57 protein-coding genes (2 of these 57 running past the window's edge) are annotated in these 57,671 nt (G+C 50.7%); 23 read left to right on the top strand and 34 right to left on the bottom strand.

The annotated features are described in order from the left end of the window. Nucleotides 1-1,046, top strand: partial view of a 3-dehydroquinate synthase gene (gene aroB, locus L3K52_09485; protein UOG93936.1) — the 3' portion only. Its footprint begins 31 nt before the window's first position; only the last 1,046 of its 1,077 coding nucleotides appear in the window; the start codon falls outside the window, past its left edge; the stop codon is at nucleotides 1,044-1,046. On the opposite strand, the gene L3K52_09480 is transcribed toward aroB, so the two are convergent. The 6 genes from L3K52_09480 to L3K52_09455 are packed head-to-tail and all read right to left on the bottom strand — an operon-like array spanning nucleotide 1,047 to nucleotide 8,386. Beyond that, the gene (locus tag L3K52_09480; GenBank protein UOG93935.1) at nucleotides 1,047-2,363 is read right to left on the bottom strand and encodes a DUF3131 domain-containing protein; all 1,317 of its coding nucleotides are present in this window, start codon (nucleotides 2,361-2,363) and stop codon (nucleotides 1,047-1,049) included. Continuing rightward, nucleotides 2,360-4,180, bottom strand: coding sequence for a cellulose synthase catalytic subunit (locus L3K52_09475; GenBank protein ID UOG93934.1), 1,821 nt, complete (start codon nucleotides 4,178-4,180; stop codon nucleotides 2,360-2,362). Before L3K52_09475 ends, L3K52_09480 begins: the two co-directional genes overlap by 4 nt. Before the next feature lie 12 nt (nucleotides 4,181-4,192). Continuing rightward, complete coding sequence (locus L3K52_09470; GenBank protein ID UOG93933.1) at nucleotides 4,193-6,388, bottom strand: beta galactosidase jelly roll domain-containing protein; 2,196 nt, start codon at nucleotides 6,386-6,388, stop codon at nucleotides 4,193-4,195. Nucleotides 6,389-6,390: 2 nt separating this feature from the next. Beyond that, nucleotides 6,391-6,822, bottom strand: a complete 432-nt coding sequence (locus L3K52_09465) for an ATP-binding protein (protein UOG93932.1) — start codon at nucleotides 6,820-6,822, stop codon at nucleotides 6,391-6,393. Continuing rightward, nucleotides 6,822-8,012, bottom strand: a complete 1,191-nt coding sequence (locus tag L3K52_09460) for an NDP-sugar synthase (GenBank protein UOG93931.1) — start codon at nucleotides 8,010-8,012, stop codon at nucleotides 6,822-6,824. Before L3K52_09460 ends, L3K52_09465 begins: the two co-directional genes overlap by 1 nt. 35 nt (nucleotides 8,013-8,047) lie before the next feature. Continuing rightward, nucleotides 8,048-8,386, bottom strand: a complete 339-nt coding sequence (locus L3K52_09455; protein ID UOG93930.1) for an STAS domain-containing protein — start codon at nucleotides 8,384-8,386, stop codon at nucleotides 8,048-8,050. 212 nt (nucleotides 8,387-8,598) lie between these two features. Here L3K52_09455 and L3K52_09450 point away from each other — a divergent pair, with 212 nt between their 5' ends. Beyond that, nucleotides 8,599-9,747 (top strand): FIST C-terminal domain-containing protein, encoded by a 1,149-nt coding sequence (locus L3K52_09450; GenBank protein UOG93929.1) that lies wholly within the window; start codon nucleotides 8,599-8,601, stop codon nucleotides 9,745-9,747. Beyond that, nucleotides 9,744-11,411, top strand: coding sequence for an ATP-binding protein (locus L3K52_09445; GenBank protein ID UOG93928.1), 1,668 nt, complete (start codon nucleotides 9,744-9,746; stop codon nucleotides 11,409-11,411). The genes L3K52_09450 and L3K52_09445 overlap by 4 nt, the downstream gene beginning before the upstream one ends. On the opposite strand, the gene L3K52_09440 is transcribed toward L3K52_09445, so the two are convergent. Then, nucleotides 11,358-12,587: a SpoIIE family protein phosphatase gene (locus L3K52_09440; protein UOG93927.1), complete on the bottom strand. Its 1,230-nt coding sequence runs from the start codon at nucleotides 12,585-12,587 to the stop codon at nucleotides 11,358-11,360. The two genes, L3K52_09445 and L3K52_09440, sit on opposite strands and share 54 nt — an antisense overlap. Nucleotides 12,588-12,750: 163 nt before the next feature. On the opposite strand from L3K52_09440, the gene L3K52_09435 reads away from it, so the two are divergent. Genes L3K52_09435 through L3K52_09410 form a run of 6 tightly spaced genes read left to right on the top strand, consistent with a single transcriptional unit; the run spans nucleotide 12,751 to nucleotide 19,142 of the window. Then, on the top strand, nucleotides 12,751-13,101 hold the full coding sequence (locus tag L3K52_09435) for an Hpt domain-containing protein (GenBank protein UOG93926.1): 351 nt from the start codon (nucleotides 12,751-12,753) through the stop codon (nucleotides 13,099-13,101). Nucleotides 13,102-13,146: 45 nt separating this feature from the next. Further along, on the top strand, nucleotides 13,147-13,695 hold the full coding sequence (locus L3K52_09430; GenBank protein UOG93925.1) for a heme NO-binding domain-containing protein: 549 nt from the start codon (nucleotides 13,147-13,149) through the stop codon (nucleotides 13,693-13,695). Further along, complete coding sequence (locus L3K52_09425) at nucleotides 13,695-15,437, top strand: response regulator (GenBank protein ID UOG93924.1); 1,743 nt, start codon at nucleotides 13,695-13,697, stop codon at nucleotides 15,435-15,437. The genes L3K52_09430 and L3K52_09425 overlap by 1 nt, the downstream gene beginning before the upstream one ends. A gap of 40 nt (nucleotides 15,438-15,477) precedes the next feature. After that, entirely contained in the window at nucleotides 15,478-16,005 is a 528-nt protein-coding gene (locus L3K52_09420; GenBank protein UOG93923.1) for a hypothetical protein, read from the top strand. Next, the gene (locus tag L3K52_09415) at nucleotides 15,992-17,443 is read left to right on the top strand and encodes a DUF3131 domain-containing protein (protein ID UOG93922.1); all 1,452 of its coding nucleotides are present in this window, start codon (nucleotides 15,992-15,994) and stop codon (nucleotides 17,441-17,443) included. The genes L3K52_09420 and L3K52_09415 overlap by 14 nt, the downstream gene beginning before the upstream one ends. Beyond that, complete coding sequence (locus L3K52_09410; GenBank protein UOG93921.1) at nucleotides 17,424-19,142, top strand: DUF3131 domain-containing protein; 1,719 nt, start codon at nucleotides 17,424-17,426, stop codon at nucleotides 19,140-19,142. Before L3K52_09415 ends, L3K52_09410 begins: the two co-directional genes overlap by 20 nt. On the opposite strand, the gene L3K52_09405 is transcribed toward L3K52_09410, so the two are convergent. Beyond that, complete coding sequence (locus tag L3K52_09405) at nucleotides 19,139-20,506, bottom strand: DUF3131 domain-containing protein (protein ID UOG93920.1); 1,368 nt, start codon at nucleotides 20,504-20,506, stop codon at nucleotides 19,139-19,141. The genes L3K52_09410 and L3K52_09405 overlap by 4 nt on opposite strands. 126 nt (nucleotides 20,507-20,632) lie before the next feature. Between L3K52_09405 and L3K52_09400 the strand changes: the two genes are divergently transcribed. Further along, a complete protein-coding gene (locus L3K52_09400; GenBank protein UOG93919.1) occupies nucleotides 20,633-21,745 on the top strand; it encodes an OmpA family protein in 1,113 nt (370 codons plus the stop codon). Nucleotides 21,746-21,773: 28 nt separating this feature from the next. Here the strand turns inward: L3K52_09400 and L3K52_09395 are convergent, their stop codons facing one another. The 13 genes from L3K52_09395 to L3K52_09335 form a co-directional block, all read right to left on the bottom strand. Beyond that, the gene (locus L3K52_09395) at nucleotides 21,774-23,003 is read right to left on the bottom strand and encodes an OpgC domain-containing protein (GenBank protein UOG93918.1); all 1,230 of its coding nucleotides are present in this window, start codon (nucleotides 23,001-23,003) and stop codon (nucleotides 21,774-21,776) included. A 212-nt stretch (nucleotides 23,004-23,215) separates the two neighbouring features. Further along, nucleotides 23,216-23,785, bottom strand: a complete 570-nt coding sequence (locus L3K52_09390) for a protoglobin domain-containing protein (GenBank protein ID UOG93917.1) — start codon at nucleotides 23,783-23,785, stop codon at nucleotides 23,216-23,218. A 212-nt stretch (nucleotides 23,786-23,997) separates the two neighbouring features. Next, entirely contained in the window at nucleotides 23,998-24,354 is a 357-nt protein-coding gene (locus L3K52_09385) for a hypothetical protein (GenBank protein UOG93916.1), read from the bottom strand. A gap of 30 nt (nucleotides 24,355-24,384) precedes the next feature. Then, entirely contained in the window at nucleotides 24,385-25,266 is an 882-nt protein-coding gene (locus L3K52_09380; GenBank protein UOG93915.1) for a hypothetical protein, read from the bottom strand. 124 nt (nucleotides 25,267-25,390) lie between these two features. Then, the gene (locus L3K52_09375; GenBank protein ID UOG93988.1) at nucleotides 25,391-25,711 is read right to left on the bottom strand and encodes a YkgJ family cysteine cluster protein; all 321 of its coding nucleotides are present in this window, start codon (nucleotides 25,709-25,711) and stop codon (nucleotides 25,391-25,393) included. Nucleotides 25,712-25,847: 136 nt separating this feature from the next. Beyond that, nucleotides 25,848-27,260: a hypothetical protein gene (locus L3K52_09370; GenBank protein ID UOG93914.1), complete on the bottom strand. Its 1,413-nt coding sequence runs from the start codon at nucleotides 27,258-27,260 to the stop codon at nucleotides 25,848-25,850. Nucleotides 27,261-27,374: 114 nt separating this feature from the next. Further along, on the bottom strand, nucleotides 27,375-28,280 hold the full coding sequence (locus tag L3K52_09365; GenBank protein UOG93913.1) for an OmpA family protein: 906 nt from the start codon (nucleotides 28,278-28,280) through the stop codon (nucleotides 27,375-27,377). Between the two features lie 186 nt (nucleotides 28,281-28,466). Then, nucleotides 28,467-30,644 (bottom strand): catalase/peroxidase HPI, encoded by a 2,178-nt coding sequence (gene katG, locus L3K52_09360; protein UOG93912.1) that lies wholly within the window; start codon nucleotides 30,642-30,644, stop codon nucleotides 28,467-28,469. Nucleotides 30,645-30,777: 133 nt separating this feature from the next. Continuing rightward, complete coding sequence (gene exbD / locus L3K52_09355) at nucleotides 30,778-31,158, bottom strand: TonB system transport protein ExbD (protein ID UOG93911.1); 381 nt, start codon at nucleotides 31,156-31,158, stop codon at nucleotides 30,778-30,780. Continuing rightward, nucleotides 31,155-31,586, bottom strand: coding sequence for a TonB-system energizer ExbB (gene exbB, locus L3K52_09350; protein UOG93910.1), 432 nt, complete (start codon nucleotides 31,584-31,586; stop codon nucleotides 31,155-31,157). Before exbB (L3K52_09350) ends, exbD (L3K52_09355) begins: the two co-directional genes overlap by 4 nt. Before the next feature lie 23 nt (nucleotides 31,587-31,609). Then, the gene (locus L3K52_09345; GenBank protein ID UOG93909.1) at nucleotides 31,610-32,539 is read right to left on the bottom strand and encodes a hypothetical protein; all 930 of its coding nucleotides are present in this window, start codon (nucleotides 32,537-32,539) and stop codon (nucleotides 31,610-31,612) included. Between the two features lie 42 nt (nucleotides 32,540-32,581). Continuing rightward, complete coding sequence (locus L3K52_09340; protein UOG93908.1) at nucleotides 32,582-32,956, bottom strand: hypothetical protein; 375 nt, start codon at nucleotides 32,954-32,956, stop codon at nucleotides 32,582-32,584. Beyond that, nucleotides 32,946-33,242 carry a DUF6516 family protein gene (locus L3K52_09335; protein ID UOG93907.1) on the bottom strand — a complete coding sequence of 99 codons (297 nt, stop codon included), beginning with the start codon at nucleotides 33,240-33,242 and terminating at the stop codon, nucleotides 32,946-32,948. Before L3K52_09335 ends, L3K52_09340 begins: the two co-directional genes overlap by 11 nt. Nucleotides 33,243-33,442: 200 nt before the next feature. On the opposite strand from L3K52_09335, the gene L3K52_09330 reads away from it, so the two are divergent. Both L3K52_09330 and L3K52_09325 read left to right on the top strand, forming a co-directional pair. After that, nucleotides 33,443-33,703, top strand: coding sequence for a hypothetical protein (locus L3K52_09330; GenBank protein ID UOG93906.1), 261 nt, complete (start codon nucleotides 33,443-33,445; stop codon nucleotides 33,701-33,703). Continuing rightward, nucleotides 33,700-34,137 carry a type II toxin-antitoxin system VapC family toxin gene (locus tag L3K52_09325; GenBank protein UOG93905.1) on the top strand — a complete coding sequence of 146 codons (438 nt, stop codon included), beginning with the start codon at nucleotides 33,700-33,702 and terminating at the stop codon, nucleotides 34,135-34,137. Before L3K52_09330 ends, L3K52_09325 begins: the two co-directional genes overlap by 4 nt. 77 nt (nucleotides 34,138-34,214) lie before the next feature. Here L3K52_09325 and L3K52_09320 read toward each other — a convergent pair whose 3' ends face one another. The 5 genes from L3K52_09320 to L3K52_09300 are packed head-to-tail and all read right to left on the bottom strand — an operon-like array spanning nucleotide 34,215 to nucleotide 39,846. After that, the gene (locus L3K52_09320) at nucleotides 34,215-34,601 is read right to left on the bottom strand and encodes a DUF86 domain-containing protein (protein ID UOG93904.1); all 387 of its coding nucleotides are present in this window, start codon (nucleotides 34,599-34,601) and stop codon (nucleotides 34,215-34,217) included. Beyond that, a complete protein-coding gene (locus L3K52_09315) occupies nucleotides 34,594-34,905 on the bottom strand; it encodes a nucleotidyltransferase domain-containing protein (GenBank protein ID UOG93903.1) in 312 nt (103 codons plus the stop codon). The genes L3K52_09320 and L3K52_09315 overlap by 8 nt, the downstream gene beginning before the upstream one ends. Further along, a complete protein-coding gene (locus L3K52_09310) occupies nucleotides 34,895-35,083 on the bottom strand; it encodes a hypothetical protein (protein UOG93902.1) in 189 nt (62 codons plus the stop codon). The genes L3K52_09315 and L3K52_09310 overlap by 11 nt, the downstream gene beginning before the upstream one ends. Before the next feature lies 1 nt (nucleotide 35,084). Continuing rightward, nucleotides 35,085-35,993: a putative phage abortive infection protein gene (locus L3K52_09305; GenBank protein ID UOG93901.1), complete on the bottom strand. Its 909-nt coding sequence runs from the start codon at nucleotides 35,991-35,993 to the stop codon at nucleotides 35,085-35,087. Nucleotide 35,994: 1 nt separating this feature from the next. Further along, nucleotides 35,995-39,846 carry an Eco57I restriction-modification methylase domain-containing protein gene (locus L3K52_09300; protein ID UOG93900.1) on the bottom strand — a complete coding sequence of 1,284 codons (3,852 nt, stop codon included), beginning with the start codon at nucleotides 39,844-39,846 and terminating at the stop codon, nucleotides 35,995-35,997. Between the two features lie 276 nt (nucleotides 39,847-40,122). Between L3K52_09300 and L3K52_09295 the strand changes: the two genes are divergently transcribed. Next, nucleotides 40,123-40,764, top strand: coding sequence for a peroxiredoxin (locus tag L3K52_09295; GenBank protein UOG93899.1), 642 nt, complete (start codon nucleotides 40,123-40,125; stop codon nucleotides 40,762-40,764). 61 nt (nucleotides 40,765-40,825) lie between these two features. Here L3K52_09295 and L3K52_09290 read toward each other — a convergent pair whose 3' ends face one another. Together L3K52_09290 and L3K52_09285 are read right to left on the bottom strand one after the other, a co-directional pair. Beyond that, nucleotides 40,826-41,287: a rhodanese-like domain-containing protein gene (locus L3K52_09290; GenBank protein UOG93898.1), complete on the bottom strand. Its 462-nt coding sequence runs from the start codon at nucleotides 41,285-41,287 to the stop codon at nucleotides 40,826-40,828. A gap of 272 nt (nucleotides 41,288-41,559) precedes the next feature. Beyond that, complete coding sequence (locus L3K52_09285) at nucleotides 41,560-42,162, bottom strand: hypothetical protein (GenBank protein UOG93897.1); 603 nt, start codon at nucleotides 42,160-42,162, stop codon at nucleotides 41,560-41,562. Nucleotides 42,163-42,482: 320 nt separating this feature from the next. Here L3K52_09285 and L3K52_09280 point away from each other — a divergent pair, with 320 nt between their 5' ends. After that, entirely contained in the window at nucleotides 42,483-43,484 is a 1,002-nt protein-coding gene (locus L3K52_09280) for a hypothetical protein (protein UOG93896.1), read from the top strand. 20 nt (nucleotides 43,485-43,504) lie between these two features. On the opposite strand, the gene L3K52_09275 is transcribed toward L3K52_09280, so the two are convergent. From L3K52_09275 to exbB (L3K52_09260), 4 genes are read right to left on the bottom strand one after another with little or no spacing between them, the layout of a single operon-like run. Next, nucleotides 43,505-44,635: a c-type cytochrome gene (locus L3K52_09275; GenBank protein ID UOG93895.1), complete on the bottom strand. Its 1,131-nt coding sequence runs from the start codon at nucleotides 44,633-44,635 to the stop codon at nucleotides 43,505-43,507. Nucleotides 44,636-44,689: 54 nt separating this feature from the next. Continuing rightward, on the bottom strand, nucleotides 44,690-45,472 hold the full coding sequence (locus tag L3K52_09270; protein UOG93894.1) for an energy transducer TonB: 783 nt from the start codon (nucleotides 45,470-45,472) through the stop codon (nucleotides 44,690-44,692). Continuing rightward, the gene (exbD, locus tag L3K52_09265) at nucleotides 45,469-45,852 is read right to left on the bottom strand and encodes a TonB system transport protein ExbD (GenBank protein UOG93893.1); all 384 of its coding nucleotides are present in this window, start codon (nucleotides 45,850-45,852) and stop codon (nucleotides 45,469-45,471) included. Before exbD (L3K52_09265) ends, L3K52_09270 begins: the two co-directional genes overlap by 4 nt. Next, nucleotides 45,849-46,280, bottom strand: coding sequence for a TonB-system energizer ExbB (exbB, locus tag L3K52_09260; GenBank protein UOG93892.1), 432 nt, complete (start codon nucleotides 46,278-46,280; stop codon nucleotides 45,849-45,851). Before exbB (L3K52_09260) ends, exbD (L3K52_09265) begins: the two co-directional genes overlap by 4 nt. 240 nt (nucleotides 46,281-46,520) lie before the next feature. Between exbB (L3K52_09260) and L3K52_09255 the strand changes: the two genes are divergently transcribed. The 6 genes from L3K52_09255 to hflK all read left to right on the top strand — a co-directional run bounded on the left by L3K52_09255 (nucleotide 46,521) and on the right by hflK (nucleotide 54,258). Next, on the top strand, nucleotides 46,521-48,818 hold the full coding sequence (locus tag L3K52_09255; protein ID UOG93891.1) for a TonB-dependent receptor: 2,298 nt from the start codon (nucleotides 46,521-46,523) through the stop codon (nucleotides 48,816-48,818). A 2-nt stretch (nucleotides 48,819-48,820) separates the two neighbouring features. After that, nucleotides 48,821-49,504, top strand: coding sequence for a Fe2+-dependent dioxygenase (locus tag L3K52_09250; protein ID UOG93890.1), 684 nt, complete (start codon nucleotides 48,821-48,823; stop codon nucleotides 49,502-49,504). An 83-nt stretch (nucleotides 49,505-49,587) separates the two neighbouring features. Beyond that, the gene (locus L3K52_09245; protein UOG93889.1) at nucleotides 49,588-50,595 is read left to right on the top strand and encodes a Fe(3+) ABC transporter substrate-binding protein; all 1,008 of its coding nucleotides are present in this window, start codon (nucleotides 49,588-49,590) and stop codon (nucleotides 50,593-50,595) included. A gap of 89 nt (nucleotides 50,596-50,684) precedes the next feature. Next, on the top strand, nucleotides 50,685-52,424 hold the full coding sequence (locus L3K52_09240) for a protease modulator HflK family protein (GenBank protein UOG93888.1): 1,740 nt from the start codon (nucleotides 50,685-50,687) through the stop codon (nucleotides 52,422-52,424). Continuing rightward, nucleotides 52,421-53,344, top strand: coding sequence for a protease modulator HflC (locus L3K52_09235; protein UOG93887.1), 924 nt, complete (start codon nucleotides 52,421-52,423; stop codon nucleotides 53,342-53,344). Before L3K52_09240 ends, L3K52_09235 begins: the two co-directional genes overlap by 4 nt. After that, entirely contained in the window at nucleotides 53,341-54,258 is a 918-nt protein-coding gene (gene hflK, locus L3K52_09230; protein UOG93886.1) for an FtsH protease activity modulator HflK, read from the top strand. Before L3K52_09235 ends, hflK begins: the two co-directional genes overlap by 4 nt. 82 nt (nucleotides 54,259-54,340) lie before the next feature. Here the strand turns inward: hflK and bfr (L3K52_09225) are convergent, their stop codons facing one another. Together bfr (L3K52_09225) and bfr (L3K52_09220) are read right to left on the bottom strand one after the other, a co-directional pair. After that, nucleotides 54,341-54,808 carry a bacterioferritin gene (bfr, locus tag L3K52_09225; GenBank protein ID UOG93885.1) on the bottom strand — a complete coding sequence of 156 codons (468 nt, stop codon included), beginning with the start codon at nucleotides 54,806-54,808 and terminating at the stop codon, nucleotides 54,341-54,343. Nucleotides 54,809-54,820: 12 nt separating this feature from the next. Next, nucleotides 54,821-55,291: a bacterioferritin gene (gene bfr, locus L3K52_09220; GenBank protein ID UOG93884.1), complete on the bottom strand. Its 471-nt coding sequence runs from the start codon at nucleotides 55,289-55,291 to the stop codon at nucleotides 54,821-54,823. Nucleotides 55,292-55,554: 263 nt separating this feature from the next. Here bfr (L3K52_09220) and L3K52_09215 point away from each other — a divergent pair, with 263 nt between their 5' ends. The 3 genes from L3K52_09215 to L3K52_09205 all read left to right on the top strand — a co-directional run. After that, nucleotides 55,555-56,265 carry a nitroreductase family protein gene (locus tag L3K52_09215; GenBank protein ID UOG93883.1) on the top strand — a complete coding sequence of 237 codons (711 nt, stop codon included), beginning with the start codon at nucleotides 55,555-55,557 and terminating at the stop codon, nucleotides 56,263-56,265. Further along, complete coding sequence (locus L3K52_09210) at nucleotides 56,262-57,335, top strand: glutamate--cysteine ligase (protein UOG93882.1); 1,074 nt, start codon at nucleotides 56,262-56,264, stop codon at nucleotides 57,333-57,335. Before L3K52_09215 ends, L3K52_09210 begins: the two co-directional genes overlap by 4 nt. A gap of 165 nt (nucleotides 57,336-57,500) precedes the next feature. Next, nucleotides 57,501-57,671: the 5' portion of a hypothetical protein gene (locus L3K52_09205; GenBank protein ID UOG93881.1), read on the top strand. It continues 72 nt past the right edge of the window; the window shows 171 of its 243 coding nt (coding positions 1-171); it begins with the start codon at nucleotides 57,501-57,503; the stop codon falls past the right edge of the window.

The raw sequence follows: 57,671 nt of genomic DNA, 5'->3' as shown, positions 1-57,671 counted from the left end.
GCAGCTACCCGATTCACATCGGGCAGGGCTTATTGCAACAGTCTGAATTGGTAACGCCGCACATCAAAGGCAAAAGCGCGGTCGTCGTCACCAACACCACCGTTGCGCCGCTGTATCTGGAAGCGACGCAACGCTTGCTGACCGGCTTGAAACATTCCGCCGCGATCTTGCCCGACGGCGAGGAATACAAAAACCTCGACGTACTCAACCAGATTTACACCCATTTGTTGGAAAACAAAGCTGACCGCAAAACCACGCTGATTGCACTCGGCGGCGGTGTGGTCGGCGATATGACGGGGTATGCAGCAGCCAGCTATCAACGCGGCATCAACTTCATCCAGATTCCAACGACGCTATTGGCAATGGTCGATTCTTCCGTCGGCGGCAAAACTGGCGTAAACCACCCACTTGGCAAGAACATGATCGGCGCATTCCACCAGCCGCAATGCGTACTGATCGACACCGACAGCTTGAATACGCTGGCTGACCGCGAACTCAGCGCAGGTATTGCGGAAGTGGTGAAATACGGTTTGATCCGTGACCCTGCCTTCCTGCAATGGCTGGATACCAACATGGATCGGCTGCTGGCGCGTGACCCCGAAGCGTTGACCTACGCGATTTTCCGCTCCTGCGAACACAAAGCCGAAGTCGTCGCAGCAGATGAACGTGAGTCTGGGCAACGCGCCTTGCTGAATCTGGGGCACACCTTCGGGCACGCGATTGAAGCCGCAATGGGTTACGGCAACTGGTTACACGGCGAAGCCGTCGCCACAGGCATGGTAATGGCGGCAGAATTGTCGCAGCAAATGGGTTGGTTAGCGGCGGATGACGTGGCTTACACGCGCCACATTTTGCAACGCGCTAACTTGCCGGTTGACCCGCCCGCGCAAATGACGGGCGAAGACTTCACCCGCTATATGTCAGTAGACAAAAAAGTGTTGGATGGCACATTACGCCTCATCCTGATGAAGTCACTCGGCGAATCCATCGTGACGGCGGAGTTTGACCCCGCCGCCCTCAAACGCGTGTTGAATCGGGAAATCTGATTATTTCCCTAACTTCATCAGCTTACCGCCCTGCTTATACGCCAACGCTTCCAAGATGATGCCGTTGGTGTTGGCGGTAATCGCTTTATTCGGTTGACCGCCGACTTCATACACGCCGGAATACCAACCGCGTTCTGGGTCAGCCAAAGTCGCGGCTTTCTCCACCAGCTTTTGGGTGTAGTCGGTTTCATACAGTGCGTGCCAACCGAACGCCGCTTTGGTACTCAAGGTTTTAAACTGGCTGGCATCTTCGCCCTTCTCCGTGATGGCGTTCCAGATTTTGCCATCGGTAAACACGGTGTTGTAAACGAAGTACGGCGGCTGGTCGATATTGTCTTCGGACACAGCGGTGAGAATGCCCGTTTCGGCAAAGCGCTTTTCCTGTGCCTTATACACACGCCACGCCAATTCTTGCGACAGATGATCCCAACCGAATTCCACGCCATCCAAAATGTACGGTTCACTCACCACGTAGTTGTGCGCCCCGTATTGCTGCGCACTGCGGCTATCGGTCGCTACCTGAATACCACCAATGTCCACGAACGTGAGGAAATCGGTGTAACGCAGTGAATTAGAGACATCCAGCCCCATCAAATTGAAGGATTTGGCAGCATATTCTTCATAGCCCAAACGTCCTTCCTGTAGGTATTCGGTTTTGCCATCACCATCGACCACCGCCCCCTGCAACACACCGTTGACCAGCATCGGCTGCGTATCCCAACGTTCCATCACCTTTTTAACGGAAGCCGTGTGTTGCGGGTAATGCCACGCCAACACATTGAGCGGCACGAGCACGCGCCCAATGTCGATTGCCGACCAACCAATGCCTTTTTCACTCGGCTGATTGTTGTAATCCACCATTTGCAAGGAAATGGTGTTGTAGGATTTATTCGGCAACTTGCCCTCAAACAACGCCATTTTCGTCAAGGAATCCAAGGCTTTGAAAATACGCGCATCAAATTCGGTCTGATCAATAATCCCCAAACGCTGCGCCGCAATCACCGCCATCAAATACGACGAAGTATCCCACAACGTGGAGGCGTTATACTTATCAACCGAATTCACCAGCCCCGTTTCAGGAATCGTGTTGTTCTGGAAATACTTCCACGCGGTTTTTGCCCATGCCATTTCCTGCGCGGTTAAGGCACGCGGCGGCGCAATATTCACCTCAGTGCTGATTTCGATCATTGCCTCAGGCGTATTCGCATTGCCCACACTAAGCCCTTCCAACCAGCCCACCAAACCAAACGCGGTGACTAATCCTGTCAAGAAAATCAAATGGCTACGCGCACGCACCAAGCCCTGTTTAAAACTCATACTGTCACCTCTTCTTCTGGTCGCCAAAATGCCGCCATCACAATCCCACTCAACGCCAAAATATTATTCAGCCCCCAAAACAGATTGGTCAAAATCCCACCCATCGAATAATCGCTATTACCCAGCACAAAAAACTGCACGCTGGCATACGCAATCCCCAGCACCGTCAACACAATCACCGCAAATTGCGGCAGCACCAGATGGAAAAAATTACCTTCCTGACGATCTTTTGGTGTCACCGGAAACTTGATCTGTTCACCCTTCAACACCGTCCAAATCGCCTGAAGATTCACCGGGAAAAACGACAAATAACTAGCCTTGGAACGGTAGCCCGCAATCCCCCACGTCCCCACCATAAACGCCAATTCCATCGCAATCAGGAACGGCAAAATGTGCAGGAAAAAATCGCCGGTATACGCACTCACCGGCGCAATCCCACTAAACAAATAAACCAAAGGCGCAGCCAAAAACATCATGTTCCAGATACCGCCAAGGTATGACCATGCCGTTGCGCCATACATCAAGCGTTGCGCCCAACTCATGCCTTTGCGCGTCATCGGATTGTCGTGCATGACAATATCCAACGTACCGCCTGCGTATTTAAAGCGTTGCACTGTCCAACTCAGCAAGTCTTGCGGCGATAACATTTTGGACTCAACCGCCGGATGCAGCACCGATTTCCAATGCCGATCTTCATCCGAATGCAGCACAATCGAGGTGTAAATATCTTCGGAAACGTGAAAACGGTACGGGGTAAATTCCTCCTCACCCGCTACCTGATGGCGCATTTCCTGCACCAAACCACTGTCTAGCTCTTCCCCGCCCATCAGCTTTTGCAACTCTTTGGATTGCTTATCGACTTGCTTTTCGATGGTATCGGAATAGGTTTTGAGCGCCGCTTCCATCACCGCTTCACGCCGATGAATCGAGCCTGCCCCGCAACAAAACGACGCATTCGCCCAGTTACGACGGCGTTGGATAATGTCGTAGAACATTTTTGGCTCATTCACGAACGGGTCTTCGCCGACGCGCATTTCACCGATCACCGCTTCCACGCCTTTGCCCAGCCAACGTCCCGGTGCTTTCAAGTATTTACCCAACACATCGGGTAAACGTTTGCCTTCCGGCAGGTCGAAAAACCATTGCGGGGTTTGTACCCATGCCACATCCGGGTCACGGAAATAACCGAGCGTGTGTTCCAAAATTGTCGGAAACGGGCGCGTATCCGCATCGCAAATCACGATGAAATCGCCGTGGGTTTGCTCCATTGCATTGCGCAAATTGCCCGCTTTGAAACCGATATTGCTGGTGCGGGTAATGTAACCCACACCTTCCTCTTCGGCGACTTGGCGCATTTCGGCGCGTTTGCCATCATCCAGCACGAAAATTTTCAGCTCAATCGAATGCGGATACGTGACCTTTTTGGCATCGCGAATACTCAAACGCACCAGCTCCACGTCTTCGTTGTAGCTGGGGAAAAACACATCCACTTTCAGCGGGCGTTCTTCGCCATGATCAGGGCGCACCACTTCACTCAAGCTGGCAGGCGGCGGCAATTGCTCGTAATCCTGCACTTTCCACAAGTTGAACACGAACAAGCCCAGCCCAAAATAGGAGGCAGTTTCCGCAAATGCCAGCGGAATCGCATACCACAGCGCATCCGGGTTAAGCGAAGCCGTCCACCGCCACCACAAATACCACGCTCCCAAGGTCAGGGCGATGACGGCGAGAAATTGCCAAATGCTTTCCGTTACCGCTGAATATTCCAACGGCGGTTCGGGTTTGCGGTCTTCAAACTTGTCGAAATAGAATCCCATAACTGTGCATTCTTATTGTTGTGGTTGAACGGTGAAACGGTATTCGTTAGTGCTTAACAGCTTGGCTTGCGCGTCGTGGATAGCGGTTTCCAGACGGTATTCGCCCGCATCCAGTACAGGCGCGGTGTAGTCGCGCAAGTGCTGGTGCATATCCGCCGTCAGGTTGAATGCCCATGTTTGCGCATCCAGCGTTTGCTTGCCGCGTAACAGCTTGATGTCATAACGTGCATTCGGGTAATTCGCGGTGCTGTCATTCAACGCCCATGCGCCAAAAGTAATGGTTTCACCGACGGCATAATCCACCTTGTTCCACGCCAGACTCGGCAAAATGGGCTGGTAAGCACGTTGCAAAGCGTAATACCCCGGCTTGGGTTTACGCCAAAAATCCACCATGCCCCAGTTCATCGAAGCCCAGTCTTCCACCAGCATGAACTGGAACAACGCCCCGACTGGACGATACGCTTGGCGACGGTAGGATTCTGCTGCAAGCTGATTTAACCGCGCTTGGTATTGCTGAGTATTATCAATGAATTCATCCAACGTTTTGCCTTGCGGAACTTTGGCAATCTCCAAGGTTTCCTTGCGCTGGAAGTTGTGGAACGCCCATTCCTCCCATGCCGCATCCGTCGTAGGCAATTCTGCTTCATGCCCCAAAATCTTGCGCAAGGTTGCCTTATCCGGCAAGGCTTGCGCCCCGAATTCGGCAATGGTGGCAGTCTTGGTCGGCTTGGCATAATCCAGCCAATGCCCCGAATACCAGCCCAACCACGGGTGTTCTTTAGTGGAGGAAATCATGCTGATTGGACGATTTTTTTCCAACGCCAGAGCAGTACGATGCAGCTTGTTATCCAGCATTTTGTTTTGCTGCGGGTTGTAATCTTTGTATTTCCACTTCATCCAATCCGCATCCCACGGAGGCTCATTGTGCAATGTCCACTGGATGATGGAAGTGTATTGCCCGAATTGACGGATCATATCGCCGACTTGCGACACCGCTTGCTGATGGAATTCGGGCGTATCTTGATAGCCCCATTGCAGCGGGAAATCCTGCCACACCATCAAGCCCATTTCATCGCACAAACGGTAAAATTCAGGGGATGTCACATGCGCGTGAACCCGCACGGTGTTGATATTCGCATCCAGCATCAATTGAATATCGCGGCGAAAATCCGCCGATGTCATGTCACTGAGCCACTGGTTAGCGATGTAATTCGTGCCTTTGAGCTGGATGCGCTGATCGTTGATGCGCCAGATTTCTTGCGGCGAACGGCGGATTTTGCGGAAGCCAATGGTGCGCTCGAAGGAGTCAAGTACTGTGCCGTTGTGTACGGCGTTGACGGTTAGCTTGTAGAGGTTGGGATCACCATAGCCGTGCGGATTCCAGAGTTTGGGGTTATGAATAAGAATAGTTGAAGAGGGCGTATGCAATACGCCCCTACGCGGGCATTGTAGGGGCGTATTGCATACGCCCTCTTCCACAAACCCCATCGGCTCTACAGACCATTGCAATTCTGCATCGGCTGGCAACGCTCCCAGCGTATCCAAATCCACCAACACCTGCCACTGCTCCAGCCCCTGCACTGGCTGCACCTGCACACGTTGCGGCGCAAGCTGTACCTGCGGAGATTGCTGCAAACGCACTTCACCCCAAATACCGCCGGTATTCTGTTCCTGCCCCCGATCCGACCAAGCACCACCGGGGCGCGTATCGTGGTGCGAAAAAATTCCTTTAATCAGTCGCTTACGCAGCGAATAATCTTCCGCCTTTTCCTGCGGACTGTTCACGCGCACCAGTAAAATATTCTCGCCAGCCTTCAAATGCTGCGAAACATCAAAGGCAAAGGCTTGAAAATAGCCTTCGTGCGCACCGAGCTTTTGCCCGTTCAACCACACCGCCGCAAAGTAGTCCACCTCGTCAAAATGCAGGGTAGATACCGTTTCAGGGGACGTATTCGCGTTAAACTTGAGCCGATACCACGCCACGCCATGATGGTCATAGCCTTGCGTGTACCAGTTGCCGGGAACATTGATGGTTTGCCATACAGCTTTGGCGGCGGGCATCGCCTCCGAACCAGATGGCAGAAACTCCCACTGCCCCGCCAACGAACCCGTTTTGCTAACAGAATCAGGCTGACTGGACGGGATGCTGCTGCACCCCTGCAAGAGCAGTACCCACACCATGATGACTGCCCAAACCAACCGCTTCATATTCAAGCCAACTGCTTGCTGACGTGCAGATGGTTGCCTTTGGCATCACGGATATAGCGAATGGAATCTGCCAGCAAGTGAATCAAACCCATGCCCCAACCGCCTTCTGGCAAGTCTTCCGGGTCAGGCATTTCATGCGTCTCGGCGTGTACCGCGTCTGGCATGGTGCGACCGCTGTCAGAAATGATCAGATTCACCACGTCAGGGCTGTACTCCACCCGCACCCGCACATCGTTGCCACCCTGCATTTCGTAGGCGTGTTCGATCACATTATTGACGGCTTCCACCATCATTAATTCGAGTTGCCCCAGCTTATCATCGGACAGTTCCAGCTCTTTGCCGATTCCGCGTAATGCACCTGACAATACCCGTACTTGCTCCAAACGGCTGTCGATAGAGAGCCGAATGTCATAGTGTTTGTAAGCCGTTTCCATTAGGCCGCCTCCGTTTCCCGTGACAATTCGCCATAGAAACTGTGCATATTATTAAACAGCAGCATGTCGTGAATGTCGCTAGGGTTGAGCGCCCGGCGTCTGTCATCCACTAACCAGCGAATTTGCGTTTCACCCACATTCAACACACTGCCATCCGGTGCAATGCAGTCGCCGCCAAAGATCAGTTTGTGGTCCAAGGTTGCCATGCCACCGATGCGGGTATAATCGCTAATCAGGCATTCGCTGATTTCTGCGCCAGACTCGATCAGGCAGTTAGCCCCAATCATGCACGGGCCGGTAATCTTGCTGCCTGCTTCGATTTGCGTGCTGCTGCCAATGTAGACAGGCGGGATAATGTTGACACGCTCCCAATTCACGCTGACATTGATCCCTGCCCATACGCCGGGGCGCACTTGTTTGCCGGGCATTTGAAAGCCGTGAATATCCCCTTGCAAGGCTTTGCGCGTGGCTTCCCACACATCCGGCACGGAACCAATATCCACCCACTGGAAATCCATTTTGATGCCGTAGAATTCCTCACCCGCCGCAACCAATGCCGGGAACAACTGACTGCCAATGTCGTATTCCACGCCAGCAGGGATATAGTCGAAAATCTCCGGTTCAAACAAGTAGATGCCGGTATTGATCAGGTTGGAAACCGCAGCTTCGGGCTTAGGTTTTTCCTGAAACTGCACGATGCGTTGATGCGCATCCAATTTGACCACGCCGTATTTGTGTACTTCCTCGCGGGGGACTTCCTGCAAGATAATGGTCGCCACCCCGCCTTTTTCACGGTGTTGGCGCAAAGCTTCGGTCAGATCAAGATCAATCCACGCATCGCCACACAGCACAATGAAGGTTTCATCGAAAAACCCGGAAAAGTTTTGAATGCGCTTCATGCCGCCTGCTGATCCCAGCGCTTTGCCTTCCAAGCCTTCTTCGGTCATGTAGCCTTCGTAGGAATACGCAATCTGCACGCCTAGCTGATTCCCGTCACGAAAATAGTTTTCGATCACGGGGGCAAGGTGGCTGGTATTGACCACAATGTCTTCGACACCGTGAGTGCGCAGCAATTCCACAATGGATTCCATGACCGGCTTGCGCAAGATCGGAATCATCGGTTTGGGCATTTCGTTGGTAATTGGGCGCACGCGCGTGCCTTTACCGGCTGCCAGAATCATCGCTTTCATGAAAACCCCTCCTCAATTGGGTGATACGCGGTCAACTAGGCAGCAACGGCACCTAATGCGGCTTCAACGCTATCAGCCATGCGGAATACGCGCTCCATGCGGGTCAGCTTAAACAGATCCGCCACAACACCTTTCGCACCAACAATGATCAAATCGCCACGATTGCCCACCATTTTCAACAGGCTGACCAGTACGCCGAGGCTGCTACTGTCCATGAACTTGACGGTGCTCAAATCCAAGACAATACGGGTTGCACCGTCTTCGAGCAGTTGCACAATTTGATACTTAAATTCGGGAGCAATGGCAGCATCCATGCGGGTTTCGTCAATGGTTGCAATAGTAAAATCGCCTTGAACATGCGTAGAAAGTTTCATTCTTGTTGTCCTCATGATTAGGGAAATGGCTTCGGCTTATTATTTTTATATAAAATTATTGTATACACCAATCAGAAAAAACCGCAACAAAAGTTGCCTAAACGGTCATGCGCGATTCGTATAAATATATAACTTTCTTATCTGCTAATTGTTAAATATAATGACTAGCTAATCTTGTAAAAATAATAAACCAACGACAGGAACGCTTACCCATGCACCTAACGCCTGCCCAAATCTTTGTTGATCAGAGTGGAAGCTGCGAGGGCTTGCTGCAATCGCTGGATAAAGCTATCGCGGCGGGAGCGCAAAGTGTCTTGGTCTTCGCCGCCGATGCGAATGGCTTCACGCCCGCGCAACTGGATACTTACCTACAAGCACTTTCCATCCCCATCTTTGGCGGTATTTTTCCTGAAATCATTGCCAATGGGCAAATCCTGCAACAAGGCAGTGTGGTTTGCGCCTTACCCATTGTCAGTGAGGTGTACCATATCGAACACTTATCTGACCCTGATGCGGATTATTTTTCCGCAATAGAAGCCCTATCCGCACTAACACCCACCAATGCCACCCTGGTAACGTTGGTTGATGGCTTAAGCAAACGTATCAGCTCACTGTTAGAAAGCCTGTATGAAATCTTTGGCGGGCATTATCAATATATCGGCGGCGGCGCTGGCTCACTCAGTTTCGAGCAAAAGCCCTGTCTGTTCAGTAACCAAGGCTTGCGCATGGATTGCGCTCAAATCACCTGCATTCATCTGCCGCTCAGCATCGGTATCGAACACGGCTGGCGCAAATTCGCCGGGCCATTTTTTGTTACCGGCGCTTACAACAACACGATTACCACGCTCGATTACCAACCGGCTTTTGAGGTGTATCGCAAAGTCGTCGAAGCCGACAGCGGTAAACGCTTCGCAGATGGTACATTTTTCGACCTTGCCAAAGCTTACCCGTTTGGTTTGGAACGTTTAAGCAGCGATGTCGTGGTGCGTGATCCGCTGTTCGTCGACGGTAATAAATTAATCTGTGTGGGAGAAGTCCCTGCCAATCACATTATTTACATCCTCAAAGGCGAGGCCGATGACTTGCTGGCAGCATCACGTGCTTGCGCTACCACCGCCATCCGCGTGCCAACGCCCCCGGTATTGGGATTATTGTTCGATTGCATCAGCCGTACCTTGTTTTTACAAGAACGGTTTGCGGAAGAGATCGACAATATTCACGCGCATTTGCCTGCCGGAGTGCCATTGATCGGGGCGTTATCCTTGGGTGAAATCGCCGATGCAGGCAACACCTGTTTGGAATTTTTTAACAAAACCATCGTCTTGGGCATCCTCGCTCAAACCAAGGAATCCGCTGCATGAGTCCAACGCTGGAACTGGTCTCCATCCAATACGCACTGGCTTTGTTGATTGGGCAAGATCTGGATTTGCGCACCATGTTACGCAAATTTTTGCCACCCGCCTTAAAGCTGCTGAATTGCCGCAGCGGTTACATTTGGTTGCACAAAGGCATCACGCTGGATAATGCGGCACAAGCCCCACTCCCTTGCTACAGCTACCCGACCCTGCGCGGCACATTGGAAACGGATCAACCCCTGTTAGCCACACACATCCTGCGACTCGCCAACCAAGGCTGGTCAATCAAAAAGCCGGGCGAAACCATCCTCATAGAAGACATGCATTACCATTTCATGCCGCTCGGCGATAACGGTTTATTGGTGGTCGTGCGTGAGCCGCCATTGCCGGAAGCCCACATACTCGCTTTAGGTTTGGTGCTCAGGCGTTTAGAAACCGCGTGCCTGGCCTGTTTGCAGCACGCCTATTTAGAAGATGCCCGCAAAGAAGCCTTGCAAGCCAAGGAAATGGCAGAACAAGCCAGCAAAGCCAAAAGCGAATTTCTGGCGATGATTAGCCACGAAATACGCACCCCCATGAACGGTATTATCGGCTTAACCGATTTAATGTTGTACAGCGAGGTATCGGAATCGCAACGCGAACACTTGGGCATGATCAAATCCTCATCGAGTGCCTTGCTGGATATTATCAATGAAATTCTCGATTTCTCACGCATGGAAGCCGGAACGCTGACGCTCAATACCGCTCCCTTCCAATTACGAGCTTTATTGCAAGACACGTTTGCACCACTGGCCTTACGCGCCCGCGCCAAGCACTTGCAGTTTCAGTGGGACATTCTGGCTGATGTGCCGGATGCGTTAGCTGGTGACATCGGGCGCTTGCGTCAAGTGATGATCAATTTAGTCGGCAATGCCATTAAATTCACCGAACAAGGCGATGTTAGCGTCACTATCAGCCTGCAAAGCGGCGCTCCCACGGGGCAAGTGTGTGTCATGTTTGCCGTGCGTGATACCGGCATTGGCATTCCGCGTGACAAGCAAGCCAGCATTTTTCAACCCTTTCAGCAAGCGGACAGCTCCATCACCCGACGCTATGGCGGCACGGGCTTGGGCTTAACGATTTCCTCGCAATTGATCGCCATGATGGGCGGCACTTTGCGGGTAGACAGTGATGTGGGTGACGGCAGCATTTTCTACTTCAGCGTGCCCTTCGCCATCGTCGCTCACGTCAAACCGACAGCACCCGTTGCACCGCAGGCGCTGCTACGTGCTGAGCGGGTATTGTCGATTTTATTGGCGGAAGATAATGCCGTGAACCGAATGCTGGCAGTGCGCCTGTTAAACAAAGCCGGGCATCACGTCAAAGTCGCTGAAAACGGGCGCGATGCCGTGCAAGCTTGGGAAAACAATCGCCCTGATGTGATCTTAATGGATGTGCAAATGCCCATTATGGATGGCTTGGAAGCCACCACCCTGATTCGGGCGCAAGAGCACGCAAAACAATTGCCTCACACCCCGATTGTTGCACTCACGGCCAATGCCATGAGCAGTGACCGCGAACAGTGCCTCAACAGCGGCATGGATGATTTCCTCAGCAAACCCTTTAACGTACAAGATTTACTGGATGTGTTGATGCGCGTTTGTCCCGTTAAAGAAATCAATGATGAGTAGCGAAATATCATCCGGCTTTTCCTTGGCATCATTATCCAACCCCAAGGTGATAGCTAATTGCTGAATGAGCTGCTGAGCAGGTTGCTGGCGCAAGGGCTGTAAGTAATTTTTCAAAGCAAGCTCGGTCATCATCGCACCGTTTGCTTCATGCAACTCCAGCAAACCGTCTGAATACAAAATCAAGCGACTTCCGCTGGGAAACGGCAAGCGTATGGTGTCGTACTCCATATCCGGCAATAAGCCAATCGGAAAGCCGGTGCAATCCAGTTGCTCCCATTCATCACTAACGGGGCTGTACAAAAACGGTTGCGGATGACCGGCTTGCACAAAATACAATTGCTCTTGGCGGGTATCCACCACCCCCATAATCAGCGTCAGGTAATGATCACCCGTGTCCAATTGATAATGCAGGTGATGATTCAAGCGTTCCGCTAAACGCGACGGCAAGGTTGCGACCGCTTGCGGCGACAAATCATCCAAACAATGCAATTCACTGGTAGCACTCAGCAAGGTTTGCAAACACATCGACAACAACGCCGACGCAATTCCGTGACCTGAGACATCAATCGAATAAAAGAACAATAAATCATCATTGATTGGGAAGTAATTAAAGGTATCCCCGCCGATGTATTGAGCCGGTTGGAAAAACCAATCCACTCGAATCTGCCCGAACATTTTCTGGCTAGGCAACACCCCTGCTTGTAAAACGGCGGCGCGTTGCAAATCGTTTTGGATCAATTGTTGGGCAGCGGAGAGCGAGCCATTCACACTTTCCAGATGGCGGTTTTTATCTTCCAAGGTGCGCTCTAAACCCAACACCCGTTGGGCAGCACGTAAGCGCACTTCTAGCTCTTCGCGCACAATCGGTTTGGTCGCAAAATCATCCGCGCCCGCATCCATACCCTGAATCAAATTTTGCTTACCCGACATGCCGGTTAATAGAATAATGTAAACGTAATAAGGCAATTCAGCGATACGCACAGTACGGCAGAGCGTTGGCCCATCCATGACGGGCATAACCCAATCACTGATCACGAGTTGGAAATGGTGTTGCTGGATCAACTCCCAAGCGATTCGACCATTGTCCGCCAGCATCACCCGATGACCCATCAGGGTGAGAATACGGCGCAAAATCAACTGCATGTCTCTGGCATCGTCGACAACTAGAATATTCATTGGCTGCATCTTATTTTTATGATGTTATTAACACTCGGATAGAGATATGCTACCATCAAATTATAAATTGTCTATATAGATAAAAATGATAAAAATACAATTCCGGTAAGTGGTGCACTTTGCTGCTACCGGCTAAGCACAATCGAGCGCTTGAGGTATACAAATGACTGCGCATAGCCCTATCGATGCAACAACCTACGCGGAACTTCAAGAAATCATGGCGGATGAATTTTTGGAAATCATTGATTTTTTCATCACTGACACCGAAAGTTCCTTAGCACTGCTGCAACACTGCGTTGACACCCAAGACAGCGCCCAAGTTGGTACGATCTGCCACAAACTTAAATCCAGCAGTAAGATTATTGGTGCGTTTGAATTAGCAGAAATCACACACCTACTTGAAGCCTACAAAGATCATCAGAATCAAACAAGTGCGTCTTTGCACGTCAAGCAAATGCGTGAGGAATTCTTACGCGTACTCACCTGGCTCAAGCAACAACCCGCTATCGCTTAACGCTACAACACAAGCAAACCGCCCCAATAACAACAGGAATAATGCATGAAAGGTTTAGTGTTTACAGAATTTCTGGACATGGTGGAACAACGCTTTTCCGCTGACATGGTAGATGACATTATCGAAGCCTCCGACTTGCCTTCTGGCGGTGCATACACTGCTGTCGGCACTTACTCGCACGCCGAAATCGTTGCCTTGGTGCAACAACTGGCCATTAAAACCGGCATAGCAGTCCCCGAATTGATCAAAGCGTTTGGGCATTATTTCTTTGGGCGATTCGTGGTGTTGTACCCCAGTTTTTTTACTGAAGCACCGGATGTATTTGACTTTCTGGATTCCATTGAAAACCATATTCATGTGGAAGTGCTCAAACTGTATCCCGATGCACAATTACCAAGCTTTGAAACCGCGCGTGAAGGCAGTGATAAATTAATCATGATTTACCGCTCGAAACACCCGTTCGCGACTTTGGCAGCAGGCTTAATCGAAGGTTGCTTGGCACATTACCAAGTGAGCGCAACCATTGAAACGGTTGATTGTTCTGCGGGGCAAGGCACACATGTTGAATTCCACATCACCCGGATGGCGGCATAATGAGCGACGAAGTAGCGCGTTTAGAACGCCGCTTAGCGCGTGAACGTGCCGCCCGCAAGCAGGCGGAACAATTACTGGAAACCAAAAGTTTAGCGTTGTATCAGGCTAACCTAGAATTACGGGCACAAGCGGATTCCTTAGAACATATTATTGAGGAACGTACTCGCGAACTGGTCGAAGCACGCGATCAGGCTCTCTCCGCCAGCCGTTCCAAAAGCGCATTTTTAGCCGCGATGAGCCACGAAATCCGCACGCCGATGAATGGCATAATCGGCATGACAACCTTGCTGCAAGATACTCACTTGGATCAAAATCAGCGCCGTCAAGTGGAAATGACGTTGCATTCTGCACAATCCCTGTTGGGGATTATTAATGACATTCTCGACATTTCCCGGCTCGACGCGGGCAAGCTGGAATTACTGGAAGAAGACTTCAAACTCAGCGAAACGTTACCCAGTGTAATTGAAACATTGGGGGTTATCGCCAATCAGAAGCAGCTCGAACTGTTTAGCATTGTCGACAAACGCATGACCAACTGTTTGCGTGGTGATGCCTTACGCTTGCGGCAAATTTTGATGAATTTATTGGGTAACGCGATTAAATTTACCACGCACGGGCAAATTGTGTTGCGCATCTTACCCACTACGCAAATGGCTGAAGGTATCCGTGTTGAAGTGCAGGATTCCGGCGTCGGTATTCCGCTGGAGAAACAACACGCGCTGTTTCATGCCTTCAGTCAAATTAACCGTTACGACCAGCACAATGGCAGTGGCACAGGTTTAGGGCTGGCGATCAGTCGCAAATTGGTGCATCTGATGGGCGGTATTATCGGTGTCGACAGTCAGGCAAATGAAGGCAGTACGTTTTGGTTTGAAGTACCCTTCAAAATCACGAAGGCAGAGGCAAGCTGTGCTACACGCTTAACCAGTCGTTGCTTGATCATGCACCACAATGCGTTACATGCCCAATTAATTACCGAGCAATTAAGCAATCTTGGGGCAAAATGCTGGGTGCTCAGTGATTTGAACAACGTCGATAGCTTAATAGAGACCCAAACTTTTGACTGGTTACTTATCGACTACAACAGTTACCCAACATCACAACGGGCAGCGCTGGATCAACTATTAGGGCGCTTAAACGCCTTAACGCCGCCGATACATTTATGCAACATCTCCTCACAGACCAGCAGTTGTTTGCAGTGCAGCATTCCCAGAACGCTTAAGCATTGCAATTGTTTGTTAAAACCGATTACGCAAAGCAAACTCCTGAATTTGCTGGCGATACCTCAAGCCTCAACCGAGACGCCACTATTACTCAGTGAATCCCCGGTTGAGTTAGCACGCCAAGCACAGGCCGATGTGCTACAAAGAGGCACGCACATACTGGTGGTAGAAGACCACAAAGTTAACCAACTGGTGGCAAAAGGGATGCTGGCAAAACTAGGCTACCGCGTCACCTTGGCCGAAGACGGCTTTCAGGCGCTGGATAAAGTGCGCACCCAAGCGTTTGACTTGATTTTGATGGATATTCAAATGCCCGGCATGAGTGGTGTTGAAACCACCCGGCATATCCGGGCAGAATTTCCTGATTCTTCCGTTCCGATTATTGCGCTAACCGCCAATGCCATGAAAGGCGATGAGCTGGAATACCTGCAAGCCGGAATGAATGCCTGCCTGACCAAACCCATCCAGTTGGATGTGCTGGCCAACACGCTCAAGGAATGGTGCCCAGTTACAGCCTAACACCCACGAATAATAAAAATCAGGGGGGAAAATACCGCCGATGAATACCATCTCACACATTTTACTCAGCATGTTGCTGGTACTGGTGGCGTACTTAGTCGTTCAAAATCAACAATTACGGGCAGAACTTGATGTCATTAGCACCACGCAAAATAGTGCTGCCGCTGTCTTGGCAGAAACACTGACGCCCTTAGCCACCAAAATTGATGCCATCAATACCGTCACCAGCAAAATCGGCAAAGAAGCCGATGACGCCTCCAATCAAAAACTGACTGCCCTGCAAAAGCGCCTCGACTTGTACAAACTGATCGGCACGCTCAACCAAGCCAACCAATTACGCGCCGAAGGCAAAGGTGCCGAAGCCGCAGAAAAACTCGTCAGCACCAAAAAACCCATCTGGCAAGCCGGTGAAACTTTCGCCGCTCACAAAGACAAATTGCAAGGGTTAATGGGTACGCTCGACAAGCTCAGCGCCGCATGGAAAAGCGGTGACACCAGCACCGCACCGGATGCTGTGCGCAAAACACTGGAAGCCGTCCTAGGAGAGCTGAACAATGAACAAAAATAACCTCAAGGTAGCACTCGCGTGGTTGGTTGGCTCCGTCTTGGCTGGTGTTTTAATCTTCTTCATTACCCACAGCGCCTCTCCCGTAGCAAACCCGGCAGCAGCGTCTGATTCCCCTAGCTTGTTGCAGATATTAACAAGCGGCTCCACTGCCGGGCGGAATGACACTTTTTGCGCCCTGACCACCGGCCCCGACAACAGTTGTTTAGGCTCGCCGCAAGCCTTGTGCAGCACCGGTCAGGAAATGGCACAAATTGCATGGAAATACTTTGAAAACAATTACAACCCTGAAACCGGGCTGTATAACGCGGCTGACAAATACCCCTCCACCACCATGTGGGATACCGGCTCGGCACTTGCTGCCACGATTGCTGCCCACGATTTCGGCCTGATTGACGCCAAAGTGTTCGATGACCGCATTCGCAGCATGTTCAAAACCTTGAGCAATATGGAGCTGTTTAACAAAGAAGCCCCCAACAAGGTTTACCACACCGTCAGCGGCGCAATGGTGGATTACCGCAATCAACCCGCCCCGGAAGGCATCGGCGTTTCCGCACTGGATCTGGCGCGGATTATTTCGTGGCTAAACACCCTAAGCTGTATGCACCCGCAATACGCTTATCCCGCGCAAAAAGTGATTGAACGTTGGGATCTAAAACGCCTGATCAAAGACGGGCAAATGTTCGGGCTATACCGCGACCCTACCTCGAAAAACATGGTAGTTGCGCAAGAAGGCCGTCTCGGATACGAGCAATACGGCGGCAAAATCTTCCGCGAACTCGGTTACGACCAACACGTTGCTGCCACCTATAACAACGAATTTCGCGAAACCATCAATATCTACGACGTACCCATTGCCTATGACCGTCGCGACCCGCGTGATTTGGGCGCATACAATTATGTCGTCACCGAATCGTATGCGATGGATGCCATCGAAAACGGCATTGATGCAGAAAATCGCCCGTTACTGGACAATATTTACCTGGTGCAAAAACGCCGTTGGGAACAAACCGGCATCCTCACCGCCGTGTCTGAAGACAATATCGACCAAAAACCGTACTTCCTCTACAACACCATTTTCACCGCAGGCTTGCCCTGGAACACCACCACCGACAAAGGCGTGCGCTATGACAGCCTCAAAACCGTGTCGGTAAAAGCAGCGTTATCGCTGGCGATTCTCTACCCCGAAGACCCCTACAGCAAAGAACTCGCTTACAACGTCAGTTCCGCTTATAACCCGGAACGCGGCTGGTATTCCGGGATCTACGAAAGCGGCGGCGGCTACAATAAAGCGATTACCGCCAATACCAATGGCATTGTATTAAGCTTGCTGCTGTACAAAAAATACGGTGAATTTTACCCCATCTGCAAACGCTGTGAACGCGGCCTCAAACCCAAACTGATGGCGACAAAAACGTGCGATGCCTGCACCACTGAATAAATTTTTGCTGCTTTCTTTGGGTGGCGGGGTATTAATCGCGCCGGTAATGGCGAACGAGCCGCCGCCCTTGCAGCAAAAATTGGAAGCCTTGCACTGTGCCACCGATGCCCACATTGCTAAAAAACTATTGAACGAATTGCATCACATCAATGCCCCCGGTCAGCGCTGGCCGGATGAATGGTTAGGGCAAAAACCCGAAGCTTCCCTGCACGCCGGATTACTGGACATCGCCCTGCATACCTTGAAAATCACTGCCGAACGTTTCCCCGACTTGCGCGAAGAAGCCGAACGTATCGCGTTGCAATGGGATTATTGCGAGATTATGGAAAATCAGAATTTTCATGACCTTATCCTGCGCCAGAAGAAACTGTACAAAATGCTCAGCGGCGATGATGCACCGTTACAATGGCGTGGGTTTCGAGAATGGGGGTTTCTGACCCCTGATCCGGCGGCGCGTTTCGTGCCTAAATTGCTGGATGAAATTCGCTTAGCACCGAATGCGTACCATCTGGTATTGCATCAAGCCTACCGCGAACGCTGCTTTCCACACCCCGAAACCGGCTTAACGGTGCGCGAGGCAGAAACGCCCCCTGCCGCCGTTGCCAATCAAGCCCTGCCCTTTCAAATGGTTACGGAAGCCACCGCACCACCTTATCCGTTTAAATGGAATCCGTCGTGTCAAGTTAGCTACCAAGTCTTAAAAAAGGTGACGGAAAGAGCCGTCACTATTCCCGAAACCACGCAGAAAGCCTCGAAAACCAAGCCTGCTACCGCGCACAAAACCAGTAAGCCAGCGCCCACCAGCAACAAAACCGAGCGCAAAAAACAGCGCGAGTTACGCCAAACAGCACGGCAACAACGCCAACAGCAACGGACACTTGCCCCGCTGGTGCAAGGTGTTAGCGGAGCAGTCGGCAATAGCGCAACCAAGCCCCCACCACCCACACCCACGGTTGCTGCCAAACAACCAACCGTTACACAGCAAGTGTATACAACCGTTGAGGGCGAAACCATTCTGCCCACCATTGTCAGCACCAGCGCGGGCGGCGACATTCCCATTTACTTTGAGGATGCACCTAGACCGCAAGCGCACAGCACCACCGGCATTATTGATAATCAGAAGAAAAAACGCCGCGTAGCCGTAACGGTATCAGATACCGTATCACTTAAAGATGGCAGCAATAACGTCGCGGTCAGCGCCACTTGGTCGCCCAAAAAAGATTGGTTCATCAACGGCAGCGCGTCAGTGAAAGACGGGGAACCCGGTTACGCTTGGAATGTCGGCTATGCCAACCCCAAACCGGGCACAGTATCGGTACAAGTCGGGCATACCGGCCCCATCAAACCGGGGCAAGGCTTGGACACAAAAAATGCCAGCGCCAGCATTGGCTACAAGGTGAAATCCGCTGCATTAACCAAGCGTAAACTCAGCGCCTCCGGCAGCGTCAATATTTCCGCACAAGGCAAAGCCAAGGCCAGCGCCACCGTGCAATGGAATCCCAAGCCGAATGTGAATGTGCGTACCACCGCCACCGTCCCCGTTGACGGCGGCAGCCCCAGTTGGAGCTATTCCGCAGGTTATTCCAGCCCCAAACCGGGCAAGTTGCGCGTGGAATATTCCAACTACGGCAACAACGCTTTCCCCGGCGATAATCTGAAAGATGGCGCAATTACGGTGAGCAAGAGCTGGCAATTTTAATCAAACTTGCCATCCGCCAAACATTGGCGCTTATTCTGATTGGCACTCAGAAATTTTTCAGACAATTGCACGCCCTTGCCGCACTGATCACATTGCTGATTCAGCGCCCCGTACAACTTGTATAACAGCACCGACAAAATCACCCCATTGGTGTTCGCAGTCCTGGCTTTGTTGAAACCTTTAGACGGGTCTTCGTAAATGCCGGAATACCAACCACCTTTAGGGCTACGCGCCTCCTGCACCGTATCCAGCAACAGCTTGCTGTATTGGCGCTCAGGAAATAAATATGCCAGCGAAACTGCCGCTTTCACCGACACGCTTCTCAACGCCGACATGTCTTCACCCTTATCGGTGATCGCCGCCCAAGGAATGTCATCGCTGAAAATGGTGTTGTAAACGAAATACGGTTTGCGATCGAGGTTATCTTCCGACACGGCAGTGACAGTGCCTGTTTGTTCCCAACGGCGTTGTTGCACCGTGTAAATTGCATCGAGCAGCGCTTTATTTTCCTTGTCCAAACCGTGCTCCAACACATCCATCGCGTAGGATTCAGAGACCACGTAATTGTGTGCGCCAAGGGTGGACGCATCCCGCGAATCCACCAGCAATTCTACGCCCGATACTGTCGTGGTGGTGGCATATTGGTTGTGATAACGCGCCGAAAGGCTCATGTCAAACCCCAACTGCTGGAAAGCTTTACCCGCGTATTGCTCATACCCCAAGCGCCCTTCCTGCTGCACTTCCACTTCGCCGGACTCGTCTTTGAAAGCCAGACCGTACATTTGATTGTGTTCCAACAAACGGCAAAAATTCCAGCTTTCCAGTATTTGTTGCGCCTTGGCTTGGTGCTGCGGATGCAGACAAGACAAAATATTTAACCAAGACACCAAGCGCCCCAAATCCAAGGTGGAAACGCCAATACCCTGTGCCGATGGCTGATTGCGGTAATCGACTTTTTGCGCGGTCTTGGTGTTGTAGACCTTGTTGGGGGCTTCGCCATTGAACAAATCCAAATGCCCTAAGGTATCCAGCATCTGGTTGGTCATGCGATCAAAGCGTTCACGCGGGATAATGCCAAGCTTTTCGGCGGCGATAAACGCGGCGAGTGATGAACCAACATCCCACAAGGTCGTGGAGGGGTATTGATCCGCAGCATTCACTAAGCCGGTTTCAGCTTGAATATTGTTCTCAAAATAGTGCCAAGCGACACGCGCCATTGCTTTATCGTGCTCGTTTAATTCCGCTTTGCGAGCCGGGCAATACGTGGGTTTAGTGGGTTGCGCAGCGTCGGCAATGGCAGGGTTCAGCCAGAGTCCGCCACACGCATTGATAATCAAGGCTAAGGTTAAGCTAAGGCGCAGCATGGTTTTATGATTGTTCCTGCACTGGGGAACTTGATTTTTACCGTGCAGTCGTCGGAAGTCAATTGCCGTCAGACAAACGTAGCCCTATCATCGAATCCAGCAATCATAACAATAAAGGTGATGCCCATGTTCCCGAAACGCCCGCTGCAAGTGGCAATATTGTGCGCGATGACAGGGTTAGCCGTGCCACACGCACACGCCGATACCCCCGCCCTTTACCCGGTCTGCGACACGCCAGCCGTACCCGTCGGCAAAGAAGACTACCAACCCAGCAGCCTCGCGTTGCACGGTTTAACCGCACTTTACATCAATATTGACGAGGTAATCAGCAGCGCCAAACCCAAAAACGTCAAGTTGCAAAAAGACCTTAAAGAAGCCGTCCAACAACGCTTAAGCGCCGCCGGAATGCGCTTATTGAGCAAGGAAGAAATGGAAACCACAGCGGGGCAACCCGAAATGAGCATGTTCCCCTCCTACCCCAAACACTTAGGCCCGTTCAAACCCGGCGAACCGCGCATCGAATACAACGCCGCCTGTTGCACCGCCGGTATCTGGACATCGTTCTCCCAAGGCGCCATGACCCTACGTGACCCGCTGTTGTACCACAAACTGGCAACGTGGGGCGGAGGTCACAACACCACGGATTGCAACAATGTGGGCAAATGGCTCAGCGAAGTCGTGCTAAAAACCGTCGATGATTTCATTACCGCCAAGCAAAAAGCTGACAAAGATTACCAAGTCTGGCAGAAAAAATCGGGGCAGACGCCAGCAAAACCCGACACAGATACCCCAGCTATCAGCACTGATAAGCCCGCAAAAGATACTCCACCCGCCAGCACTGCCAAACCCGTAGAATTGCGCGAAACCAACGATGCTGAAGCCTTAGCCTGCGATACCGCCATTTTGTTGTATGCCGAAATCTTCCCAACCGCCGCCGTTGACATCAGTGATGCGAAGGGTGGGATTTTAGGCAAAATCGCCGACAATATGAAAGCCTGCCCACAATACCGTTACCGCATCGAAACGCACGCCGACCAACGTTCCAGCCATGAATACAATGATGTACTCTCAGCGCGTCGGGCGGTCGCTATTCGCAATTATTTGGTCGATAACGGGGTCGATGAAGAACAATTTGACCTACGCTTTTACGGCAAACGTAAACCTTTGGTAGACGGTGATAATGAAACCGCATGGGCAGCTAATCGGCGCGTTATGATCACCCCGATTAAGCCCAAGTAACCCTCACGCATTTATCGCTGGATTCGATTTAATGTGGAATCCAGCGGAATAAAAACTGCCGTTTCACCAGCACCCAGACCAACGCCAATAATCCAATATGGATGCCCGTATTAATCCAGAAATTCTCATAACTCGGCAACGGCGTATTGGCGATCAACAGCAATAAAAACACATGAATAAAAAACACATACAACGACGCTTGCCCTAATGGAATAAAGAACCAGCCCAACATGCGGTTAAGTGGCTGCCAGCAAAGTGTCATGAGCGTGTAAATAGCGATAAACAATACGACCACATTCACCAAACGCCCAATACCCAAAGTATTTTTAGTAAAATACGTGTTATACCAATGCAAAAATGTATCCGCTGGCACAAAATGTAAACGCGCCCACTCAGGAAACTGTTGCAAGGGGTGATTCCAGGTAAACACGATAAAACCCAATGACAAGGCAATACACAGCGCCACTAAACGTTTTCCCCATGCTGTTGCCGAGAAAAATTGCACCACGTCCTGTTTATAATAACCGGCGACCATCCCGTGTACATAAAGCAACTGCCAAGAAAGAATAGGAAAAGCGTATTCAAACTGCGCATTCGTTGGGCGGAAAAACGGGTTGCTTCCCAAATTAATCAGGTATAACACCCAACTTGCCCCTAATAACAAACCTAGCTGCCGCTTAGCTAACATAAAAAATACCAGCGGCGTAAACAGGATAAACATCACCACGTACATGCCGACAATTTGGAACTGGTGTGGCCCGATCTGAAGCAATAATGCTTTACTGATAATTTGAAAAATACTGGCGTCGATTGGTGGGTATAATTGGAAAGTTTTCCCACCGTAAGGGTCATGAAACGTGGTAACAATGGTGGTATCCAGCCAAGGAATAAAACGCAGTGCCGCTATCGCTAATATCATCAAGACACTAATGCGGTATAACGCCACCGAGCGACTAATTAACCCCGGCATGGCGGCGGCAACACCGGCTTGTTTGACTTTTTTGCCATACACCATCCCGACCACGATTCCCGATAAAATCACGAAAATCTCGGCGGTGGAAATCACCCCAATGCGTTCCCAACCGATGAACATTAAGGCTGAAAAGTATTCAAAATGCGACGCAAATAACAGCGGAATAACAAAGCCGCGCATAAAATCGAGTCGCAAATCACGGGTTGCCCCCGTATCGGGATACGCCCAACTTGCCGGAATCCAATCGGAAAAAGTGCGCGGAGCACGTAAGGTGTCTGTCGTCATCTTGTACCGCCATTTATCGGTTTTTATATCGCGTTTGTCCATGCTATGACTTAAAGCAATAGCATGGCAAGCACTAGCCGCTATACGGTAATGTGATGATTTTTTAAATTCGTTTAATGCTGACTTCCATCTTTTTCAGCTCTAAACGCGCCAGCGCCAAATTCGCACGGCTACGTTAATGTAAGTAGATAACATATTGAATTTATTTGAATTCACGAAGTATTCCGATAAGAACGGGTAAGGTTATCAAACAATGCGCGACTCATTCCTGTGATACTGAGAAATTTATTTAACTCTTCAGCCAGTGTAGAGGATTGAAACGATTCTTGCATAACAAATAACGAAAACCCCAAAACACCGCTAATGGCATGAATGCTTTTTATTACCATGCTTGGGTCATTCACAAACACTTCGCTAATAATTTGGGTCAACTCTTTGTGCATAAATGTTATTGAACCAGCCATAAATTCGACAGGAAGATTAACTTTTACGTGCACATGCCCAACGTTGTAAAGCTTTTGTGTGTAAGTGACATCAAATTGACTATTAAATAACTCATGCAACCATTCAAGATGAGTCGCTTTTAAAGTCTCAGTCCGTCCTTCTAAATAAGTATGTGTTTTAGGAATTTGTGCTAAATGTGCATAAAAAGCATCCGTGACTTCAGACAATCTTGGACTGATCTGAGGATAAATTTTATGTAAAATTTGGAGTTGTGCATCATCTAATCCAGCAAATTGCTTTGCATATTCACACAATGACACCATATCAACTTGACTCAACAGTATTTTCCTCGCTGTAGTGCTGTTTTGCACTCAAATTAAATGTAGTGAACTCATACTGCATTAAAGCATGAGTCAATACGCTGAGCAGAAACCTACCAGAATGATCAACTATTAGTCAAATAACTTTATTTGTTTAATGTAAATTTTTTATCAAATTTTTAATAAATTAAATTTATCGAAAGTTATTTAAAATTAATGAAGTAAGCCACTTAAATCCGCTTGATGCTAACTTCCATTTTTTTCAACTCCAAACGTGCCAGCGCCAGATTCGCACGGCTACGTTCCAAAGCGACGTACAAAAAAATTTCACGGTTTGAACTCAAGGGGCGAATCAAGTGGTACTGTGTCCCCAGACTGATGAGAATATCTTCAATGTTATCATCGCCCATGCCAATCGCATCCATCGCTTTCAGCTTGGCACGCACCACTTCGGTATTGGCAGCAGCGGCAATTTCAATCGGGAAATTACTCACATTGATGGACTCCAACATCATACCACTACCGGCATCAACCAACGCTGCGGCTAAAAATCCATCTAATTTTTTTAAAGTATCCACTGTTGCCATGCTAACCATCCTTGAGAAGTTAAAAAACCATTAAATCTTAGCCGTCTCGATTAATAAGTCAACCAGCCCCTTCATCTCTAGGTGATTGCGGGCATCGACTTTGCGAACCGGCCAAGACTGCCCGCGCGATTGAATAAAATCGGCGTACACCCGCAATGCCGGGGTTGGGCTAATATCGTTGTGCGTCACCCCAATCACCGCCGGATGGGTGCGCAAAAAATCGTGGTAAGCATTCAGGTAGTAGTTCAATTCTGACAGGCAATCGCTGCGGTCATTGCCAATCAAAATAATAAGTCCCGCCGCTTTGTGCAGCAAAATATCGCCCATAAAATCAAAGCGCCGTTGCCCCGGTGAGCCGTACAGACGCACCTGTGTCGCATCATCCAAACGCAAAGTGCCGAAATCCATCGCCACCGTGGTGGTGCTTTTCTGCAATTGCGTTTGATCGCTGGGTTTCGCCTCGGTGGAAATCGCACTGCTTCCACCTAGCGTTTTGACGGCGGTGGTTTTGCCAGAGCCAACGCTGCCGACAATCAATACTTTCAAACTCTCAGATTTGGCTGCTGTCTTTACGGGAATAACCGGCGCTGGCGTTACCCGACTTTGCGTAATATTTTTCAATAACAGCGTGAAGTCCAAAGGGGATGGCGCTTGCGCATTCGCAGGGCGCAACAAGTGCCATTTCGCCTGCTGGCTTGGCTGATTGGCGTACAGAATAATATTGTCGGGTGAAAAATGCGGCGGATAGTGTGTGGTTTCATCATCCGCTGCCAGCAACACAAATTCAGCATCCGCGACTTGTTCAACCACTTCCCACGGCTGTTGCCAATGACGGGCATGGGTGAATAAAGCCGCTAAGCGGGCGGATTCCGTCGCGTCATTAAAACCTAGCATTGCGAGTCTAATCGTCATAAAGCCCTTTCCCGTAGTGCGCAGCGTGGTATAAAAGTATATTTAATTAGCAATTCGCATACTACCAGACTAGCGAGGCAAATCCACCGACTCGCGGCAGAAGATTTACGGCATTCAATCCGCTCTACAACGGCAACAGCGGCGTCAAACCATAATTGGCACGCGCGCGATCACAAACAGGGTTATGTTCACCGTATTCCCATGACGCCGTGAACTCACGGCAGGTAGAAGAGCGTAGCGGGTAAATAATGCAATTGACGCATTCACCCACCACGCCTTGCAGGGCAATGCAATGGGGTTTGGATTGGTTTGTGCCCAGCATAGCGACGTGGTGCGGGGCAATCGCTTCAGTCAAATGGGTAGGCACAGTCCCAGCGGGGGCAGCATCGGTTTCGCCCCAATAAAACGAGACGCGGAAACTGGCGCAACACGCGCCGCAAGTCATACAAGGGTTAGGGTTCACGCGATTTCCTAAAGTACCAACAATCGCGCATCATAACAAATGCCCAGCGCCACCACAGCGCTGGGCATCGTTAAAGCGACTATGCGTCGCTGAAGAACAGCATGGAGATTAATGCGCTTTAGTCAGCCAGGACACGGATAAAATGATGGGTATCATCAGTGCCACGGCATACCACGATATTGCAATAATGGAACAGGATGCCACCGCCTTGCTCGATATTGCCGACATCGCCCCCCACTGCGACAAAGCCAGCTCTTGGCACACCGCAATGGCTTGAGCCGAGTTTGTCATACGTAGCAGGTTGTAAACTAATGGATTCGTGGTCATCCAGTGTGGTGCAATCATAGTGGCTATCGCTGCCCCACAAGCGGCTAACTGCACGCGCGTTGTGCCCACGGTAAGTTTTCTTGGTTTGCTCCACTAACGACAATAGCCAATCAGAAGAGGCATCGGGAGCCTGTACCGCAATATCCGGTAGGTCAACTGTTACCAATTCCTTATCATCGCTTGTCAATGCCGATGCAACTTTGGCGGTCAAGCCTGCTCCGGCTGCAACAATCGCCACCTTCGCAACATCCAGAAAACTGCTACTGGCGCCATCCATGCTAAAATCTGGCATTTGCGGTGACACCTCCGGTAGCTCCACATCAACCTCTGGCAAGCTAATATCCCTATCCGGCGCATTCAGAATCGGCTTGTGTGGGTCGATACCGCTCCAATCCATCACCGGCGCTTTCACATCAACCGTTGGCAAGCCAGCATCCAATGACATTGCTGGCGAATCAACATCAGGTACTGTTAAAGACATTTCCGGCAAATCAACTGTCGGTGCAGTCAATGATACCGTCGGCAAATCAACTGCCGATGCAGTCAATGATACCGTCGGCAAATCAACTTTCGGCAAGTTAATATCAACCGCTGGCAGGCTAATATCCCTATCCGGCGGATTCAGAATCGGCTTGTGTGGGTCGATACCGCTCCAATCCATCACCGGCGCTTTCACATCAACCGTTGGCAAGCCAGCATCCAATGACATTGCTGGCAAATCAACATCAGGTACTGTTAAAGACATTTCCGGCAAATCAACTTTCGGTGCAGTCAATGATACCGGCGGCAAATCAACTGCCGGTACATCCAATGATACCGGCGGCAAATCAACTTTCGGCAAATTAATATCAACCGCTGGCAAGCTAATATCCCTATCCGGCGGATTCAGAATCGGCTTGTGTGGGTCGATACCGCTCCAATCCATCACCGGCGCTGTTGGCGCATTCCATGACGTATCCGGTACATCGACTTTAGCCTCAAACTTGGAACGAGCAGCGGCTACCGCGCCAATAGCAGCGGCAGTACCCCCTAACACCGTTGCAGTCACTGGCATATTAACCCGCGCAGGCGTCGTCTCATAACGCGGAATCGCCGCATCCTCGACAGGGCGACAAAATAATGATTTCAGGAAACGACCAATGCCGTACCCCAACAAAAACGCAATCAGCAGCCAGAGCAACGCCTGTAACAAAAACATTGTCATGATTTAATCCTCTTTCCCTGAGCGTGAAAACCAACCCATGAGCAAGCCGAAAATAAAGATCAGCAACAGCCACACGAATAATTCAGAAAATAAATACCACATAACATTTCTCCTTTACTCAGGGTTGATTTCAAAAGCAATGCGGCGATTCCGCGAGCGCTCTGCTTCCGTATCGTTTGAAGCAATCGGCTGGCTTTCACCAAACCCGGCGCTTTTAATTAACGCACCATCAACGCCTTTTTTGACAAGGTACTCTTTCACTGCATTGGCACGTTGTGTACTCAATGTTTGGTTATAAGCATCATTACCGACATTATCGGTGTGCCCACTCACTTGAATGCCGCGACCGGCAATGACGGTTTTACAGTCGGAAATAATGCCAGCGAGCGAATCTAACAATGCCAAACTGTCGCGCTTAATCGCCGACTTATTGGTTTCAAATAAAACAGTTTTACCTGCCATCGCATCATTTAATTGCTGTTGGCAATTCATGACGGCTTGTTGTTCCGGGGAAGGCGCAGCGTCAACAACGGCTGATTGCTGTTCTGGAGCAGGCACAGGTTCAGCAGTGGCTAATTGCTGTTCTGGAGTAGGAGCAGGCGTAGGTTCAGGTTCCACCGTTGCGACAGGCACTGGCATTTGCGGAACAGACGCTGCTGCGGGTTCCTGAAGTGTTTGCGATGGTTGCGGCGTTGAAACATTAGACATTTGCAGGCGATTCTGCACATCACGTACCCCGTACACATTTTGGACAACTTGAAGCGCAGCATCACGCGCTTGCACAGACGCCGCCGTGCCAGTCAGTTGCACATCGCGTCCACGTTGATCAAGATTCACGGTTGCCCAATCCATCCCAGCCGCTTTCAATGCGGCGGTACTGCGAGTTGCCAAATCCGCCTCAACCGCTTCCTGACGCGTCCACGTCATCAGGAAAAACAACAAGGGTAATCCCAGTAATGTCAGCAACCACCACCACATGGCGGGCAGGGTACCGCAACAGCACGAACTATTTTTTTCCACGACACTATCCTTTGGTTATCATTAACAAAATATCCAGTACGTAGTGTAGTAGCATCAATTATAAAAAATCTGAAAAATGCTTATCGGGCAAATAATATTAATATTAACTAACTGCCAGCCACTCGCAGCGGTATTAATAACCGCATTGATGGCTGGCAACGCATCGGGGGAAATGACTATCTGACTTTATACCAAATCGAAACGGTCAAGGCTCATCACCTTGTGCCATGCCGCCGCAAAGTCATGCACAAACTTCGCGTTAGCGTCGTTTTGTGCATAAACCTCCGTCAAGGCGCGAAGCTGAGAATTTGAGCCAAACACCAGATCGACCCGCGAACCCACCCACTTCACCGCACCCGTGGCGCGATCCCGTCCTTCAAACACATTCTCGTCGGCGGTGGCTTGCCAATCTGTGCCCATGTCCACCAAATTCACGAAGAAATCGGTCGTCAAGGCGCCCGGTTGTTGGGTGAAAAACCCATTCAACACCCGCATTCCACCGATTAACACCGTCATTTCCGGCGCTGTCAGCGTCAGCAACTGTGCCTTATCGAGCAACATTTCCTCGGCTGACACCGCGTATTTGCCCTTGAGGTAATTGCGGAAACCGTCTGCCACCGGCTCCAGCACAGCGAAGGAATCCACATCGGTCTGCTCCGGTGTGGCATCGGTGCGCCCTGCTGCAAACGGCACTGCTACCGCAAATCCGGCATTCGCCGCCGCCTGCTCCACTGCCGCACAACCGCCTAACACGATTAAATCTGCCAGCGACACTTTTTTACCGCCTGATTGCCCCGCATTGAATGCGCTCTGAATCCCTTCCAGAACCTGCAACACTTTGGCGAGTTGCGCAGGCTGATTCACCGCCCAATCCTTTTGCGGCGCAAGACGAATCCGCGCCCCGTTCGCCCCGCCGCGTTTATCCGATCCCCGGAAGGTGGATGCCGAAGCCCATGCCGTTGTCACCAATTCAGCAATGGAAAGCCCTGATGCCAACAAGTTACCTTTAAGGTCAGCAATATCCCGCGCGTCGATTAAGGCATGATCGACCACCGGAACGGGGTCTTGCCAAATCAGATCTTCAGCCGGAACTTCCACGCCAAGATAGCGCGAGCGCGGCCCTAAATCGCGGTGCGTCAGCTTGAACCACGCACGCGCAAACGCATCGGCAAATTCCGCCGGATTCTGGTGGAAATGCCGCGCAATTGGCTCGTAAATCGGGTCAAAGCGCATCGCCATGTCCGCTGTGGTCATAATGATCGGCACACGCTTGGAGGGATCATCCGCAGCGGGTGCAAGGTTGCTTGCGGTAGCGGTTTTGGGTGTCCATTGCCATGCACCGGCAGGGCTTTTGGTCAACTCCCATTCGTTATTGAACAGCATGTCCAAATAACTGTTGTCCCACTGGGTTGGGGTTGGAGTCCACGAACCCTCCAAACCGCTGCCGATTTGATCGCCGCCTTTGCCAGTGCCGAAGCTGCTTTTCCAGCCCAAGCCCATTTGTTCAATCGCAGCGGATTCGGGTTCAGCACCAACATGCGTAGCGCTGCCAGCGCCGTGGCATTTGCCGAACGTGTGTCCGCCAGCAGTTAAGGCAACGGTTTCGTAATCGTCCATTGCCATGCGAGCGAAGGTTTCACGTACATCGCGACCTGAACCCAGCACATCCGGGTTCCCATTAGGGCCTTCGGGGTTGACGTAAATTAAGCCCATTTGCACCGCTGCTAACGGGTTTTCCAACTCGCGGTCGCCGCTGTAACGTTTGTCGCCCAGCCATTCGGCTTCCGCGCCCCAGTACACATCTTCTTCAGGTTCCCAAATGTCTTCGCGCCCACCGGCAAAACCGAAGGTCTTGAAGCCCATGGATTCCAAAGCACAATTTCCCGCGAGGATCATCAAATCAGCCCACGAAATTTGATTGCCGTATTTCTGTTTGAGCGGCCACAACAAACGCCGCGCTTTGTCGAGATTCACGTTATCCGGCCAACTGTTGAGCGGGGCGAACCGCTGGTTGCCGTGACCCGCACCGCCGCGTCCGTCGCTGATGCGGTACGTGCCTGCGCTATGCCATGCCATGCGGATGAACAGCGGCCCGTAGTGACCGTAATCGGCAGGCCACCAGTCTTGCGAATCGGTCATTAGCGCATAAAGGTCTTGTTTCAGAGCTGCCAAATCGAGTTTTTTGAATTCGTCGGCATAATTGAAATCTGCACCCAGCGGGTTCGATTTAGCGGTGTGCTGGTGCAGGATATTAAGTTTCAACTGGTTAGGCCACCAGTCGCGGTTGGATGTGCCACGCCCAGCATTACTGGCGGCAGGAATATTGGCGTGTCCCATCACAGGGCATTTGCTTACGTCACTCATGGTGTTCTCTCCTCTGGATTATGACATTGTTGACTCACCTTTATAGTTGTAGTCCTTTCGCATCAATCTATCCAGATGATTAAAACGAACGTATCATTCGTTTTTTCAAAAACAGAGAGGAATTGACAGAGCGCTACTCCTGCTGTGCCTGTATCGACAAGTTGTTGAGTTCCTGTGCTTTCAGCAGATCAATCAGCTTGACGAAATGTTCAAACACAGTCGCCTTATCAATGCGCAATACAATCAACGTTTCTGGCTTGGCTTGCAGTTTGAGCTTTTCAGCCATTTGTTCCAGCGTGACTTTTTCTTCACCAAGGAAAAACTCATTCTGCGCATTGATGGCAATTTCGAGCGGTGTCTCGTCATTCGACGCTTCACTGGCTTGCTCGGCAGTCGGCAGATTAATCGGAATCAACCCTTGCGACACAAAACTTGCTGTCGTCAGCACAATCGCCAGCAACACCAGCATAATGTCGATGAAAGGAATCATATTAATCTGGTCGAAACGTTTCATGCAAAGCCATCCTGCAAAGCAGTCCAACGCGATACCAGTACGTCCACTTTGCGCATTAAACCGTTGTAAAACAAGATAGAAGGAATCGCGACCAGTAGCCCGGCAGCAGTGGCTTTCAGTGCCATTGCCAGCCCTAGCATAATGCTGTTTACATCCAGTTTATTGCCCTGCCCCATTTCGTGGAAGGTAAGCAAAATCCCCAAAACTGTGCCTAACAGCCCCACATACGGCGCGTTCGAGCCAATGCTGGCGATGGTGGTGAGATTGCGAGTTAGCGCAACTTTCAACAGCTCGATGTGTTTGAAATCTGGCAGATTAATGCGCCAGAAGTAGATATAACGCTCCACTGCAAATGCCAGCATAATGAAGCTCATAAAGCCCAGCGTGCCCAGCACCGCGTAATCCAGGTACAGTTTGAGAAATTCCATTAAAAGCTTGCCTCGTATCAATGCTAGTGCTGGACGCGCAAATTCTGGACTTCTTCCAACGACAAACCGGCAATGCGGGCAATGTCTGCCTCAGCAATAACCCCCAATTGCAACAGACCAAGGGCAACCTCTTGAGCTTTCTTGAATTCACCCTCTAATCTGCCTTTCTCGATGCCTTTCTCGATGCCTTTCTCGATGCCCTTCTCGATGCCTTTCTCGATGCCATCCCTCATGCCCCAGCTATAGGAGGCGAACTTGGTTACGTCTACTTGTGTCAACATTTCTTCAGCCTCTTTGATGTTGGGTTGCAGGTCGCGGTTTTCGGCGAGAGTTTCGAGCATCTCGAAGTAATTGCGGAAGCCGCTTTCGTCGTCGCCCATGAGTTCGCGCAGGCGCAGCACGATGTGGTTGACCACTTCCTGCACAGGTTTACCTCGGAAATCGCACAAAATCGCCAATACCAGCGCGTCGGGCGTATCTTGTGCCAACAGAATGCTGCAATCGACGGTGTGCATGTCGAGCAGGGCATAGCGGTAGGTGAACGCTGGGGCAGCAAAATAGTCCGGCATGGTCAGGCGTTCTTTACCGATGTAGATTAAGTGCTGATGCACCGCTTCTTTCGGGTAAGCAAGCTGGATGTCGGTGAAATAACGCAACATCCGCAACGGCATGGTGCTGTCGTTCTGATTTTGGATTTCGATGTGCAGGATGAAGTTTTCACCGTCAGCTTGGCGGCGCATCCGTGCCACTAGATCGGCGCGGCGTTGCTCTACCCGTTGCTGTTCGGTGTCGAGCAGTTCCACGGCATCCATATCCACGCCCAAGCCTAACAGCAGATTGGCGATGTCTGCTGCCAGATGACCTAGCACTGATTTACTGATGATGTCTTTGTTTCCCATGCCGGAAGTATAGCATTCTGCGCGGCGCGGGTGCAGCACATCACCGCTAAACAAAAATCACCGACAGGTGCGGGGTTAATAACAGGTAATTGGTTATTACGCCGCCGCTGCCATCAAGGTGAAGTCGGCATGAATTTCATCGAAGGGAACGCAAATGCCCTCTGCATCTTGTTCGACAATACCGTGGTCGATCAGAATTTTAATGTCATCGTGTACCCGCCGGACATCGCGCCCTAGCTGTCGCGCCAATTCGCGGATGCTGGTTTTGCCGAGCGTTTGGAGTTTGATGACTAAATCCCAACGGCGAGCGTTAATCACCTCAAAAAACATGCCGGGTGAGGTAAACGTCAGGTATTCGCCTGCGTATTCGCTTTTGTTCCAGGCATTTAGAAAACGTGCAGCCGAGGCTTGCATCGCCTGTTTTTCAGACTGGATTTTGATTTCGAGCGTGCGTTTAGTGTTATTCTGCATAATATTGCCTCCGTTGTTCTTCTACATCCGCCAAAAAATCCCCCACAAGTTGCTGGATGGTAAGGAAAGGATAAGCCTCCTCCCGCTCACCGTAATGCCTGTGATCACCTTTGGGGCGTTCATTGTCATAACCGACAATCCGTTGATTTGGCAGACCGAAAAATAGGCGATATTTATAGAGATGCTGACTGCCTGCCACGGGTTGCGGCACTTCCCAGATCACCATTTCTTGTATGTACCCGCCGTCGTACACGATTCTGTCTTTCAGGATGAGCTTTGCTTTCATGTTGACATTATGACAACAGATAAACGAGGAATTCAAGGTGAAGGATGTGAAAAACCTTAAAGCATGGCTGAAAAGCTTCCGACTACCTGAACCAGACTTTGGATTTGCCCCGTTTTTTGATGGATTTCCGCCGTTTCGTTGATGAACCGCCAGTCATGTCACGCTATACTCACTAATAGTATTACTCAGGAGTAAGCACTATGCAGCGTATTAGTATTACCATAGACAACGCACTAAAAGATCAACTGGACAATACCATCCCCAAGGGGGAACGCGCCCGCTTTGTTGCCGAAGCCATCCAGCAAGCGTTGGAGAACTGGCATCGGCAGCAAGCACTCGCCATGTTACAGAACATAACTCGCTTCAAAGTTGACCAAGACTCAGTGGAAACCTTGCGTCATATTCGTCAAGAACGGGGAGAATATTTGGCAGCGCGGCATCAACCGGAATCACAACCGTGAAATCCTTGATCATTGACACCTCTGTTTTCAACAAGCTGTATTTGGAAGAAGCCGACAGCGAACAGGCGTTAGTACTCTTTGCTCGTGCCACCAATCGTGAATTTAATCTGCAAGCACCGGATTTATTGTATTTGGAAGTGATCAGCACGGCTAACCATTATCACGTACCGATTGATTTTGTTAGCCAATTGCTGGATTTTCAAACCCGTCACTTATTGCCATTGCGGACACTCACACGGGCGGAAATGAAAAAAGCCATCGAAATCACCCAACAAGGTCATCCACAAAGCGGCTATCCTTCCATTTACGATAGTGTCTTCCATGCAATGGCAATGTGTAACGATGCCATACTTGTTACGGCAGATAAGCGACATTACGAGAAGACCAAGCACTTGGGAAATATTATTCAGTTGAAGGATTGCGCTACGTTATAACGGTGATTATACCACTACCATTTTCACCTGCTTACTCGCTGTTGTTTCACTCATTCAAAAACATACAGTCACCGTCCTCAATTGCGTTCAACCTGCTGAAGATCACCGAGCATAGTTTCCAATGTGGCAATCATGGTGGGAATGTCATTTTTACAGATATTGAACAACTGTTCTGCGTCAACATGAAAATAGGTGTGTGCCAGCACATCCCGCATTCCCATTGCGCCGCGCCATCTTACCGCTGGGTATTGCGGGAAAAGTTTACCTTCAGTTTTACGGTCGATATTTTTCAGCTCTTCACCTGCTGCAATTAAAATCATGCAAATGGCATCTAGCTTATCCTCGCCGTCTTCCGTCAGATAGAAATCGGAAGGTTCAGTAATTGAAGCAAAACGGCGAGGGATGCGGCGCAGCGCTGCCAGCAAGGTTTGCAGCTTTTCAATCAGCAGTTCACGGTCATACATAAACGGCTTCCTGTTCGATACGGGCTTTCAGGCGTGAGTTGGTGAGTCCGCGCAGGTGCAATACATCCACGGGTTTTTCCAACACGGCTTCCAAGTCTTGTTTCATCATGGCGGTCAGGAACAGGTTGGGGTTGTCGGTCTCGAATACGATGTCCACGTCACTGTCTGGGGTGGCGGTATTGTGGGCGTAAGAGCCGAAATAGCCTAAAGCGCGTAGGCTGTATTCCGCGCCGTGCTGTTGTTTGAAAGCAGACAGCAGAGCGCGGAGTTCAACGATGCTTAGCGTGCGTTGGTTAGCGGGCATTGGCTTCCTCCCGATCAAAGCGGTAATTCCTTAAGTCTAGGCAAAAATCACCGACAGGTGCGGGGTTTGGTTGACGGATGCAATGTTTTAACTCATCCAGCACTTCAGCAAATTTGGTATCGGGCATCTGGCTAATGTCTTCTACTAAACGTTCTAATAAAGAGTTTTCTGCTAACATTTCAATCATATCCTAAAGAACGATCTTTAACCTTTTCATAATAGTAACCATAACCAAAAACATTCTTATTGAATAAGTTTTTATCGACTACGTATTCAAAAAATTCTTTTTTCCCATGCTCAGTATAGTTGATTGGTATATGTTCAAAAAAAGCATACCTTTCGAGTAAAGACTTAAATCTTCGATAATTTGGATATTTCCCTTTTTCACCTGACAAGCAATTAACTGCAAGCAAACAACCTAAGCGAGCATCAACAAATGCACGAACAATGTTTGAATATCTTTTTTCATCATCAGTTAAACTATCTAGTTTCAATACACCAGCCTTGCTGAAATTTTCACTGCCGTTAAAATAAATATAAAGCATTTTTAGCATTTGAAACAAGACAATAAAATAACTCCTTAGATTAGAGCCATCATTTGACCGCAAGTATTTTTCTAGCTCTTCTCTTACATCACTGCTAATTTTTTCGCTTTCATGAAGATTCATCCAACTAATATCTGGCTTGTGCATCAAAGCATTCATATCCCTAATCAATTGATTATGTTGATTCAGCAATTCAAAGAAAGTATTTTCAAACCTCTGTTGCCGTTGAGTTAGTGCCTGATCTTTTAATGCTTCGGTTGAATTTGCCAATTCTTTACGAGTCAGTGATAGCTCTTTCTGAGATTGATAAAGCGTCGCAAGCAACATTATCAATCCTAAAAACGCAAAAACCGGATTCAGAATACCACCAAAAAAATCCCCAACGACACCCCAGTTTTCTCTAATCCTCAAGGAAGGAAAAAGAGCATCTACGCCATAGATATACGTTATCGAAATTAAAATACCGAACACCAAGGCTAGAACAATCATTCCGCCCATAACAGAAACTAACCATCTTCCTGATTCTTTCTCTGAATTTTCCATTCTACCCTCTCTCCACCTGCAAAACCTCGTCCCGCGTCAACCCATACAACCCATAAACCAACGCATTCATCTCCCGTTCTTTCGCCTCAATCCCCACCTGCAATTCATCCAGTTTTTTATCCAGCGCGATAATCTGCTTACGCAAGCTGTCATTGTCGGTGGTTTTGAGTTTAAGCAATTCGCCCAGCAGTTTTTCAGCGGTGACGCTCGGTGTGATGTTGGTGGAACGAATCACGTATTTCCATTGCACCGCAATCAGTTCAGCCTCGTCGATGAACAGGCTATCGAAGGCGGGAACGCCGTTGGCAAGCAGGCGTAATTCGCCATCTTCATAACAGACGGTCAGTTGGGTACTGGGATTGAGGTTGACGGTGAGTTTTTCGAGTTTTTGCGCCAAGGCGGTTTGGTATTGTGCTTTTGCCCAATCGGTGAGGGCTTTGCCTTTGAGTCCGGTGGCTTTGGCGGCATCAGAGGCTTTCAGTTGTTTTTCGTCGGGGAGTGTTGCCCAAATCCATTGCGGGGTTTTGGTGTCGTCTGTCATTTGTGCGGCAGACAAACGCTTTGCCAATTTTTGCAGTTCATCGCGGTAAGCGGTATGCAATTCCTGCAACTTCTCCGCCAATTCCGCCACTTGCTTTTTCTGTTCCTCATCCGCATTCGGAATCGGCAACGGTGCAATAAACTGCTTATTCGCGGTGCGGTAATCGTTTTGAAACGGCTTGGAAATCCGTCGCCAAATAAAATTCGCAACAGGAGCATTCAATATTCCCGCTAAGAATGGCAAGTCACCCTTGTCAGATACGAGAATACTGCCAACATCCACATTATCGAGATAAAAATCTCCATCAGCATCAATGGTACAAAATAATTGCTTGACGAGACGGGGAACAAGCAGTTTAGCAAACTCCTGTTTGTCCAGATTTTTAGGATAATTGTAAGCCCACCAGCCTTCATCTTTATCCATTTTCCCACCCTCACGTTTACGCAGATTTACCTCATGAGAGCACAGATATTGCCAACCCTTTGGAAAGCGTTCCTGCATTGTTTCTGCTGAAAATAAACGCGGACGCTCCCCAGCCAAATCGTAAGGGAACAGCAAATAAGTATCTGTTTGGGGTATCTGATAACGTTTGGCTTCCACACCAGAAACCAGTGGGTGCATCAAATCGTCTTCAATTTCAACATCAATGGGGGTTTGTTTGTCAGCATGAGACACGTACTTTCCAGTACTGATTTTGGTCAAATGATAAATATTGTCAGCACTGGTTTGAATACCTACTGAAATTCCAGCACAGCTTTGTTCCAATGTTTTGCAAGTTGCGTTGAGTTTTGCGATGAGCTGGCGTTCGGGTTCGGGCATGAATTGCCATGCGTCGGTAGTGGGCAGATTGTCGTAAGGCAGGGCGTTGACCTGTGACCAGTCGAGGCTGCTGAGGTCGTCGCCCCCATTCGGCGCAAAATGCAGTTTGATACCATCAACCGCTTTACCCGTGAAAAATTGCAGCGCGGTGTAGGTAATCGCTTCGTCAAAAATCTGGTAGCTTTTGAAATCCACCCAGCGATCCATGCGCCGCGTCTCATGCAACACTTCCCGCAAGCCCTGCCCGTAATCGTTCACCGCCCACACATTCGGCGCAATCAACCCCATGCGCCCCTCTGGATTCAACAAACCCACCGATTGCTCAATAAACGGCAAGTAAATGTCGTAATTGCCCGTCTGCACACTGCGGAATTTCACCGAACCATCGGCATTTTTCGCACTCACCCAATAATCCGTCGCTTCCGGCTGAATCCGCCGCATATTCTGCAACTTAATGTACGGCGGATTGCCAATAATCACATCAAACCCACCCGCCGCGAACACCTCCGCAAACGCCTCGCGGTAACTGAACGGATTAATCCGCTCAAGCTGTGCATCGCTTAGCGGCTTTTCAGCGCGGTTAATATCCCAATCCACCAAACTGTTACCGCACAAAATATTACCATCCAACGATGACAGCGGTTGCCCCGGCATTACTGTATGCAACCACAACGCCAGCTTGGTGATTTCCACCGACTCGGCGTTGACATCCACCCCATACAAGTTTTTCGCCAAAATCTCGCGGTAAGCCTTCGCCTTGTCAAACGCCGCCACCTGCCGAAATTCGTAATTGACGCGGCTTTTCTCGCTCACAAGCCACTCGTGTTCCTGCAACAAACGCTTGAGTGCCTGAATCAAAAACGCCCCGCTACCACATGCGGGATCAAGCACTTTCAAACCACTCAAACGCTGTTGGTAACTGTCCAACCAATCGCAATACCGCGCACTCAAGGTATTCTTTTTCAGCTTGCCATTCTTAAAATGGTCAGCATCCACCAACGCCGCATCCAACCCCGCAAACTCGCCCTGCCCATTTTCCGCCCGCAACTCCCGCAAGCGCAAACCCAAGGTTTCCTCAACGACATACGCCGTCACCCATTCCGGGGTGTAATACACGCCATCGGTTTTGCGCTTACTCAACTTCATCAAGGAATCTTGGTTAGCGGCTTCCGCCTCCATGATTTCCAAATCGGTAATCGACTGCTCAAAGATGCGCCCCAAGGTATACAAACCAATCGCCCGTTCGCCGCCTTCCTCAATCCCAAAATTGTAATTCGCGGAAAAGTACAGCAACGTGTCTTTGTGTTTCAGCAAGGTGGCATCATCCGCCCCCTGAAACGGCACAAAAAACACCTTATTCGGAACGTGCAAATCATCCAAATCACTATCGGCAGCAAACAAGCCCCCGTTGAAACGGCTGATCGGGTGCGAACGGAAAATCCCCCCATTGCGCATTGACTTAAACAACGGCAACACGCTGCTATTCCACACATCCGCCGCTTCCGACAAATAATCGGTTTTCTGGCTGTCCTCACTCAGCAGCTTGCTCAACAGATTGACAGGGAATTGTAGGTGCGCCCCCATATCCTCGCAAAACAGCACAAACAACAAGCGATCCAACAGCTTTTGCGTCAAACGCACCAACTGACGCGGCTGTTGCTGATAGGCAGGGTTATGCGCGAGCAAGGTTTTGAACAAGGCATCCCGATAAGCGCGGTATTCAAAGTAAAAGGTCTTTTCCAGCGCCTTTTCCTGAATCCGCTGCATCGACAACAAGCCCAACAACGGCGGCTCACTCCCGCGATTCAACAGCCAATCGGCATGAAACAAACGGCTGAATAGAAAACGTTGCTGACGGGCTTTTTCGCCACTGTCCAATAACACCACGCCGGTTTCTGCCAACGATTTACGCTTAATCACAAAGCGCTCGTACTGGTGCGGCATCCGCGCATTCCAATACAAGCGGAATTCGTTCATATCGCTGACAATGCCCCAGATGGGCTGGATTTTTTCTGTGCCATACGGGGTAAATTGGCGTTTCGCAAAATGCAGATAATCCGCACACTGTTGCACGGGGGAGCGGTCATTGCCCTTGCGGTTCTGCTTCGCATCCAACGCCGAACGTATATCCTTGAACTCGCACAATATCTGCGGTGTATCCGGTAAGGTACTCGCCCCAAACCACCCCATTGCCGCATCCGCTTTACCGACACCGCAGTTTTGCCCCGCTTTTTCAATCGCAAATTGCTGTGCCAGCGTAAAGCCCGCCGCCTTTTCCTGTTTACCCGAACGCGCATAGCCCCACAGTTCCGTGAAAAAGACATCCAGAAAACCGCCTTCTGCCCCGGTTTCATGTTGGAAATCTTTTTCTGCCCAATGCGTCAGCTTGGTCAACAAACGGCTATCGGTATCGCCAGCGCAATACGCCGTATAATCGTCGCTCCAGCAAGCCATCAAGAAGGCATGAGAAAAAAGCGGGGTGGGAGTCGTCATCAGGTATAGCCCAAAATTATCGTGGCTTATGTATACCCGATTGCACACAAAAAATCAGCCAGTTTCAACACTCAATGACTCTGCTCGATACATCCATCTGGATAGCTTTAACATCACCACCCGAAAAAACCAGAAAATCGAACGAATCATCCCAAATAATCCATTTCACAAACGAATCAGTATTTAATAATATACCCATCATGGAAAGCAAAACGATCGACTAGCAAGATCAAGCTTTCTTAATCACATCAACTGCTCACCGTAAAGGATACTGAAATGGAAAACATGACAAACGCTATGCCACGCATTAACGAGCCAGCCCCGGCATTTGAAGCCCGCACCACCCACGGTGTAAAAAAGCTGGAAGATTACAAAGGCAAATGGTTGGTACTGTTCTCGCACCCGGCTGACTTCACCCCGGTTTGTACCACCGAATTCATGGCATTTGCCAAACGCCAGAGCGAATTCGCCGCGTTGAATTGCGACCTGTTAGGCTTATCCATCGACAGCTATTACAGCCATGTCGCGTGGGTACGCAATATCAAGGAAAAATTCGGGGTGGAAATCGGCTTCCCGATCATCGAAGACCTGAGCATGAAAGTGGCGAATGCCTACGGCATGATTCACCCCGGTGCAGCAGATACTTCCGCCGTGCGTGCCACCTTCATCATCGACCCGAACGGCATTATGCGGGCAATGGTGTACTACCCGATGACCAACGGGCGTTCGATTGATGAATTCCTGCGTTTGGTCGCCGCCTTGCAAACCTCGGATGCCAACAAAGTAGCAACCCCAGAAGGCTGGCAGCCGGGCGATAAAGTCATCGTGCCGCCACCGCAAGATGTCGCAGGCGCAGAAGCCCGCATGAACGAAGGTTACGAATGCACCGACTGGTATTTCTGCAAAAAATCGCTGTAATTTAGCGCCTATACCCACCACCGTAGAGACGCAACCTCTTGCGTCTCTACCACTCAATTTATTATTGACGCACAACCGGCTTACCCGCTTTGATCCAACCCATAATCCCGTTCGTCACGTTATACACGTCCTTGTAACCGACTTGCGCCAACATATCTGCCCCCGCCCGCGTGCGGTTGCCAGTGCGACAAATCAACGCAACGGGCTTATCGGTTGCGGCTACTTGCTGCACTTTAGCCAAAAAATCCGGCGCAACAGAGCCATTTTCCTGAAATAACGTAATCCGCTGGCTACCCGCCACAATGCCGGTTTGCGCCCACTCTTCCGGCAAACGAATGTCGATCAAAGTAACTTTTTGATCCAACAAGGTTTGTAACTCGGCATTCGAGACATTCTTCACCGCCCCCTGTGCAGCGGATGCAACCGCATTAGCCCCACCGACACTTTCGGTTTTGGAACAAGCCCCCACCGTCATCACCACACCCATTGCCACCGTAAGAGCCAGCCATTTAACTGCATACATCACTATAAAACTCCAAAATTAACCATATTTTACTTGAGCGGATGCTCGTAACGCCACCAACGCATCCACCTCCGCATCTTTCAAAGCAGATGCTTGAAACCCTCAGTTTCTAAGGCGAGATTATCAGCTACTTCCAACGCGTCCCAGAGTTTACTGGTTTCCGGGTTGCGTGTGCGTTGCGCATTATTAAATTTGTGGTAAAACACTTGCCCCATGAGAAATGCCCCCCATGACGAATCATGAGGGGCGGTAATAAAGTGTTCTAGGGAAAATTAGCCGCCGAGTTGCTCTTCAGCCGTGACGGTCAGCATGACTTCGCTATTGTAGATGCCAGACTGATCAGACGCATCCGCAATACCCTTGGAAAACAAGCTGATGGTCGCTTTGCCGGTCTTGTCGCCAGTCATAACGCGCCCCATGGTTCCGTAAGGGGAAGTTGCATCAGAGGTATCCGCTACCAGCGCCTTGGCTTCACCGGCGGCGGCTTCGCCTTTGCCCCAAGTGTTACTGTTCTGTACAGACTCATAGTCAGACAAGGCAACACCAAAGCTAGTATCCAGCACGTCATAGTTTTTATCGACCAATTTGCCGTTGGCATCCACGTCCTGCTTGATGAACTGAGGGTATTTCAAGTCGGAGCCTGCATCATCTTTGGATGTGCCACTGAAGGAATATTTGAAAGCGTTGTTGCTATTAACAGTCCAAGCCACATTAATCGCTTCACCCGCTGCGGCAGTGGCTGGGTCAGCCGGGCTGTCCACGCTGATGGTCTGGTCAACGTCAACGGATTGTTTAATGGTGTCGCTTTCAGCCGCGAAGCCAGTAGCAGAAACAGCGAACAGTGCGATAGTCAGAGCGATTTGTTGGAATTTCATGATGTAGTTTCCTTGTAGATTAATTTTAATATTGGTTTCTATTATTGAGCAGACGGTGTTTGCTGCTCTTGTTAGGGATATTGCAGGCGCTATGCCAACTGAACCAGTAATTTTTATTTATAATAAAATCAATTACTTAATTATTTTGCTAATCGTAAGCAAGCAGCGGCTTTGTAGATCCTGAACAGTTTCAGGGTTGAGTTTAGCCAAAGCATGTTGGATTTCTCCAATAACCGAATACAACTTGTCGTAAAGCGGCTGTGCCTAGCCATGCTTTAAATTATGATGGGGAACAGTTGTAACATCCAGAATTTAGGCAAATGACTATGCTCTTCACCACCTCCCCCGACGCTTTCAAAACCCGCTTTGCCGACGGTTTACAAAACATGCTCACGCCCGATGGCTTGGGCGCGTTTATCTTGGTACTCGCCAACAGTATGCAAGACGCACAATTACGCCAACAGCTTGCAACACCTTTGCGTGAAACTTTTGCACAATTGCAACAGCGCAAGCCTGACGGCCCGGTGGATGATGTCGCCACCTTTGCAGCACTGCTGAAAACCGGCATCGAGATTTTTTCCGGCTGGGAACACGCCCGCGCTGAACCGTGGGAATTGGTGATAAACCCATTACGGAGTCTGCGCCCAGCGCGGGTATCGAGCGAAGTCTTCAGCGAATTGTACCAAGCATTTGCAGCGGATAAATTTCACTTCAACAAACCCTTCCTACGCCCCGAAATCTTATGGGAAGGCACGGCGGAAGGCATGAATTTGCGGGTGTTCTACAACAAATATTCATTTGCACCTTGGCACACGCTGATCGTACCTGAACCGCAAGCCACCTTGCCGCAATTCCTGACACAACCCTACCATGAACGCATCATGGCGCTGGCTGCCAGCACCGCCACCTACCTACCGGGGTTTGGGATAGCATTCAATAGTGTCGGCGCGTATGCCTCGGTCAATCAATTGCATTTTCAAGGATTTATACGCCCATCTCCCTTTCCGGTGGAAGCAGCCCAGTGGCAACATAACGGCGGCACACAAGCCTACCCGCTGCATTGCTGGCGGGCAGATTCTGCGCAAGCGGCGTGGGAAATCCTGGCAGCATTGCATCAGGCTAACCGACCTTACAACCTGTTGTATCGGGGTGAAAGTTGTTACATCCTGCCACGCAAAGGGCAAGGCACCGTGAAACTAGCGGATTGGTTACAAGGCATTGGCTGGCACGAGCTGTGTGGCGTGTTCAACTTGGTGGATAACTCAGCGGCAACGATGCACAGCACGGTATTTTCGGATCAGCTATCACTGCTAACTGCTTGAAACCAGAACTGCATACATTTTTACTTGAGCAAATGTTCATAACGCTGATCCGTCAGCGTCTTCATAAACGCTACCAACGCATCTACCTCCGCATCTTTCAAAGCAGATGATTGAAAATCCTCAGTTTTTAAGGCGATATTATCTGCGACTTCCGGCACATCCCACGGTTTGCTGGTTTCCGGGTTGAGTGTGCGTTGCGCATTATTAAATTTGTCGTAAAACAATACAACGGTACGCAAATCGGCAAACACGCCATTGTGCATATACGGCGCGGTCACAGCGACATTGCGCAAAGTTGGCACTTTGAATTTGCCCGCCGCTGTGGGGTCGCTAATGTCGGGGTGTGCCAACAAACCTTGATCAACGAAATCCTTAGCCTTGCCATTCGCCGCCCGTACCGCGTGATTGGTCGGCACGCCCAAATTGTGGTACTCGTAATTGCTGAAGGTTTCGCCGTCACTACCGGGGAAAGCTTTCAACTGATGGCAGCGATTACAATTGGTGAATTGCTGAGAAAAGAACAACGATTCGCCCAACGATTCCTGATCCGTCAGTTCGACCTCGCCTTGCAAATAGCGGTCATATTTGGAATCAAACGGTGCGAAGGTATCGGTTTTTTCAAACTCGCCCAAACTTTCTGCCATTGCCGCGTAAGCCGTTTCCGGCGTGTCGAAAACACTTGCGCCGAAAAGCTGTTTGAACGCGCCAACGTAATCCTGATTTTCCTGCAAACGCGCTACCACGCTCACTTTGTCCGGCATCCCCATTTCCACCGGATTCAGTGGTGGTCCGCCCGCCTGCCCAGCTAAATCTTTCTCGCGTCCATCCAGAAATTGCCCGCCGATATAGTTACCCGCTTTGTTCTGGTGAAAATCTGGGCTGAATTTGGCGTAAGTTGCTGTTGGTGCATTGCGATCCCCCAAGGATTTGCCGTCAGCGCCCAAGGAAACTGCGTTGCCCACCGCTGTGCTGCGATTATCCACGAAACCGTGCTCAGGATTGTGGCAAGTGGCGCAAGATTGCGTGCGGTTTTTCGACAGATTCACGTCAGAAAACAGCTTTTCGCCCAATGCGGCTTTGGTATCAAGGGGAGGATTAGCGGCAATGGCAGTTGATGCCAAGCACAATAAACAGAAAATAATGGGGCGCATGATTTAATTTTCCTCGGCGGCAAAGTTTGCTACGTCAAACTGAGTCGCCTGTTCTCACTTAATTCTAAAATTGACCGGCACTTGGACGATGGATTCGATATTCCCGCCACCGCGAGTAGCTGGCACAAACGCCCAACCGCGCACTGCTTTGAGCGCTGCGGCATCCAATGACGCATTACCAGAGGACTTGTGTACTTTAGCCGCAATCACGCTACCACTGGGGCTGACATTGGCACGCACAATCGTTGTGCCTTCCGTACCCGATTCCAGCGCACGGCGGGGGTAATCCGGCGGACTCGGCGGGCGGCGATAACGTGGATTCGTAATCACTGGCACTTCGTTTTGGGCTTGGGCAGCCGCACGCGCAGCGGCTTCTTGTTGCACCTGTTGACGTGCTTGACGCTCGGCGGCTTCACGCTGTTGCTGTTCGCGCATTTCCTGTTGGCGTTGCTGTTCCTCACGCTCACGACGTTCTGCTTCGCGGCGTTCTCGTTCCTCCTGCTCTTGGCGCAAATCCTTTTCTGGCTTAGGTTTGGGCAAGGGTTTTTCCACCTTCTTTTCCGGCTTGGGCTTTTCCGGTTTCGGCTTTTCCTTTGGCTTGGGCTTAGGTTGCGGCGGTGGTGGGGGTGGCGGCGGCGGTGGTTCTGGCGCTACCTGCGGCACGGGTTCGGGGGCAGGTTCGGGAGCTTGCGGCTCGAACATGCTCAATTCCACCGGCAGAATGGGGGGTTCTTCCGGCTTGGTTTCTGCGGCAAACAGGAGAGGCATCAGCAATAACGCCAACCCAATATGCACAGCCGTGGAAATACCAAAGCCGCTGATATGATTGGTTTTCATGGCTCTTGCTGTGCCTGTATCGAAAGGTTATTGAGTTCCTGTGCTTTCAGCAAATCAATCAATTTGACGAAATGCTCAAACACAGCGGCTTTATCAATGCGCAATACAATCAACGTTTCTGGCTTGGCTTGCACCTTGAGCTTTTCAGCCATTTGTTCCAGCGTGACTTTTTCCTCACCAAGGAAAAACTCATTCTTCTCGTTAATAGCAATTTCCAACGGCTCTTCATCTTTCGATGGCTCGCTGACTTGTTCGGCGGTGGGCAGATTAACCGGAATCAGCCCTTGAGACACAAAACTTGCCGTGGTCAGCACGATCGCCAGCAACACCAGCATAATGTCGATGAAGGGGATCATATTGATCTGGTCGAAACGTTTCATGCAAAACCATCCTGTAAGGCAGTCCAACGTGATACCAGCACGTCCACTTTGCGCATCAAGCCGTTGTAAAACAGGATGGCGGGAATCGCAACCAACAGCCCGGCAGCGGTAGCTTTCAGCGCCATTGCCAGACCGAGCATAATGCTATTCACATCCAGCTTGTTGCCTTGTCCCATTTCGTGGAAGGTAATCAAAATCCCCAAGACTGTGCCTAACAGCCCCACATACGGCGCATTCGCGCCAACACTGGAAATCGTGGTGAGATTGCGGGTCAGCGCGACTTTCAACAGCTCAATGTGCTTGAAATCCGCCAATTTAATGCGCCAAAAATAGATGTAACGCTCCACCGCGAACGCCAGCATAATAAAGCTCATAAAGCCCAACGCGCCTAGCACCATGTGATCCAGATACAGTTTGAGAAATTCCATTATGTTAGTAAAACCTCTTAAATTTAAACGACTAATCTCAGTTAATATCGCGTGCTGCTGAATATCTGTCAAAGTGCAGCAAGCTGTCAAATAAAAATTATTCGCATTTTTAACACAAAAGTCTTGACCTGTAAAATAGAATGATTATCATCTGCAACCCACAGAGTACGCATCGTATAGCCAACGACCTGACAGCCACGGATGCTTCTTCGAGTAACATTTTTATTTTAGGAGTATCCCGTGAGCTGTCAGAAAAAACCTCTTGCTATCCGTAGCAGTGTCAACCGTGCCGAATCCCCCGCTATTGCCCTTGCTTCGGCTGCATTTGTCATGATGGCAACGCTTGCCGCCCCTAGCCAAGCGGCGGATGACACCAAAAAAACCAAAGATGCGAAAGCTGACGTTACCCAACTCGAAGGCGTGACCGCAGAAGCCAAACAAGCCGCCCCCGGTTCCAACCCGAACGCTGACCCGGAAGCCCCATACAAAGTTGACAAATCCGCCAACACCAAATTCACCGAACCTCTCTTGAACGTTTCCAAAACCATCACCGTGGTCGGCAAAGAACAGATGGAAGACGCGGGCGTGATGGCGCTGAAAGACCTGATGCGCACCCAACCGAGCGTAACCATGGGAACCGGCGAAGGCGGTAATGCGGAAGGCGACCGTTTCCTGATCCGTGGTTTCGACACACGTAACGATATTTTCGTCGACGGAATGCGTGACCCCGGTTCCACTACCCGTGATGTGTTCGCCTCTGAACAAATCGAAATTGCGAAAGGCCCAAGCTCTACCTTCGCAGGGCGCGGTACGACGGGCGGCGCGGTCAACAGCGTTTCCAAAAAACCGCAGGATGCTAACTTTGCACGCGGCACATTGACCGTGGGCGACGACAACCGTGCAACTCTTGACGCTAACCGCGTGGTCAACGACAAGGTAAAAGTGCGCAGCAACCTCATGATTCAAGATTCCGAGATTGCCGGACGGGATCACCTGTACAAAAAAGGTCAAGGTGCTGCCATCGCTGCTGATATTGCAGCCAGCGAAAAAATGGATGTTTCCTTGGATTATTACCACCTGCGCAACGAAGCCATGCCAGACCGTGGGCATCCGTGGGATCGAACAACCGGCGCACCGGCAGCGGTTGATCGTAGCAATTCTTACGTGATTGTCGGGCGTGACTTCCACGACACGGGGGCGGATATTTTAACGGGTACGGTGGACTACAAAGTCTCTCCAAACACCACTATCAACAGCAAAACCCGTGTGGGCGAAACCACCAATAAGTACATCGTTTCCAAGCCGGGCAGCGTACCGGCAACGGGTTTGACACCGGATGCGACCATCACTAACAGCGTGAACACCGCCGATTTCACCAATACCTTCACCGGCAATAGCACCCAAATCACCCATGAATTCTATCAAGGCGATGTCGAGCATATTGTGGTCGGCGGTTTTGAGGTGAGTAAGGAAAAAATCAAGAACGACGTACCGAGCTTGAATGCGTTTAATGCGACGACCAATCCGGGTGGCGTTCCCGCTCCCGTCATGAACATTATCAACCCGAACAATAACGTTGCCGCACCGGGCATCAATGGTGTGAGTCGCACCTCGAACATTAGTGCCGATGTGAACTCGGTCTATGTCATGGATACCGTTAAGCTTAACCCCAAATGGGAAGTCTTCGGCGGTATCCGTCACGACACCTTTGATATTACCAGCGAATCACTCACTTACGGTGCGGGTACAACCAGTGGTGCAGTCAATGGGGTTGCGCCGCCGGTCAAATACAACGAAGGCTTTACCAACGGTCATGCCGGTGTCGTGTATAAGCCGAAGGAAAACGGCAGCGTTTACGCCTCGGTCAGTACCTCATCCAACGTACCGGGCGAAATGTATGACGGCGTGGGCGATGTTGCCTACGGTGGTTTAAATGCGGATGTTGCCAAGTTTGAGCCTGAGCGCAATAAGAGCGTGGAACTCGGCACCAAATGGAACCTAGCCAACGATAACCTCGCGGTCAGTGCAGCAATATTCCAGTTGGATAAGAGCAACAAAATCGAATCCAACACCAGCAATCAGGGTGAAGTACGCATCAAGGGTATGGAACTGGGCGTTTCCGGTAATGTCACCGAAAAACTCAGCCTTGCCGGTGGTGCAGTCTACATGGATAGCGAAATCACTGGCTCAGCAACCCCTGCGAACCTCGGTAAACCCTTAGCCAACATTGCCGAAAAGAGCGCCAGTGTGCAAACCAAGTACCAGATCACACCGAAAATCGCCGTCGGTGGCAGCGTGATTCATACGGGTGAAGTGGGCGGCGGTGCATTTGCCGCTACCACGGGTAACACCATCAAAGCTTCTAACCGCCTCGATTTGATGGGTGAATACAAAATCAACAACAAGATGTCAGCGCAGTTGAATATGAAAAACGCCACGGATGAAACCATCTACGAAGCGTTATACCGCAGCGGTGCGCCATTTACTTACGTTGCACCGGGTCGCACCACTAACCTTAGCCTAACCTACGACTTTTAATTATGCTGCTGTGTATACCCAATGTCCTGACCAAACAACAAGTTGCCCAATGTCGCGCCCAACTGGATGCGACAGAATGGGTCGATGGCAAAGTGACGGCAGGTCAACAAGCCGCCACCGCCAAAAACAACCTGCAACTGGCGCAGACTTCGCCACTGGCGCAAGAGCTAGGCGATTTCATCCTCGATGCACTCGCTAAAAATTCGCAGTTCATCTCTGCCGCGCTGCCACTGAAAATTTACCCACCGCTGTTCAACCGTTACGAAGGCGGCGGTAATTTCGGTGTCCATGTCGATAATTCCATCCGCTACGTGCCGGGTACGATTGTCAGAGTACGCACCGACGTTTCCGCCACGTTGTTTCTCGCCGAACCGGAAGAGTACAAAGGCGGCGAACTGGTGATCGAAGACAATTTTGGCGCACAGGAAGTGAAACTCGCGGCAGGCGATATGGTGCTGTACCCCGCCACCAGTTTGCATCAAGTACTTCCCGTTACGAGCGGCGCACGTATCGCCTCGTTCTTCTGGATGCAAAGCATGATCCGTGATGACGGGCAACGCACCCTGCTCTACGACCTCGACCAGAGTATCCAAGAATTGACGCTGGAACTCGGCGTGGGGCATCCGCAAACCGTCAAACTCGCCGGGATTTACCACAATTTGGTTCGCCGTTGGGCGGATACGTAGTTTTACCCCTCACCCCCAACCCCACACCCAGCCGCTTTCAGCGTCGTCCCTCAAGGGGCGAGGGGAGTAAGAAGGAGATCATTATGTTGAAAAAATTGACCGTTAGTTTGCTGCTGTTGAGCAGTACCCAGGTACTTGCCAATGAAGTAAATGTGTATTCCGCCCGTGAGGAGCAATTGATCAAGCCGCTGTTGGATGCGTTCAGCAAAGACAAGGGCGTGAAGGTCAACCTGATTACTGGCGATGATGACCCATTGCTGGAACGTTTGAAACGTGAAGGTGCGAATTCACCCGCTGACGTGCTGATTACGGCGGATGCAGGGCGTTTGCACCGTGCGGTGGAAGCTGGCACCTTGCAACCGATCCAGTCCGCCAAGCTCAATCAAGCGATTCCGGCGAATTTGCGTGACCCTGCCAACCAGTGGTTTGGGCTGACTTACCGCTCACGGGTGCTGTTCTACAATCCCGCAAAAGTGCAGGCGAATGAACTTTCCACCTACGAAGATTTGGCTGATCCGAAATGGAAAGGGCGCGTGTGTGCGCGTTCTTCCAGCAGCATTTACAACCAGTCATTGCTGGCGTCGATGATTGCCGCCAAAGGCGCGGCGCAAGCCGAACAGTGGGCGCAAGGCTTGGTGGCAAATCTGGCAAAACCACCCAGTGGCGGCGACCGCGACCAAATTAAAGCGGTGGCGGCGGGTCAGTGCGATGTCGCGATTGCCAACACGTATTACTACGCGCAAATGTTGTACGGAGGCGATGCCGCGCAGAAAGCCGCTGCCAGCAAGGTGAAAGTGTTTTTCCCCAACCAGCGTGACCGTGGCACTCACATCAATATCAGCGGCGCGGGCGTGACCAAATCCGCCAAAAACAAGGAAAACGCGGTTAAATTGCTGGAATACATGGTGCTGGACGACGCGCAACGTTGGTATTCCAACACCAACGGCGAATACCCCGCCAAACGCGGCATTGCTGCCAGCCCGGAATTACAAAGCTGGGGTGCGTTCAAAAGCGATGCACTGAACCTGTCTAACCTTGGCAAACACAATGCGCAAGCGGTGATGATCATGGATAAGGTGGGTTGGAAATAACAAAACCATCACCTATTAATTTCCGTCATCAAGTTGTCATATCCATCCGCTAAATTGAATAGCATTATCATTTAGCGGAATCCCTCACCTTGTTTAACGACCGCCGTATCCGCACTTCACTGATTGCCATCCTTGCTGACGCACTATTGGTAGTGATCAAAATGGCGACTGCTTGGGCAACCGGCAGTGCAGCCTTGCTTGCCGATGCCTACCATTCCATCACTGACTTGGCGGTTTCCCTAATCCTACTGGTTGGATTGTTCACACGCTACCAACAAGAAAAAACTGGCAACTCCGCAGCGATTGCCAAGGCTTACCGCTTTGAAGCCATCCTCGCCATTTTGATAGCGCTGCTAATCCTGTACGTGCCCATAGAAATCGTGCGCGAAGTGCAAGGGCGTTCCCCGGAAGAACTGAAAAATCTCTGGATCGGTATTGCCGGGGTGCTGTTAACCATCGCTATCGCTTGGTTTATGGCAAGGCTGAAAACGTGGGTTGGGCGCGATACCAACTCCCCCGCACTCGAAGCCGACGGCTACCACAGTCAGATGGATGTATTTTCCTCCATCGCCGTACTGATCTCGCTGATCGGCATGATGATTGGCGTTTATCTGGATGAAATTGTCGCCGTCATCATTGCCGTGATGATCGGCGTTGCTGGGGTGGAATTGCTGGTTGCCGGATTCCGCAGCCTGTTCCAAGGCGGTGAACTCGAACAGCTTTCCCTGCTGGAAACGGCTACCCGTTCGCTGGCTGCCAACCGGGTGTATCGCGGGTTCAAAGCCCCCTTCATTGGCTTGTGGTACACCTACCAACGCACCAGCAAAGCCTTGCTGATGGTATTGGCACTCTGCCTCTACGCCGCCAGCGGTCTGAGCATCGTGCCGCACGGTCAGGTTGGCATTAAGCAAGTCCTTAATCGCTCCCAAGCTACCGCGTTACCGCCCGGATTGTACTACACCTTGCCTTGGCCGTTTGGCGACATGCAATTGCTGACGGCGGGTTATGTTCGCACGCTGAACGTCGGTCAATTGCCGCAAGCAGCCGCGCCTACCTCTAGCACCTCTGACAATCCACCCGCCCCGCAACGCTTGTGGCAGCAAGCCTTCATCAGTGACCCGGAAGAGCGTTACGACACCTTACTCATCACAACCAGCGATGAAAACCTCGTCAATATCCAGCTAAGCCTGCATTACCAAACCCCGCCGACCCTGCCCTTGCGCGTCAACAGCGCGGAAATCGACCCGTTACTGGCGCACTTCGCCGAATCTGCCTTGTGGCAACAGGTATCACACCTGACATTCAGCGCCTTACTGGATACCCCGCGTGATGCCTTGGCGACGCGCATCGCCACGCAAATCCAGACTGATCTACAGGCGCTGGGTTTACCCCCCATCACGGTCACGGCGCACATTCAGTCAATTCAGCCACCGCCGCGTGTCGTACAAGTCTACCGTGACACCTTTGATGCCCGTCAAGAACAACAGCGCCTTGAACTGGAAGCCACAGGTGAACGTGCCACCGAACTCAGCAAAGCCAATGCCGATAAGCTCCAGCGTGTCACCACCGCAGACAGCAACCGAATCGAGCAGCAACAACGCGCCCAAGGTGATGCACAATACTTCAAAGAACTCTCCGGCGCATTCCGCCAATACCCCGATGTCATCCGCTTCAACCAATACATTGACACCGTGACAGCGAACTTGGCAGGTAAGCTACTGACCATTACCGACCCCCGCATTCACAGCAACGACCTGCGCATCTGGAAAGGCACAATCCCGCCAGACCCTAAGGCAGCCGCCAGCAACCAAAGGAAAATCCAGCCATGAAAAAAATCTTATGGACGCTTGCCACCCTGATTGTGGCTGGCTACCTGTTGTCCACCTGCCTCGTGCCAGTCAAGGAAAGCGAAACCGTCGTCATCATGCAATTCGGCAAACCCGTGCGCACCATCCGCGACGCGGGGCTGGCGTTCAAACTTCCCGCCCCCATCCAGACCCGCACGATGCTGGACAAGCGCCTGCAATTACTGGGGCTGGAACCGGCTGAATTCGTGACCCGCGACCGCCGCAATCTGGTCGTCAGTAGCTTCGCCGTGTGGCGGATTGCCGAACCGGAAACCTTCCTCAAAAGCGTGCGTGACTTAGAAACCGCCCGCTTGCGCCTGCAAGAACTGCTCAATGCCGGGATTGGTGCTGCCATCGGCAATATTCCGTTGGGTGACATTTTCAGCGTCGATGGGCAACAACAGGGTTTACCGCCCTTATTTGCCACCATCACCGGCAATAGTACCACCACCGCGCTGAAAGAATTCGGCATCGAAATCATCGCCGTGCGCCCCAACCGTTTCGGTTTCCCCAAACAAAACCTGCAATCCATCTACCAGCGCATGATGTCGGAACAGGAACGCACCGCCAAACAACACCGCGCCGAAGGGCAGGAAGCCGCTGCCAAGATCCGTGCCGAAACCGAACGCGAAGCCCGCGAGTTACTCGCACAAGCTTATCGCGAAAGCCAAACCGTCAAAGGCAAAGGCGAAGCCGAAGCTGCACGCATTTACGCCGAAGCATTTCAGGCCGATGCAGCCTATTACCAGTTCAGTCGCTCACTGGATGCTTACCAAAAAATCATCGGCGAAAACACCAGCTTCATTTTGTCATCCGACACCCCGCTGTTCAGCTACTTGCTGTCACCGCCATCCGCGAAAACGTCTGCACCTGCCACGCTGGTGCCGGAGGCGCTCCCATGAGTTTACGGGAAGACTTGCAACAAGTATCCCAGCACAGCCAGCGTTTATGGCTGTTGTTACTAGGGGTTATTCCCTTGATTTACCTGCTCAGTGGTTTTTATTCGGTGGGCGCAGAACAGCGCGGCATTCTCAGCCGTTTCGGTAAAATCGTGGATGACAAGATTGCACCCGGAATGCACTACCGCCTGCCTTGGCCAATCGAATCGGTAGAAAAATTGCAGGTAACAGCGGTGCGCTCGATGGAGCTGGATTTCGCCCTCGACCCCCATGACAAACACCTGCAACTCGAACTGACTACAGGCGACGAAAACCTCATCAATGTGGCACTGATTCTGCAATACAACATTCAGGAAGCCGGTATTTTCCAGCATCAAGCCGTAGCCCCCGAACAACTGTTGCGCCAATTGGCACACGCGGAAAGCATCCAATACGTCGCCAGCCAGAAAATCGGCGACCTGCTCACTACCGGGCGCAACCAGTTCCAATCCAGCCTGCAACAAGCCATTCAGCAACAAACCCGCACCCTGAATCTGGGGATCAATATCACCTCGGTGCAAATCCGCCGTCTGGAGCCGCCGCAATCCATTAAGCAAGTGTTTGATGATGTAGCAGTTGCCCGTGCCGAAAAGCAGGAAAAGATTCAGGTAGAACAAGGCGAACGTAGTTCCACCCTCGCCAAAGCCCGCAGTGATGCCAACCGCCAGCAGCAGCAGACGCAAGCCTATGTGAGTGAATTACTGGCGCGTGCCAATGGCGACCGTGACCGTCTGATGAGTACGTGGGAAGAATACCGCCAAGCGCCCGACCTCATTGGGCAGCGCATGTATCTGGAAATGCTGGAGCAGGTGATGCCGAAAGCTAAGGTAACGTTGGCAGAGCCATCAAGCGATAATGAATCGACACAGGAGAACTGATAGGAGAAGCAGGAAAATCCCTGTCTGGGTAATACGCTGCATCATAACGACCGCGTGTGCCTGAACAAAGGATTGAGGGAACTTACATCTGCGATTGCAGGTAATTTTGCAGACCAATTTTGTCAATCAAGCCCAACTGTTTTTCCAAGAAGTAAGCATGATCTTCTTCGGTATCAGACAGTTGTAAGCGCAGCATTTCGCGGGTGACGTAATCGCTTTCCTCTTCACAGATTTTAATCGCCGCTCTCAACGCGCCAACAACGTGGTATTCCAGCGCGAGGTCATTCTTAAACATGCTGGGCACATCGGAACCCACATTCAGGCTGTCTTGATTGTTCAGGTCCGGCACACCTTCGAGGAATAGGATACGGCGAATAATGGCATCGGCATGGGCACTTTCTTCCTGACGTTCATGCTCGTAATGCGCAAACAATTTGGTTAAACCCCAATCATCACACATGCGCGAATGGATGAAATATTGGTCGCGTGCTGCCAATTCACCCGCTAACAGGGTTTTCAGCACGTCGATAACGCGGTCATTGCCTTTCATAATGTCGTCTCCTTATGCGTTCATCATGGATTGTAAATAATTGGGCAAACCGGCATTCTGGATTGCCCATTGCTGGGATTCCAACCAGTCGATTTGCTCTTCTTCCTCTTCAAGGATTTCTTGCAGCATGTCGCGGCTTACGTAATCCTGCGCTTGTTCACACGCCGCAATCACACTGCGCAATTCAGCCACCACTTCACCCGCTAAACGTAAATCGTTGGCGATGATTTCCGGCACATCTTCGCCAAGATACAGCTTGCCAAGGTCTTGCAGATTGGGCAGTGCTTCCAGAAACAGAATGCGTTCGATCAGCTCGTCCGCCTGTTTCATGGCGTTAATGGAACGTTTGTATTCGTGCTTGTTGAAACCTTCCAAGCCCCAGTTTTTACACATGCGGGCGTGCAGGAAGTATTGGTTGATCGCCGTCAACTGGCTGCGTAGCGCCAGATTCAGCGAACGGTTGATGTCGGGATTTCCTTTCATCGCTATTATCTCCTGATTGTTTGTGTGATTTATAGTTGCGTGGAAGTCAATGCTACCGTTCAACAAGCATTGAAGCAATTACATATTTTCTTTGTGTAACAATAACTTAAGTAACAATTATCAAAATCATTCCCAATAACACCGATTTCACTTGCCAAAATAAATGAGAATCAATATTATTATTGACAAGTCGCTCCCCTCACGTAAGCCACCTCTCCTACTAGCCAGCGTGTTTTTTACACCCCTATACCAGAGGATTGGTCATGACCTACCTGCACTCCATTTTCAAACCCAAGGATATGGCGTTGGCACTGGCAGTGGATCGCGTCATCCGCAACCGCCGCACACGAAAAGTGTTAGGCCACCTGCATTCCCCTGCCGTTATTCCCCACGGCTTCACCGAAAAAGTGGAAGAAGCCGTGCGCATCGCCGGTTGGGCACCGTTCCATTTCCCCGCCAATAAAATTCACCGTCAGAATGAACTTGATTCATGCGTCCCTTGGCGTTTTTACGCGCTGGATCAAGCCAGTTGCCTGACCTTGGCACAGTGCCTGCTGGATAACGGCGCGGGCAATGTGACCGAAGATTCCACCATTATCCGCATGTTAGCCGCTGCCGGTTCGGTGGTGTTAAGCACCTGGCTGCCCGAACCGGATCACAGCAGCAAAGCGCAACACATGAACGAAGAACACCTTGCCGGTGCTGCCGCCGCCGTCCAAAACCTGTTACTGGCAGGCGAAGCCCGCGATCTGCAAACCTATTGGTCTAGCGGTGGCGTGTTAGCCTCCAGCGAATGTTTCAAGCTGTGCGGCATCCCCACAGAACAAAAATTATTGGGCGCAATTTTCATGTTCCCGCCCCAACCAGACAGTGCCGCAGACATTCACGAAGGCAAATTGCGAAACCAACGCGGCACACCGGATAGCTGGCGCACGTGGGTGTCATTGAGCAAACCACAGGAGCAAGCTGCATGAATCCGTTCCGTTTTGGCATTGAACACGAAGTCGCGTTTTACCGCGCTGATGGCAAGTTTGCCGATTTCACCAACACTGGTTTTGAGGATTTCCAGCAAATCGTTGACCGCCTGCCGGAACACCCCGCTGATGCCGAGCATTTGCGCAGTGGCGATGCGGGTATTCGCCGCAAACGTTGGTATATCGAAGGTTACGAACGCTTCAACGAAGATGGCACACTGCTGACTTGCGTACCCAAAGGCCTCGAAATCCGCACCACCATTCACACCAGCATTCAAAGCGTGTTGAACGAATTGCAGGACAGTTACACCCTGTTGCTGGAGATGGCGGCACGTTATGGCTATCGCCCTGCCCCCGTGAGTTTCAACCCAGAACAGGTAAAATTCACTCCGAACCCTCCGCTGAATGCGTTTGAACGCGAACAACAGCGCAACGAATCGCCCGAAGAACGCGATACTGCCCATATCCCCATGCTCACTTATGGCCCTGACCTGAGCTTGTCGCAACCGGGCATGAATAGCGCGGCAATGGTGGACGCTGCCAGCAAACTGACGTATTACAGCCCGTTTATTGTGCCTTTCAGTTTCAACTCGCCCTTTTATGCGGGGGAAATTTGGTCAGGTTTGTCGATCCGCACATGGAAACGTACCGGTGCACGCCCCGCCGCGTTGGTGTTCCCACCCGATAGCGGGCATCTGCTGCATTCAAACCCTACCCTGACTAAAGCACCGCGTCATCCGGCAGAAGCAGGACGGATTGAGTTCAAAGCGTTTGATTCCAGCAGTGATTTTACCTTGTATGGCGCACTGTTTGCCTTGCTGAAAGGGCTGGTGCTGGATAATAGCTTGCCGGGGCGAGCCATTGTGCCGAATGCGCACCAGCATCAAATATCAGCGATGCAGGCATTTGATAACCCCTTGATTTTCAAGTTTGCATGGCAAGCACTCCATGCCGCTGATCGAGCATTAGGCAATGACCCTGACCATCAATTGTTGGAACCACTGTTTGATATGTTGCAACGCAAACGCACGCCCGCACATGATTTGCTTGAGATGAGATTGTGCGCATAATATTAATAAGAATTAATTTCATCTAAATGCACTCTAACACTTGCCAACACAAATGCTAACAATTATCATTAAATCTCGTTACTACCTCCTATAATCTTGCGCAAGCCAGCTTCTGAGCCAAGTCAGCCAGCGTACTTTTTTCAAACATGATGGAAAAAAGACGTTATGAATCAGTCTGAATATTGCAAGCAACAACACAGCAAAAACCCCCAACTCAACCGCTTGCAACAAGAACGTGAACAACTACAGCAAGACCTTGCCGAACTGCAAGATGACCTGAAAATAGTGCAAAATCTCATCCGGCATAAACAGCAAAAACTCCGGGCGCTGAATCAG

The organism is Candidatus Thiothrix sulfatifontis (assembly GCA_022828425.1).
GTDB lineage: Bacteria > Pseudomonadota > Gammaproteobacteria > Thiotrichales > Thiotrichaceae > Thiothrix > Thiothrix sulfatifontis.
This window is presented reverse-complemented; position numbering and strand designations above follow the sequence as displayed.

Excerpts from the sequence above, each read along its gene's own strand:
- L3K52_09320 (UOG93904.1), bottom strand. The coding sequence starts at position 34,601 with ATGTATGACCGTGAACTGCTGATTGAAAAGCTGCAAACCTTGCTGGCA.
- L3K52_09215 (UOG93883.1), top strand. The coding sequence starts at position 55,555 with ATGACCTACCTGCACTCCATTTTCAAACCCAAGGATATGGCGTTGGCA.
- L3K52_09280 (UOG93896.1), top strand. The coding sequence starts at position 42,483 with ATGACTATGCTCTTCACCACCTCCCCCGACGCTTTCAAAACCCGCTTT.
- exbD (UOG93893.1), bottom strand. The coding sequence starts at position 45,852 with ATGAAACGTTTCGACCAGATCAATATGATCCCCTTCATCGACATTATG.
- L3K52_09370 (UOG93914.1), bottom strand. The coding sequence starts at position 27,260 with ATGACAATGTTTTTGTTACAGGCGTTGCTCTGGCTGCTGATTGCGTTT.
- exbB (UOG93910.1), bottom strand. The coding sequence starts at position 31,586 with ATGGAATTTCTCAAACTGTACCTGGATTACGCGGTGCTGGGCACGCTG.
- L3K52_09375 (UOG93988.1), bottom strand. The coding sequence starts at position 25,711 with ATGACTTGCGGCGCGTGTTGCGCCAGTTTCCGCGTCTCGTTTTATTGG.
- L3K52_09235 (UOG93887.1), top strand. The coding sequence starts at position 52,421 with ATGAAAAAAATCTTATGGACGCTTGCCACCCTGATTGTGGCTGGCTAC.
- L3K52_09340 (UOG93908.1), bottom strand. The coding sequence starts at position 32,956 with ATGCAGAATAACACTAAACGCACGCTCGAAATCAAAATCCAGTCTGAA.
- hflK (UOG93886.1), top strand. The coding sequence starts at position 53,341 with ATGAGTTTACGGGAAGACTTGCAACAAGTATCCCAGCACAGCCAGCGT.
- L3K52_09245 (UOG93889.1), top strand. The coding sequence starts at position 49,588 with ATGTTGAAAAAATTGACCGTTAGTTTGCTGCTGTTGAGCAGTACCCAG.
- L3K52_09435 (UOG93926.1), top strand. The coding sequence starts at position 12,751 with ATGACTGCGCATAGCCCTATCGATGCAACAACCTACGCGGAACTTCAA.
- L3K52_09290 (UOG93898.1), bottom strand. The coding sequence starts at position 41,287 with ATGTATGCAGTTAAATGGCTGGCTCTTACGGTGGCAATGGGTGTGGTG.
- L3K52_09405 (UOG93920.1), bottom strand. The coding sequence starts at position 20,506 with ATGCTGCGCCTTAGCTTAACCTTAGCCTTGATTATCAATGCGTGTGGC.
- L3K52_09315 (UOG93903.1), bottom strand. The coding sequence starts at position 34,905 with ATGCCCGCTAACCAACGCACGCTAAGCATCGTTGAACTCCGCGCTCTG.
- L3K52_09250 (UOG93890.1), top strand. The coding sequence starts at position 48,821 with ATGCTGCTGTGTATACCCAATGTCCTGACCAAACAACAAGTTGCCCAA.
- bfr (UOG93885.1), bottom strand. The coding sequence starts at position 54,808 with ATGAAAGGCAATGACCGCGTTATCGACGTGCTGAAAACCCTGTTAGCG.
- L3K52_09470 (UOG93933.1), bottom strand. The coding sequence starts at position 6,388 with ATGAAGCGGTTGGTTTGGGCAGTCATCATGGTGTGGGTACTGCTCTTG.
- L3K52_09395 (UOG93918.1), bottom strand. The coding sequence starts at position 23,003 with ATGACGACAGACACCTTACGTGCTCCGCGCACTTTTTCCGATTGGATT.
- L3K52_09455 (UOG93930.1), bottom strand. The coding sequence starts at position 8,386 with ATGAAACTTTCTACGCATGTTCAAGGCGATTTTACTATTGCAACCATT.
- L3K52_09410 (UOG93921.1), top strand. The coding sequence starts at position 17,424 with ATGCCTGCACCACTGAATAAATTTTTGCTGCTTTCTTTGGGTGGCGGG.
- L3K52_09425 (UOG93924.1), top strand. The coding sequence starts at position 13,695 with ATGAGCGACGAAGTAGCGCGTTTAGAACGCCGCTTAGCGCGTGAACGT.
- L3K52_09445 (UOG93928.1), top strand. The coding sequence starts at position 9,744 with ATGAGTCCAACGCTGGAACTGGTCTCCATCCAATACGCACTGGCTTTG.
- L3K52_09330 (UOG93906.1), top strand. The coding sequence starts at position 33,443 with ATGCAGCGTATTAGTATTACCATAGACAACGCACTAAAAGATCAACTG.
- L3K52_09480 (UOG93935.1), bottom strand. The coding sequence starts at position 2,363 with ATGAGTTTTAAACAGGGCTTGGTGCGTGCGCGTAGCCATTTGATTTTC.
- L3K52_09430 (UOG93925.1), top strand. The coding sequence starts at position 13,147 with ATGAAAGGTTTAGTGTTTACAGAATTTCTGGACATGGTGGAACAACGC.
- L3K52_09475 (UOG93934.1), bottom strand. The coding sequence starts at position 4,180 with ATGGGATTCTATTTCGACAAGTTTGAAGACCGCAAACCCGAACCGCCG.
- bfr (UOG93884.1), bottom strand. The coding sequence starts at position 55,291 with ATGAAAGGAAATCCCGACATCAACCGTTCGCTGAATCTGGCGCTACGC.
- katG (UOG93912.1), bottom strand. The coding sequence starts at position 30,644 with ATGAGTGACGTAAGCAAATGCCCTGTGATGGGACACGCCAATATTCCT.
- L3K52_09460 (UOG93931.1), bottom strand. The coding sequence starts at position 8,012 with ATGAAAGCGATGATTCTGGCAGCCGGTAAAGGCACGCGCGTGCGCCCA.
- L3K52_09305 (UOG93901.1), bottom strand. The coding sequence starts at position 35,993 with ATGGAAAATTCAGAGAAAGAATCAGGAAGATGGTTAGTTTCTGTTATG.
- L3K52_09310 (UOG93902.1), bottom strand. The coding sequence starts at position 35,083 with ATGTTAGCAGAAAACTCTTTATTAGAACGTTTAGTAGAAGACATTAGC.
- L3K52_09295 (UOG93899.1), top strand. The coding sequence starts at position 40,123 with ATGGAAAACATGACAAACGCTATGCCACGCATTAACGAGCCAGCCCCG.
- L3K52_09270 (UOG93894.1), bottom strand. The coding sequence starts at position 45,472 with ATGAAAACCAATCATATCAGCGGCTTTGGTATTTCCACGGCTGTGCAT.
- L3K52_09450 (UOG93929.1), top strand. The coding sequence starts at position 8,599 with ATGCACCTAACGCCTGCCCAAATCTTTGTTGATCAGAGTGGAAGCTGC.
- exbD (UOG93911.1), bottom strand. The coding sequence starts at position 31,158 with ATGAAACGTTTCGACCAGATTAATATGATTCCTTTCATCGACATTATG.
- L3K52_09335 (UOG93907.1), bottom strand. The coding sequence starts at position 33,242 with ATGAAAGCAAAGCTCATCCTGAAAGACAGAATCGTGTACGACGGCGGG.
- L3K52_09400 (UOG93919.1), top strand. The coding sequence starts at position 20,633 with ATGTTCCCGAAACGCCCGCTGCAAGTGGCAATATTGTGCGCGATGACA.
- L3K52_09420 (UOG93923.1), top strand. The coding sequence starts at position 15,478 with ATGAATACCATCTCACACATTTTACTCAGCATGTTGCTGGTACTGGTG.
- L3K52_09415 (UOG93922.1), top strand. The coding sequence starts at position 15,992 with ATGAACAAAAATAACCTCAAGGTAGCACTCGCGTGGTTGGTTGGCTCC.
- L3K52_09300 (UOG93900.1), bottom strand. The coding sequence starts at position 39,846 with ATGACGACTCCCACCCCGCTTTTTTCTCATGCCTTCTTGATGGCTTGC.
- L3K52_09285 (UOG93897.1), bottom strand. The coding sequence starts at position 42,162 with ATGAAATTCCAACAAATCGCTCTGACTATCGCACTGTTCGCTGTTTCT.
- L3K52_09440 (UOG93927.1), bottom strand. The coding sequence starts at position 12,587 with ATGAATATTCTAGTTGTCGACGATGCCAGAGACATGCAGTTGATTTTG.
- L3K52_09385 (UOG93916.1), bottom strand. The coding sequence starts at position 24,354 with ATGGCAACAGTGGATACTTTAAAAAAATTAGATGGATTTTTAGCCGCA.
- L3K52_09275 (UOG93895.1), bottom strand. The coding sequence starts at position 44,635 with ATGCGCCCCATTATTTTCTGTTTATTGTGCTTGGCATCAACTGCCATT.
- exbB (UOG93892.1), bottom strand. The coding sequence starts at position 46,280 with ATGGAATTTCTCAAACTGTATCTGGATCACATGGTGCTAGGCGCGTTG.
- L3K52_09465 (UOG93932.1), bottom strand. The coding sequence starts at position 6,822 with ATGGAAACGGCTTACAAACACTATGACATTCGGCTCTCTATCGACAGC.
- L3K52_09210 (UOG93882.1), top strand. The coding sequence starts at position 56,262 with ATGAATCCGTTCCGTTTTGGCATTGAACACGAAGTCGCGTTTTACCGC.
- L3K52_09380 (UOG93915.1), bottom strand. The coding sequence starts at position 25,266 with ATGACGATTAGACTCGCAATGCTAGGTTTTAATGACGCGACGGAATCC.